This window comes from Dyadobacter diqingensis, from assembly GCF_024220585.1.
GTDB lineage: Bacteria > Bacteroidota > Bacteroidia > Cytophagales > Spirosomataceae > Dyadobacter > Dyadobacter diqingensis.
The window spans coordinates 173,014-230,684 of the sequence record NZ_JAMXKF010000006.1; the positions used below are offsets into that span (position 1 = coordinate 173,014).

The following is a 57,671-nucleotide window of genomic DNA, read 5'->3' on the forward strand; positions in this document are numbered from 1 at the left end:
GTAGGGTGCTTCAATACGAAGAGGAATACTGTATTTGATAGCTAGGTACGTATGTAAACGGCTGAGTTCAGTTTCTGTGAGCAATCTCCTGTAAATGATTAACTCCGCATAGTCGGTTACTTGCTGTGTGTAGGTTGCTGCGGGGTCTGCATTCAGATACAAGTTCATGGTGCTAAAATCTGCTCTTTCCCCCGCATGCACAGTTTTTCGTTGCCCATCTAAGGAGATTGTTTTTTCCAAATAACGGTTAGTCTCCCCGTAGGAAAATGAGGCACCGGAGATGTTAAACTCCCTTGGCTGGTCTTGTGATGTAGAGTACCAGTCGACATTATTTCCAGAGTTGAGCATGTAGGCTGCACTGAACCTTGCAGTAGATCCGTATCGGGTATATTGTGAGAAGCCGGGATGTGCAGCGTTCTCTCCGAAACCCCAGAGCCGATTGAATGGGGCAGTGTAAGAACCTGGCCGACTCACGGCGATTACCGTATATGAAGCCGACGGATCATTGGTCAATACCAAACCGGCCGACATTCCGGCCGTTGCCATCTTTAAAACCGGATTATAGTTCAGCCCGGTGTAGCCATCCGTTTTTTCAAAACTTGAGCGTCCTTGAGTAAAAAGGAAAGGGAGCAGTGCCACGTTTCCAAAATTCGGATACCAGACATTCGCTGTTTCGTTAAATGCTTTTGCTTCCCACCAGGAATTCAATCCCGACGAAACACCCGCAGGATACGGTCGTTGCTGAGCTATCGAGCGCGTTGTAAATGCAAAAAGGCAGGCCAGGCTGACTACTGTTCGTAATGAAGTGAATCGTCTCATAGTTGTAAATTTTGTGAGTCAAATGGATGAATTGCATTCATTATCAATTACTTAAAATAGTGAAAGATTCTTGCTTGAACGGAAATTCGAGCTTTCATGACGGAAACATTGTTAACCTACGTTTCGACTACGGTAGTACCTGGCAGCCAGAGCTGGTGATTCGCAATTTTGTCTTCGTTCCAGCAGACAGCAAATCATCCAGCGCTGCGCTGGTTGGCAGGTCGAATTCAGGCCAGCTTGACTTCGGTTACACCTGCTATATGTCTGAAAAAATTACCATTAAAAATCTCCGCATAGAAGATTCCAAGCATCCGGAAAATTACCACGGGCCTGCCATTTTCATCAATTTTAGTTCCGAAATGACCGGCGATTCCAACAGGGAAAAGTTTCACTTTGTCAACACCAAAGAGGTTATCATCAGGAATGTGACTACTGCCAGCGGGAAAGCGGTGCAGATTAGTCAAAATGCTTTTATGTTAAAGATCTGAAGGTCAATGCTGATCGCTCACTATTTTAAAAATTTGTGTCAATTGTCCTTTCACTACATTTCGATGTCATAACATTTACTGCCGGAAACTGATCTATCACCAGACCTGCACTGTTCACACTTGCTATTGACAATACATAAGTATTCGTTTTCAAGTGCAAAGTGTCTTTTATTACTCCCACAGCAGTTATTTTTGTCCTGACAACCCCGCTACCATTTGTGGTTATGTCTATTGCATGCTTTACCGAACCAGAAGTATAGTTTACAGTTATAATGCCGTATTCATTTTTCTCGCAATCCTGAGTGATAACTTCTTCCTCTTTATTACTACACGCGAAGGTTAGGAAGATCGAGGAAAAAAGGATTGCTATTTTTTTAAGTTGTGTTTTCACGATTAGTACGTTAGTTAGTTTAAATAGTTCCGTTGTTTTTATTTCTCAATTTCTGCCAATCCTGCTCGTTCTTGTAAAAATGTACCATTCACTTTTATTTCATAAAACGTTGGTCGGTAAGTGAAATTAGAAAGTTTTCCAAATCCAGTTTTTCAGCATCAGTCAATTGCAATGGCCTGATTAGTATCGTGTCCCTGTTCATAGCTTTCGGAATAATGAGGTCGGGGTTATTGTAATAGTCGATCACTTCTTTGAGCGATTTGAACATTCCATTGTGCATGTAAGGTGCTGTGACCGCTATGTTTCGTAAAGAACCGATTTTGAATTTTCCAAGATCTGATTCCTTGTGCGTAATGGCTGACCTGCCGCTGTCAAGGTGCATGCTACCATCAAATAACCCAATGTTCCGGAATTCGACATTATTGAAATCCGGGCCAAAATGGCATTGAATGCATTTGGCTTTGGTATTAAAAAGCTTGAACCCTCGTTTCGCAGAAGCGCTGACCGCATCTTCATTATCATTGACGCGCCAGTCATCAAACGGACTGTTGTTAGTTTCCAGCGAACGTTCGAAATCCGAAAGCGCTTTTGCCAAAGTCTTTTTAGAAGGATTTTCTTTGAAAATGCGCAGGAACGACTGTCGATAAAATACATTGCTATTTAGTCGCGCAATGGCTGAGTCGACAGGTAAATCCATTTCTACCGGATTTCCGATCGGAATCAATGCCTGCTCTTCCAGTGTGGAAGCTCTGCCATCCCAGAAAAAACTTTCCTGCAAACGCATGTTCATAGCCGAAGGCGTATTCCTTGTCCCCAGGCGACCATTTACGCAAGGGCTCAGCGCCAGCGTGTCCGCAAAGGCGAAATTTTCTTTGTGGCAGGAAGCGCAGCTGATCGTGCGGTTGTCAGATAGGATCGGATCGGAGAATAGCCGTTTCCCCAATTCCATGGAGCTGGCTGGCTCAGATTCATGCATGACGCTGGCGATAAAAAGCAGCGGAATGACGCAAATCAGAATGAAGATTCTTGCTTTCACTGGTCCGTCGCTCAGGTTACTTTTTCTGCATTTTTTTAACTCTCAAACCATGGGCGCCTTCGTAGCGCTCCTTGCAGGTGTCGGAAATCGCTGTAAATGATAAGGAATCCTGAGCGAAATATTTGAGCCGGTATGTTCCGTAATAAGCTATGTTACAGCTATTGTCGGAAACGCTCATAGTATCGTCTTTAATAAAATACTTACCATTAATAAATGCTTTCCCGTTGACGATCCCATCGTATGTGCTGTCTGCACGGAACACGAACACCAAGTCGAGTGGCCCGTCAGGTGTTTTTTGGATCTTGTTCCAGCGCCCCAGGATCCGGTTATCCGGAATGGTGAAGGAGAATGTGAATGAAAGAATAGCAATACTTCCAAGTGCAATCAATGCATTTTTCATGATCGTCATATGTTGTGATTTAAGATAATCACAAAACACGGCTATTCGATTTAAAACGGAATTTGCTTTTGTTGCAAATGCATTTGAAAAAGTGCCAAATGCAGAAAAAAAGCTTTGCCAGAACGAGAAATCAGGTATTTTTGAAAACATCACTCGGCGGAAATCCAAAGTGGCGTGCAAAGCTGGTGGAGAAATTGGCAGGGTTGCCATAACCTACCATATAACCGACCTCAGCGACAGATCCGGCATTTTTTTGAAGTAATTCCATTGCCTTATCCATCCGCACGGTGCGGATCAGATCGCCCGGGGTTTGATTAATGAGTGCTTTCAATTTTCTGTGGAATTGCGTTCTGCTCAGGCCGACATCACTTCCCAGCAGTTCTGCACTGTACGTTTCATCGGACCAATGTGCTTCCAATGCATTGCGTACCTTGGTTAGAAACGCTTGTTCCATTGAGGGCAGCTCTGCCGTCTGGGCAAGCCACAAGTTATTGCTGTTGTACTTTTCACGAAGGAACTGGCGCAGGCTGATTAGGTTTTCAATCTGCGCGATCAATTCCGGTTCATAAAACGGTTTGCTCAGATAGGCATCTGCGCCTGTTTGTAAACCTGTAATCCTGCTGGCGACATCTACTTTTGCAGTTAAAATAATGACAGGAATGTGGCTGGTTTTTTCATTGCTTTTAGTCGCCGTACAAACCTCATACCCATCTTTGCCGGGCATCATCAGATCGGTGATAATCAAATCCGGGATATTCTCCAATGCCAGCGTGATGCCATCTTCACCGTTTTCGGCTTCCAAAACGCGGTAATTGCCAGACAGGGACGAACGTATAAATGCCCTCAGGTCCGCATTGTCCTCAATGATCAGAATCAGGTTTGAATCTGCCGATTGCAGAAATGGAATCTCCCCAGCTCTCCTTTCCCGTTGCTTTGGTACGTTGCTGGTAGCAGATACCGCTGGTTCCGGCGATTGCTGTTCCGGCAAAATTTCGATCGGAAGGTTTAAAGTAACCGTTGTGCCGACGCCTTCCCCACTTTCTACCTCAATGGATCCATCGAGTAGCTCAATGAGTTCTTTTGTGAGCGCCAGCCCGATTCCCGTACCTTCCTGAGGACGGCTATCAGATGAATCAACCTGAAAAAACCGGTCGAAAATAAAGGGCAGTTTTTTAGGTGAAATACCTATCCCGGTATCTGTCACCCGGGCCTGAAGCTGCCTGAAATTATTGTCATTTGAAAATATCAGGTCTACCGAAATGCTCCCGCCGCTTGTGGTGAATTTCAATGCATTGGAAACCAGATTGTAGAAAATATTTTCAAATTTGGCACGATCCACGTTCGCAGTACATTTTTCTATGTTCGATGAAAAATGAAGTGTTATCTGTTTTTCATTAGCTAATGTTTCAAAAGAACCACAAATGCTCCTCAACAAACTGATCAATTCCTCGGGGGTTTGGTTCACTTCCATTTTACCCGCTTCCAGCTTACTGAGATCCAGCAGCTGATTGATCATTTTCAAAAGTCTTTTACCACTTTTGATGATCAGGCTCGTTTCGCTTCGCGTTTTAACATCCGGATTTTGGCTATGGATCCTTTCGGCCGGACCGAGGATAAGCGTGAGCGGTGTACGAAATTCATGTGTCAAATTGATGAAAAACCGCGATTTAAAAATGTCCAGTTCCCTGAGTTTATCGGCTTGCTGCTGTACCTCGGCTGTTCTTTCTTTTACGGTTTTTTCCAGTGTCTCCGCCTGTTTTTCGATCAATTGCCTTTTATCTCTTTCGACCTGAAGGTTTTCCGACGATAGTTTTTCAATTTCAACAAGCCGCAAACTCAAATCATTATTGGTCCGTGCAAAGTCGAGAGCTAGGAAAATAGAAAAGCACAAAGGCATAGCAAGTAATCCAATCGCCATTAGGGCGTCTGCCGCTTCATATCGGCCTTCCCAGATATTAAACGCGTCAGTACCAACAAAAAAGAAAAATAAAACAGTGATAAACATTCCCGTCCAGATCAGCCATATACCTTTCCTTCCCGACCGGAACTGCTTCCATATTACCCAAAGGCCGTCGCTGATCAGGACAAGAAAATAAAGATCAAAAAGATGGTTTCCGGTAGCATAAGGGAAAAAACCGTAGAAAATTAAATAGTAGCACCCAGGGAGAAGGATCAGAGCAAGTCGTATTCCTGAAATACTTACTTTCCCGATTTCGTAAAGCATTAAACCACCAAATATGGTCGCCAGGGTTTTAGAAATGTTAAACGCGATCGAACCTAACAATTGAAAATTGGGTATGGATGTTTCCGCATATAAATAGCGAAATAGCAAGGTCCCGGCTGCTGATGCGACAAACAATGCGTAGTATAGGTTAACTTTCTCTTTTGGATAAAAGATAAACAAAAGAAGATGAAGCAACGTGAAGGCCGATAATGCCCCAAAACTGAGCATTTGATTACGGCTTGTGGGTGAGGTTGAGCTTAAAGAGAAAGACAATTTCTGGTAATTGCCGATGTATGATTCGAACCCGACAAAGTCTGGAAATGGAGGCGCGTAATTGACATATCGAATCGCAATCAGTACCGTATCTCCTTTATGCACGTCAAACGGAATGAGCAGCTTCGGCGCACGTTCTGCAACAGTTCCCTTTGCATTCAGTCCGATTTTGCCATAGCCGCCTTTTTTAACTCCATTGATGTAAATCTCCGAGGCGCCGTCGTGATTGATCCGGAACGCAAGAGTTTGCGCATTGAGCGTGGAATCAATAATAAGCTGTAATCTGAACCAACCAATACCTTTCCAGCCCTTAGGTAGTGCTCCTTCTCCGAAAACGCTTTTTATCTCAACCCATTTGTTATCCTTAAACAGGGCCGATGACCATTCCGCGCGATCTCCGGGCTGGAACTTCCATTTGGATTTTTGTAAAGACAAGGAATTGGCCCTATTAACAAGGCTGTCGGCCGACACATGTACAACGGAAGACTGAGCCCGGATTTCACTGCAAGAGATTACGCAAAAAAGCAGCACAAAAATATGTATCTTCAAAATGTTGCTTAACACGATGGTCACGGGCCGGCAGAATTAATGATACTACAACTTAGTAATTGACAGTGACAAAAGCAAAGAAGTTGTTTGGATTAAAAAACAAAAACCTGTTAAATCGCAAACGAATCAAGTAATAATTCTATTCCAATCTTATTTTCAAATCGCTGATTAATGCAAAAACTGCTTCTTCTCTTTGCTTGCTTTGTTTGCCTTTCAACTGTCAAGCGAAAGGTGCTCTCGCCGAAGCGGATAGTGTAAAAAAACTTAAAATGAATGTTAAATTTATAAAGATGCCACCCAGACCCGGGCGGCATCTTTACAATGAGAGATTTTATTGGTACACCGAAGGCTATTTTCAGAAATGGATTTGTAATCTCCCCTATTGCTTTCTTTCAATTTTCAACAACTAATGATCCTGCAATTACTTTCCCAGAAGACAATTTGGTCTTTAAAATATGCATATCTCTACTCACCTTAATATCCAAAATCTTGGCATAAATCTGTGTGGTACGGATATTGGTATGCCCAAGCATCTTCGATACCGTTTCAATAGGAACGCCATTCTGTAAGGTAACTGTTGCAAAGGTATGCCGGGCCACATGGCAGGTCATCGTTTTACTAATGCCACACAGCACCGCAATTTCTTTTAAATACTCATTCATCTTCTGGTTGCTGGGCACCGGTAGAAGATTTCCTCGAAGAAGACAAAAAGGATGATTTTTGTATTGATCAATAATCTTCCAAGCCTCGGGCAGCAAAGGAATGTGACAATTTTCATTTGTTTTTATCCGTTGCGTAATTAGCCAATGCTCTCCATCAAAACCTACTGAAACGTCAGATGTTTTTAGTTTCTGTACATCACTATAAGCGAGCCCGGTGCAACAACAAAACAAAAAGGTATCTCTAACCTGAGAAAGACGTTCAGAAACAAACTCCTTGCCGGCAATTAACTCAATTTCTTGCTGCGTCAGTATCACCTTTTCTACCTTTTTGTATTTTCCCTTGAAATTTGCAAACGGATCTATTTGAATCCAGCTGTTATTCAGGCAAATGTTAAGGATCTTGCGAAACATCTTCATGTGTTTGACGGACGCATTGTTACCCATTTCCCGAACAGTTCGTAGATATAATTCGTAGTCGGCCACAAAGGCAAAGTCGATTTTCTTGATATCAAATTTCTTGATATCAAAATCCGAAGCCTTGTATCTATCTTTTAAAAAGGCCACGGTGTGACGTTCCAGGACTTGGTACCGTTTAAGGGTGCCTGCTGCATATTCGGTACCCACAAGCGCTTCCATACACTGATTATGTTCCTTGATAATACCTAAAAGCATTCTCGACTTTTCAATCCGACCAAGAAATTTACTCTTAAGAGATTCAGCGGTAACTATTTCACCACTTCTTACAAGTTCGCTGTGTGCATCAAATAACTTCTGTTGTAAATTGGCAAAATAAGCATTTACTGAGCGAGCGTCCTCCTTACTCCCTGACATTCTCCCGGATTTAGCGTTCCACCGTTTAGGATCGCACTGCCTTCCTGTCGCAATTTCGGCTCTTTTCGAATTAATTGTAATCCTCAGATAAACGGGCACATCACCGCTTTCATAGTTCTTTTGCTTTTTCAAATAGAAAAGTAGACTGAAATTTGTCTTCATAACTTTTTTAGTTAAAAGGTTAAACAAAGTTAGTCTTGCAAATCAGGCAGCACAAGATGCTCACTCATATAACAATCTGTGAAACAATTATTTAAACCGATTTTGGTGAGTTTATGAATGCTGGAATTTACTCACCGAATCACTCACCTTTTTTTGAGAATTATTGAATATTTTGAGGTGCTTTCCAAAAGAAAAACTCCTGCAATATTCTGGCCAGCGGCAATTCATTCAATGCTTCGATCAATACTGAGAATTGAGAAGCAGGATCACTATTTGTTATATTGTTATAATAGACAGTTGGAGAGAGCTTGATGCCTAACTTATCACTTCCCAATGCATCAACGAGTTCCTGCATAACTTCCAGCACGAAGCGGTTCCTATTTTCAATGCTGCCACCATACTCATCAGTCCGAAGTTTTGCGCTTTCTGATAAAAATTGGTTAGGTAAATATCCGAATGCTGCATGCAGTTCAACGCCATCAAAACCGGCTTCGATCGCATTTCTGGCCGCCTGGCCATAATCCTTTACGATCTGTTTGATCTCCTGTACGGTTAATTCCAGAGGTATTTCATAATCTTTCATTCCTTGGGAGGTGAAATGCTGCTGCCCTTTGATCCCAATCGCCGACGGTGCTACCGGAAGTTTCCCTCTGCGGTCAACTGAATGCCCTACCCGGCCGGTGTGCCAAAGCTGTGCATAGATCACCCCTCCCTGGTCATGCACCGATTTTGTCACTTTCTTCCAGGCATCAATTTGCTCATTGCTGTAAAGGCCTGGTGTCAGCGGACTCCCCAGCGCCTGTTAGGTGATATTGATTGCCTCTGTTATCAGAAGCCCTGCGCTTGCTCGCTGGGTGTAATATAAAGTCGTCAGATCTGACACGACCCCTTCAATGTCAGCACGACTGCGTGTCAATGGTGCCATGGCAATTGCGTTCTTTAGTGTTTCTTTTCCCAGTATTACATTTTCCAGTAATTTCATTGTCTCTTAAATTATTTATATCTGTAAATTGTACTGTTTGAATCAGGAAAATATATTTTCCTGGATCAGTCCCCGGTCAAGGCAATATTGTCTCACACTTTCTTCAACCGTTGGCAGCTCTTTGAAAAGCTCTTTTTGCAGCTGTGGATTTTTACTTATGTACACACCCGTATCAATCCATTTGATCATTTGATACATATCATCAATGCCATCATTAAACTTCGCTATAACTGGCAAGATGTATTTCAGGGCGAATGGAGGGATAACCGGCTTGACCTCGATTGGTTTTTTCAGAACGCTTGCAAACGCCGCTGCCAGTGTCTTGTCATTCACCGGCTTGTCCCAGCCAATATCTACTGAAGTATTCAGCTCGCTATCAGCCAAAACAACCGCTGCCATGGCAGCATACTTGGCAAGTTGTGCTGTATAAATAATCCCGTAAGTTCCCGTCAGAAATGTAGGCAGTATTCCCTTCGTGATTTTCTTGATTATGTAATCCGGCGTCTGATCCAGGAACGCACCCGGCCTCAGGGCAATGAAGGGTTGCTTTTTCTCTTTTAAATATTTCTCGATCAGATATTTATTATAAAAGTGGGGCACTGATTTGGCTTTGTCAGATTCAAGAATCGAGATCAGTATAAACCTGGGAATTCCTGCCGCTTTGGTAGCGTCCACAAGGTTCTGATATCCAATTGTATCGGTTACAGGACTGTCGCCCTTTGTTCTTTTCGTGTATCCGGCTGCACTTGCTACGATTGCATCAAATCCATAGGCGGGCGATAAGGCCTCACTTAAAGAAGTTGCATCCATCATATCACCCACAACAAAGTTTTTGACACCCATTTCCAAAAGCTTACTTCTATCACTGCTTGCCCTGACCATCGCAGTGACCTCCGCCCCGAGCTTAAGTAGTTCAAAGGCAATTTTATTTCCAAGGTATCCGGTCGCACCAGCTACCAGCACTTTCTTTTTGTTCATTTCTTTGTTTTTTAAATAATGATATTATTAATCAACTGTAAGGATCACCTTACCATTTACGCCGCCAGCCGTTAGAAAATCCTGGGCTTTGGCGGCTTCACCAAGCTTGAATATTTTGGAGACCACAGATTTGAATTTTCCAGTTTTTATCAATTCTAAGCCATTCTGCAAGGTTTTCGCTGAGATGTCCGAAACCACAAAACCGGCTTTTACCTTGTATTGTTCTGCCAGCTGCTGTGATGGCGGTACGACAATACTCAATAGTTTTCCGCCAGGTTTTAACACCCGAAAAAGCTTTTCCTGTGCTTGGCCACCCGCGGTGTCAGCCACAAGATCAACATCGTTAAACAAACCGGCTATATCCTGTGATTTATAGTCAATTACCTGATCGGCTCCAAGATTTTTTGCCAGTTCAAGGCCTTTTCCGGATGCAGTGGCAATAACGTACGCCCCGGCAGCTTTGGCTAGTTGCACCATCGCCCCTCCGGCTGCACCGGCTCCACCTTGAATTAATACTTTTTGCCCCTTTTCAAGTTGGCCGACTGTGAAAAGCACCGACTGTGCAGTTCCGATATTGATGCCAATGGATGCTGCCTGTTCAAAGGATAGCCCCTGCGGCTTGGGCAGCACAAAGTCTTCGTCTACTATCACATACTCAGCATAACCGTTTGTCTTGGTGAGGGCAATGACCTGATCCCCCACTTGAAATTTTGATACACCATTTCCAATGGCGACAATTATTCCTGCCGTCTCGCCGCCTGGTATAAAGGGCATTTCAACCGGGCGGGCTTCCTTCATAAAACCCATCCGGATTTTTATGTCGATCGGATTTACGCCTGCTGCCTTCACCTGGATCAAGACATCATTTTCTTTCTGGATTGACGGAATTGAAATTTCAACCTCTTCGATCACATCTGAACTTCCATAAGTTCTGTATTGAATTGCTTTCATTATTTTAAAGTATTAAATGGATAAACATTCTAACATTGATGCTTAGGAGCATGCAATGGGCAACAATCAATATCATTATGCGGGACGCTTTTCCCTGTACGGCCGACAAAATCAGGATTAGCAAGGAATCCGCGCCCGAAGGAAACCAGGTCAGCCAGGCCCTCTTGCAGCGTTTGTTCCGCTGTCTGCGGGGTCAGGCCATTACAGAATATAATGGTGTTGTTAAATACTGAACGAATTGCCTTATACGTCTTCCGTGGAATTTCCGGATTGGTTGAAAGATGAATATAGGCGATCCCGAATTTGTTAAATTCACTAGCCAAATAGACATAAGTTTGATGGACTTGATCAGTACAGTACGCTCTTTGGTCGCACAATTGAGAAAATGGCGAAAGACGAACCCCAATTTTTTCCGGGCCAATAGCTGCCCCAATCGCTTTGGTCATCTCCACAATCAGTCGGCTTCTGTTTATCAGGTTTCCTCCATATTTGTCCGTTCTGTTATTTACATTCGGGTTTAAGAATTGTTCCAGCAAATAACCATTAGCACCATGCAGTTCCACGCCATCAAAACCGGCCAGAACTGCATTTCCTGATGCCTTTACAAAATCTGTAATCACGCAGGTTATACCTTCCTGACTAAGGGATACCGGAACAGCGTGCGGCTGCATACCATATGAATCTGTAAAAATTTCGCCGGCTGCCTTGATATTTGAAGGACCTACCGGCTGTACCCCGTCAGGTATGTTGGCCACGTGGGCGATGCGGCCTGTGTGCCTTAGCTGCACGAATATTTTAGATCCCTTTTGATGCACAGCATCTGTCACCTTCTTCCATGCTTGGACCTGCTTATCACAATAGATTCCGGGGATTCGTGGATAACCTAATCCTTCCGAACTTGGCGAGGTTCCTTCTGTAACAATCAATCCTGCGCCAGCGCGCTGTGCGTAATAGTTTGCCATCAGCATATTAGGAAGATTTCCAATAGCCCTGCTACGGGTGATTGGCGCCATCACCAAATGATTTTTTAACTTTAAGAAGCCTTTCTCATAAGGCGTGAATAACTTCTTCATTTTGTTCCTGCTTAATTGCATAACAAATGTAGAAGTTAACCAATGGGTAAAATAACCGAAATAGGCACAATAATAGTCCTATCCGGCAGGCATTTTTAAATTAAGAATGCAAAGAATATTTATAAAGTGTAAGAGAACTTCTTTGGGGTAAGGCCATACTGTTTTTCAAATAGTCTGCTAAAATGGCTTAGGTTTGAAAATCCCAGCTCATAGCCAACCTCAGAAACGGAATGTTTGGCTTGTTTCAACAGAAAAGCCGCTTCTTCCATTCTGGCTTTCTGGTAGTAATTGTAGATTGAATCTCCAAATGTCTGCTTAAAGAGCTGTTTAAGTTTCGTCTCGCTCATGGAAGCGATGACAGCTAATTCACTTAAAACGGGCGGGCTGCTAAGATCAATTAATATTTCATTGCGAATGACCAGAAGCTTTTCTGCATCGTTGCTATTGATATTTCTAAAAGTAGTGTTTTCCCTGAGTGACAGCTTACTAAAAAGCAGATACATCAATTCCTGCACCTTGATTTGTACATAGAAATTATTCAGGGAGTTATTCATGTCGACGGATACAATATTTTTAAGCAGCAACTGCATTTCAGGATCCAGATTTTCAAAAAAGAGAAAGGAAGCATTTTCCGCTGTGATGGTCTTTAATGTAATATTCGGCTTTTCAATAGACAGCACCGATCGCAATCTGTCGGCCGTAATCCCAACAACCACGTATTGAATATTGCTACCAGCAGGAAAGCGGATTTCCGTGCTCAGATCATTTGTTGACAAAAGTATCGAAGAATCGTTTTTTTGTGAGAATGGTATATTTTCCTCGTTGTTGTATCTGACTTCAAAATCTTCCTTATTACTGTAAAAGAAAATAGTACGCACATTGTTGGAAGTTGCAGCCGGATTGCGCCTGATAATCAGATCTTCTTTCAGTGTATAACGGTGGATTGTCAATTTAAAATCTTCGCCAAACCCGACTTTACGTACATAGCCTTCTCCCATCTGTTTTGGGATCTCCAGGAAATTATCTCTTATAGGGACATTAATTTGTTGTGAAAACCGGGTGATAAAATCAAAACCCGGTGAAGCGGTAAATTCCAAGATCATGACAAGAAATGACTGGTTAACACATCTAAGGTGAAGTAATTTTTTGAAATTTAAATTATTTTTTTCAATATCATCTCAGTTAGAGTCTCCAATTGTTTCATCATCCATCTTGTAAGCTTCCCATAATTAGGGCGTTGAAATTTTAGACCAAAATACCATCAAGCTAAATACACACTCATAGCCAGATAAACTCATTCCTTACAAAAGGTCTGGATTTCCCAAGATTTGCTGAGCGCGCGCGCCAATAGAACCTCCATATTTTCAAATATGTCCCTAGCTGCCCAACTTATCATGACTCTAAGCGGGTTTTTAAATTGATTTTTCACACAACTCTCTGATTCTAATGTCTTTGATGAAATGACTGTGAATTCCGGCATACAATAAATACCTAGAAATCCGAGTAGATGTAGAAGTTTTTCGATAAAATTGCACATAGAATCTAATCCAATCCAATTTTTTAATGTTCCCTTTCTGCTTCGAACTATTCTGGCCCCCAACTACATCGTTTAACAGTACACGCATTTGGATAGCTCAGGGTTACAAAAATTGCACAACCAGGTCTGGCTGTTTTTTTGAAGCAGGCATTCAAGCGCTAAGCCATAGTCATCTTTCTACATTAATCTTAACCTTCGTAATTTTTGTAAACAACGTGCAGGTGTGCGTTGGACAAGAAAAAACTGACTACTCTATCCCAGGTTACCACGTAAGACACTATACAGACGAAAACGGACTACCACAAAACAGTGTCAAATCTGTCACCCGAGACTCGCGCGGGAATATTTGGCTTGCTACCGAGAGGGGTCTCGTTCGGTTCGATGGAAATCGTTTTGTAAAATTTAATACTTTCGGAGATTCTTATTCTGACCGAAATATCTCCGGATTTTATCTGGATCCAGAAACTAAACGGGGTGATTTTCTTGCAATGACTCACAACAAAGTTTGGATCCGGATTGTGAAAGGTAAAGCAATTGTTGATACATCTTTGAAAGGTTACCCATTACACAGGTCCGTAAATGTCGGAAATGTACGTGATCCAATTTTGATTGAGGCACTTCCGGACCTTAATGAAAAAGCACTTTCACACTATCATTATAATCTTGTGGCAGTATACCCAAGACCGAATGCACGACATTTTGCTTATGATGAACAGAACATCGGTTACTATGTAAATAATAAATTAAAAAAACTCACTCCTTTTCCAGGCAAAAGCTTTTTTAATTTCTTCCCTATAGGTGATAATCTCTATTATCTGGACGAAAATCTAAAATTGACCTGCTTTTCGGGTCAGGGGGCAGAGACTAATCCGCGTGAGTCAATGCTGAGTCGATTTATTCCAGCTCATTCTGACCACAAGTCGAAGAGTGGTCAACAGATTTTTTGGAACAATATTTCCAACCAAGCCTTTATTTTGATGGACAAGTCTCTTTACTTTTTGCGTCCTGGCAAAGACGGAACGCTGACAACCGATTTGGTAATGGAGGGGTTCGATTTCCAAGGTAACGATATTAAAACGATCTATTTTGACGGGGAGACAAACCGCTTGTTTTTGGGGAGCCAACTCTACGGTCTGTTTATCGTTACGAAAAAACCATTTCGCGCAGTCACTGTACCATCAGCCACGCCAGACAACGTATACTACGGCCAGGTTTTGCTTAATAACAAAAATATTCTCACCACGAAAGGTTATGTTTTTTCACTGGACAATGCAACTCTTGGTGCAATATCACGGCATCTGGGTTTAATGGCAAAAACCGTTGATTGGGATCAGTATAGTATTATTAAAGACCGTAAAGGTTATATATGGTGCAAGCGTAGAGAAAAATTATTCCGGTTCGATACCTATGGTAAGCGCCTGATTTCGACATGGACCATTAACGATGAAATAAAGCAACTATACGAGGGTTATGATGGCAGAATCTGGATCGGCACTAGTACACTTGGTCTTTATTACATGGATCCCTCAGAATCTGACGCACACCCACGTGTCTTTGCGGGGAAACCCTTGCTTAATATTTCATGGATTCAGCATCAAACCGACAACATGCTCTGGATAGGGACCGGCAAGGGGCTTTACAGAATCGATTTGAGCACCAAAAAGACATCTTACATCAAAGGTCTTGCCAATATGTATATTCGTAGCCTTCTAATACCGGAAGGCCGAAACGAAATATGGATTACCACTTACACCAACGGTGTATTTCTTTTAAAAAATGGTAAGCTAAGCGCGCTCCCTCTGGACAAAGAACAATACCTTGCCAATGCCCATTGTATTTTAGAGGATAAAAAGGGGTTCTTCTGGATAACAACCAATAAAGGATTATTTCAGGTCACACGCAGCGATCTGTTAAGCTACGCGGACAAACCCTTTGAGTTGTATTATCACTATTATTCAAAAATCGCAGGTTTTAACACCAACGAATTCAACGGAGGTTGCCAGCCGTGTGCTGTCAGGATTCAGGATGGCCTGGTGTCGCTGCCCTCAATGAACGGTCTGGTATGGTTTGTCCCCGAAAAGATCAGGCCAGAGTTGCCCAACCGGGAAATCTTCATCGAAGACCTGACCGTTGACAATGTAGGTGTAGAATTTAATTCAAACACAATTACCCTTACCTCCAAAGCCTCAGAGGTAGCCCTGAAAGTAACTACACCCTATTTCGGAGATCCCTACAATCTGAGAATGTCTTACAGGATTCTCAAAGACGGAGAACCACTAATGGATTGGAAAGTTTTGAATAACGAAATCATGGCGATATCGACACCGCCACTAGAAGCTGGAAACTATACGCTAAGTATTCGTAAGCTCCGTGGATTTGGACTGCACAATTATCAGTATAAGAATCTGCATATAAATGTAAAAAAGCAATGGTACGAAACATGGTGGTTCAGAGGTATACTTGTAGCAGCGGTTCTGCTGATTTTCTATGGTATATTAAAACAACGGGTCAAAAAGATCTCGAAACAAAACCTGATCCTCGAAGCCAAAGTTAACGAGCGAACCCAACACCTGGAAGAAGCACTTCGTGTGCTGAACGCCTCGGGGAAGGAACTCGAACAACGGGGAAGAACACAAATACGAATGATTGCGTCTGTCACTCACGACGTACGCAATCCCGTCAGGCATATGACTAAGGCACTACGGTATGTTCAGGACCTTATCGAAAAGAATCAGTTGGAAGCTGCGATAGGTGCTGTTAAAAAGATAGAGCAAAACAGCGACAGGATCTATCATCTCGTAGACAATATGATCAGTTTTATCAAACCGGAGGTTTACAGAACAAATTCCGATTTCAAAAGAGCAAACCTGTCTGCGCTGGTCAGTGAAAGAATCCAGATCTTCAAAGAGATGAATGGCGCTATGATCAATTTGAAAATCTCCCCCGAACATTTTGTAAATACTGACCCGACGCTTTTGAGTGTAGTGATCCATAACCTGGTCGATAATGCAATCAAAGCAAAAAAAGGAAATCGAATCGAAATCAGTACTGAAAGCACAGATGAAGACCTGCACCTGATTTTTTCAGACGAAGGTCCGGGTATGCCAAGGGAGCTTTTAGGCTGGCTCAACACAACCTCGTCCGATGAGAATACAAGCTTACCGGCAAGTTATGAAGGCCTCGGCCTGTTGATGGTAAAAGAAATTACAAAAATACTTAAGATAGCCGTATATGCGGAAAACAACCCGGGAGCCAGGATCAGTCTGAAATTTATACTTGATGCCAGCAATTAAATGAGGATTATTATTGCAGATTCACCTTTGATTGATCGGTACACTGATCTACTTTTCTTATCAGGTCTACGATATTTTCAACCCCGANCCCGGGAGCCAGGATCAGTCTGAAATTTATACTTGATGCCAGCAATTAAATGAGGATTATTATTGCAGATTCACCTTTGATTGATCGGTACACTGATCTACTTTTCTTATCAGGTCTACGATATTTTCAACCCCGAACTTCTGAAAAATCTTTGTTTTTTGGGTACTTACCGTAGAAAACTTGACTTTGAGGTCATCGGCAATTTCTTTGGTCCATTTACCCGTCAGCAAAAGTTCGAGCACCTGCTTTTCACGAGGCGACAAGGATTCAAACGGATTATTTGTTGGTTCGCCATTTAATACACTATCAAACATTTTTCGCTGCACAGCCGGGCTTACATACTTCTTACCCTCTAAGACCATGCGAATTGCTTTTTCTGTTTCATCATCAGAGCTGCTCTTATGGAGAAAACCGTTCGCTCCGGCTTGAATGTAGTCAGGCGCATTTAAGAGCTCATCCCTGCCTGAACAAACCAATATCCGGATATTTTGCTGAACGTGGCGAAACGTCTTGATCATGCTGGTACCGATACCGCCAGGTATACCCAGATCAAGAATAACCAGGTCCATCTGATGCGTCTTTATCTCATTAAACGCGTCCTCATAAGTATGCGCAAAATAAAGCGTGGCATCTGCAATTACCGTTTTCACCAACATGCCCATCCCCAGACAGACCATGTGATGATCATCGACAAGTAAAACATTTCTCATAAAATTATTTCTAGCTCGTGAGTAAAATCAGTCATTGAACCTACAAAAATATTTGTACAAACCGGAGATTCCAAGGTTAAATATTTCGATTACCGGCATAGTCATATGACTACTGACTATGGGATTTTCATTTTCTAAGTTTGACTATCCAATGAGGAAGCGTTGAACTTTTTGAAAGAGCTGGTTAACCCGCTTGCCTGTTAATTCGAAAAAGCTTCCATCGGTACGATTTAAAAGAATTACCATCATAACCAAAGAATCAAACATTTTAACACAAACTATTATGAAAACGAAACGGCTATTATCTATTACGTTTTTTGTCGCTGCTACCGTCCTGACGAATGGTTCCTTTGCCCAGGTAAAGATAGGAGCAAATCCGACCACAATCACATCTGGAGCCAATCTGGATGTAGAGGCTGGCAATAACACGCATACAGTGGTGATGCAGTCCGGTGCCGTTGGTATTAACACGGTAGCCCCCCAGGCCCATTTGGATGTACGGGGAAACATAAAGGCCCTGGCTACCACCGGCACACAGACCGGCGACATCTGGAACGGCACATCGAACGTTAATGGTTTTGAAGTATATACTAACCCGGGAGGTGATGTTTGGGTAGGCATACAGCGTGCAGGAAGCGTTTCTCCGCTGCACATTTCCAAACCAGCCAATGCCACAGTGGGCGAAATGATAAATTTTTCGGTTGGTGGCAATGGAGTAGGCACTATTACCCACACCACTACAAGTGTGCAATACAACACCACATCAGATCAGCGCCTAAAAGAAAACATTCACGCCACCAAATTTGGGCTGGAAGCGCTGAAAACGGTCAAAGTATACGATTATAACTTCAAAGCAGATTCCAAAAAAAAGCTTTCTACCGGTGTATTGGCGCAAGAACTACACAAAGTTTATCCGCAAGCCGTTACAGTAGGCGGCGCTGATGCAAAGGCTAACCCATGGCAGGTAGATTACAGCAAGCTGGTTCCGATGCTAGTCAAATCGGTACAGGAGCTGAACGAGAAAGTGGAGTCACTGGAAAAGGAAAAAGCACAACTAAGCGCAGAATTGACACGAAAAGCGACTTCTCTCTCAGAACTTAACGACCGTATCAGCCGGGTGGAACGGATATTGAGCTCCACGGAACACGCAAATTCCGTGAGCAAATAAGAAAACAACTATCAGTCACTCCCTTATTAATTATGAAAAAATCATTATTAATCATGAAAACAAAAAAGCTATTGCCTAGAATATTTTACCCAGTTATGCTTGCGGTGGCGATGCTGCTTGGCTCCTCCAACGTTTTCGCCCAGGTGAAAATAGGCACGAATCCGACAACCATTGAGCCTAACTCCAACCTGGAAGTGGAGGCCTCTACACCCGGGCGCAAGACCAAAATTGACAAAACAACTGGCCAGGTTACCATCACCGACGGAACCGAGGGGGCCGGGAAGGTATTGACTTCGGATGCTGTTGGCGGGACGAGTTGGCAAAATCCTTTGTCTGGAGCGATGGTCAATGGTACTAATGGAAGCCAGGTAACCGTGGCAAATGCTTCTGTGGGGCAAACCTATTCAGGTGGGTCCATCACCTTCCCACGGGCGGGCACCTATATGGTTACTGCCAGGTGGATAATATTGGGTTCTCCTACCACAACTTCTCCTATCGCAAATCATGCTTTTATTAATACGGCTTTGTCAACCAGTTCTTCAACGTATAGCGAGGCAGGCATAGCAGCAGAATGGGTAGTTGTTGGCACAAACATACAGCATACAACGCCATCGTTCAGGGTTACGGTGGCAAGCCCGCAAACACTTTATTTCTGGTTTTACACCGGTTATTTTACTGGTGGGCTGCAATTTCTTGAAACCTTCGCCATCGGCCCATTCTAACAGGTATCTACAAAAATAAATGAAACCACTATTCATGATGAAAACAATACGACTAAATACATTTTGCAAAATGATGCTTGGAGTGACAATGGTCCTTGCTTCACAGGGCGTTTTTGCACAAGTGAAAATCGGAACGAATCCCACAACCATTGAGCCTAATTCTAACCTGGAAGTGGAAGCGTCTACGCCCGGACGCAAGATGAAAGTAGACAAAACAACGGGGCAGGTAAGTATCGCGGATGGCACCGAAGGAGCAGGGAAAATTTTCACCTCTGATGCTGTTGGTGGTGGAAGCTGGCAAAGTGTGACCCTTACCGCATTTGCCGCTTCACAGGGTGGTCGGGAAAATTTTCCGCAGTCACCAAATGCGCAGCTGTTTGGAACGATCACGTTCCCGGGGGAAACGACTGATCCTACCAACTCATTTACTCCTTCGACCGGAACCTTTGTGACACCAGTTACGGGGCACTACGTATTGTTCGGATCAACACAATTTGACAACTCTCTCGTCCCTGGAGTCCCCAATTTGGTTCGGACTTGTTTACAGCTTTTTGTCAACAGTACTTCTATCACGCAGGGATGTGCATTTCCAAACGCCGTTTTCACAAGTACCGCTATCTCAAATCTCGTGAAATTGAATGCTGGCGATACGGTAACGTTACGAGCTGGTGCAAATGTTTCCTCAGGTCCTACCTTTGCGGTTGCAGTATCAGCCTTTTATGCTTACAAAATCTCGAATTAGCCATTGATCAGCCTATGGTCTCGGCCCTGCCTATCAAAGACATGCTGCTCTTAGCTGGAAGTTGAATGTAGGCTGATTAATAACCGAATGTAAAGTCGGCTTGCTGGCGATTGATACTGTGCAAACCGGATCTGAGAGTTCTTATGCATCAAATTAAACACAACGGAATAATGAAACTAAACTACATCAATTCACCCAGGAAGAATTGGACGGCGGCAACGATTTCTGCTATGCTGATTCTGACTTCCCCCTTAGCCCGTGCCCAGGAAGGCAGCCAGGGTAACACTACCATTTTTGGTGGTGCAGAGATGACTTTCTTTGCCGACCACAACTTTGCAACGGGTGGAGGCGGAGCCCAGCCGGGTGTGATCCTGACCGAGCGTGCAGCAGGCAGCTTCGGCGTCCTTAACTTTTCAGGCACCAATCTGGTTTCTACCAATGCATCAGACGCAGGATATGTAGATGGTTATGTCCGAAAATACGGAACCGGGCAATTTATCTTCCCTGTGGGGGACAATGGCAACCTGGGCCAGTTTGCAGCTTCGGGCGACGGCACAATGGGAGCTTATTTCCATTCAGATCCCAATACAGCTGTGACCAGTAATCTTTTTACCGGGACTAACTACACGGCGCTTCCCTCGGGCGGACCGTTTGCTACAACCAGCACAGGCGCCAATGTTGACGTTGTCAGCACGGTAGAATACTGGGATGTGGACGGAAGCAGCACTACCCCACTCACCTTAACCTGGGATGCAGGCAGTAATATTGCCGGATTAACAGGCAGCCAGCTCACCAAGCTAACGATCGTTGGCTGGAACGGAACCCAGTGGGTGGCCATTGCTTCCAAAGTGGATGTCACATCCGTTTTGGGTGGCAGCAGTGATTTGCCGGCCGGATCGATCACCACCACCGCGACAATTACTCCCAATACCTATACCGCCTATACGTTCGGCTCTCTGAATGCTCCCCTGCCTGTTACCCTGACCAGTTTTAAAGCCACGGCAGAAAACAGCACTGCACTTTTGACCTGGACCACCACCGCGGAGGCAAACAGCGACCGTTTTGAAGTGGAACATAGTCTGAATGGTAAAAACTGGAACAGGATTGGAATAGTAGCTTCTTATGGCGAAAGCAAAGTGCTTCGCAGCTACTCCTTTGTTGATGCAAACCCCGCACGCGGAGAAAACCTGTACCGGCTGAAAATGGTAGACAAGGACGAAACCTTTGCATACAGCAAAATACGCAATGTAACTTTTGAGACTGGCGCAGAAATCACAACCTACCCTAACCCGGTAATCGACAAGCTTCTGATCAGCAATTATGCCAAAGTCAAACAGATGAGCCTGAACAATACATCGGGAACAAAACTATTGCAGAAAGAAAAGGTGTCCAGCGAGGGAGTTGATGTGAGTAACCTGAAACCAGGGATTTACATCGTGACCTTGACCCTGTTTGATGGCACCATCAGCACACACAAAGTAGCCGTTACAAGATAAGATTACACATAAAGCCCAAGCCGATATTTCGGCCTGGGCTTTACAGTTCAAATTTGCAAAGATGCTCAGCATATTGATAATTGATCAAAACCCACTCGTCTGTATCGGAATACAGGCGCTTCTGAATAATGCATTAAAAAAAACAGCCGAAACTCATCTGGCAAGCTCAAAAACGGAATTAGACGGTTTAATAACGGAACTAAAAATTGACCTGTTTATCCTTGGACTGTATGAAAAACCAGATATAGATATCTTCTATTTGAGAAAAATCATATTCGAAACCCATCCGGGTAGCCTCCTTATTGTTTTTTATGAAAGGTTTTCGCTGGAATCAATGCTCACTTTTTCTCAGCAGCGTAGTGTTGGATTTATTTCAAAACCCCGCGTGAAGGATGAACTGAGCACTTGTCTGGCTTGCGTTTTGAAGGGAGAGATGTATATGTGCGAAGACACAAGCCAGAGTATAATAAATGCCTGGACCGAAAAAAGAGTAATACCCGTCAAGAAGTAATTGATCATAATTAGATGAATGAATGCAGACCGGGGCCTGCCTATGCTACGGACTTTACGAACATGATCTTTTTTATTAATCTTGGTTGTCCTGGCAGTTTAAACTCATTACCCATGTTTTACACATGCAACACTATCAAACGAATCAGAAAAAACCTAAACAAGAAAAACGGTAAGGAGAAAATAGTGACACAAAAACTGATAATCTACCTATCCTAATTAACATTTATGAGAAAGACGTTGGTTTTAATAAAAAATGATTTTTTTCGTGCGGGAATTTCTGCTGCGATAAAAGAAATCTCACGATCAGAACTGATTGTTGAAGCTACGAGATGGTCAGATGCCAGCTCGAACCTCAGACAATCAGATTTTCGATTGTTAATCGCAGACATGGATCTCCAATCAGAAAATAATCTTAGCTGTCTAAGAAAAGTACGTGATCTGTATCCAAAGTTAAAAATTATCCTAATTATGGATAATGACAAACCAGCAGCCATCCATTATCTCAAAAAAGGTGTCAACGGGCTTCTGTCCAGAAAAATGTCAAAGGAAGAATTTCATAAGGCATTCAAGGCCGTGTTAAATGGTGCTACGTATGCATCCGAAAGCATAAATAACGCAATACTAAATGAAATTTCAGGTATGAACCAGATAAGCATCCTTTCACCCAGAGAAGCTCAGGTATCAGAATTCCTTATCAAAGGTTTGCGAACTTCGGAGATATGTTGCAAGCTCAATTTAGCCCCCTCCACAGTTAGCACGATGAAAACCAGTGTTTATAGAAAAATGAAAGTAACAAATGTTATAGAGCTGATATCCAAGTTGGCTGTTCAATAACTGCGTTTATAATTTGTGTCGCTGAATGCGATTTCGGGAATTTCTCTTTGCAGACGTACAAGTTAGAACATATCTCTCAAGCTTGCTTACCTCACTTACTAGTTTTTGAACAACTAAAAAATCGGATCAATATGAGGGTATACACTTTGTAAAATCCAAGGTTGTGGAACACAAATTATTTAACCATGAATTAACAAATCAGGGGTTCTTCTGCCGGGGCCCTGCACGCGTTATAAAGAAAGAACAAAATAATTTCACAGCGACATTCCTGTGCACGTTTCATCGTTCAGCACCCTGTTGCGGACCATGTGGGCGATCCGCCGCAAATGCTTTGAGGCTGCGGTAAGCTACCAGCCTTATATCCGCAAGATGCGGAAGAGACTAAACGGACAGTTATATACATTGCTCCGCCAGAGCATGATCTGCTTATCGAAGACAGGAAGATTTTCATCGCACGATTCAACAGAAGATCATGGATATCACCGTTAAAGTTTTTCAATAATCATACTATTTGACAACTGAATCACTTACTTTGCGACAAAGCTGTGGATTGACCAGCCGGAACGGCTGACAATGCCATTTGATTGATTGAGTTAAGTATGCTGATAAGATTATTTTTCGTTGGGTTGTTTAGTCTTCAGATTTCCTGCTGTCTTGCGCAACTAGCCCAGGGTCACTATACCGTCAACCATTACAGCGATGAAAATGGTCTTCCTCAGAACAGTGTAAAAGGTATTGCGGCTGACCAACAGGGTTTTGTCTGGTTTGTTACCGAAAGCGGGATCGTCCGATTTGATGGACAGCATTTTTACACGTATAACAAACTAAATCTGCCGCTAAAAGACAACAGATTTTATGCACTGTTTCCATCTATGGAAAATATGGGCTCGAAAGAAAACCATGGAAAATTTTACGCTACTACCGACGAAGCGGACTATGTAAAAGTGGCTGATGGCAGGGCTGTCGTCGATTCGTTTTATTTCGAGAAGATTAAAAGGCTCCGTTCGTATAAAACATCAAGTGGAATCACGTTTGTTACATCCGGCCTTCCTATCGTCCAAACTGTCCCTTTTATTGCTAATTACATAATACCTGTTGCCGGTAAACAAGACAGTTATTACATGTGTGATAGCTCCGGGGCCAAGCTTTACGAAAAAGGGCACAAGAAAATCACCTACTCATTCAAAAACGGGTTTCCTGCTAATTATTTTCTCCTGCAACAAAAGCTGTATTACAACCACGGATCCGGAAAAATCGCCAGAATAGATGCACCCAAGGCGGAAAACTACCCGCTCGACGGTGATATTCTGACGGATCCATCTTACACGGCTGGTAAAAGCAGCATTCAAATCTACTGGAACAGTATCAATGATCAGGTCTTTTTATACTTAAACAAAAACCTTTATTTACTGAGCGCCGGCAAGGACAAAACGATGGCTACTGAACTTGTTGTCAAAGGATTCGATTTCAAGACGCTTAATATTCAAACAATATACTTTAACAAAACCGATCAGGCGCTTTTTCTCGGCAGTGTAACCCAAGGCTTGTATGTTCTACGCGGACAACCCTTCCAAACACTGACAACCTCTACGGATAATCAAATCGAAAACGTTTTTTATGCGCAGACAACTTACGGAAAGGATGCCGTTTTGGTACCACGTGGTTTTATCGTAAAAAAACAGGCAGACGGCAGCACCCAGATCAAACGGTTAAGTGGAAAACTTCAGGAAAACGATAAAGATAACCGTGGTATTTTAACAGACAAGAAAGGAATGCACTGGGTGAAAAATTACCAGTACATAAGCCGGTATAATCCGGAAGGCGACAAGCAACTCAATCAATGGGATTTACATGATGAAATAAAAACAATCTATTCGGCTCCGGACGGTGCGATCTGGCTCGGATTAAAAAATCTGGGTTTATTTCGGATAAATATACTCGAAGAAAATCCCTCACCTAAGCCCTTCTTGCTCGGGAAACTTGACGACATATCCTTTATTACGTCCATGACCGGGCAAAAGTTACTTGTTGGTACCGAACATGGACTGTATACGGTAGATTTAATCACCAAAAAGGCTGTGCTTGTAGAAGGAACCCAAAGCATGTTCATAAAAAGTATTTATACTGCAGAGCCCGGACAAATATGGATAACTGCTCAGGATAAAGGAATTATGCTTTTTTCCAGGAACAGACTTGTTATTTTCCCTTTGGATAAGCATAAATACCTAACCGCTTCTCACTGCCTGTTTGAAGACAGGAATGGTTTCTTCTGGATAACGACAAACAAAGGTTTGTTCCGTGCGAAGAAAAGTGACCTGCTAACTTATGCAGCGGCCTACAACGCCGGAAATATCTCAGAGGTGAATCGTAATGAATTTTTATACGAGTACTATGATAAAAATGCCGGTTTTTTAATAAACGAATTCAATGGAGGCTGTCAGCCGTGCGCATTGAGGGTGGAAGGCGGTTATGTTTCTCTTCCCTCTCTGAATGGGCTCGTTTGGTTTGTACCTGAAACAATTCAGCAAGCTGCCAACAACGGTAAAATTTATTTTGATAAGATAACCTATAACAAGAAGTCATTTCCCGGTACTGCCGGGCCAGTCAATTTGCCGGTTAACGCGCAAGCAATCCGGTTTGATTTTTCAACTCCTTACTTTGGACATCCCGACAATCTAAATTTTTACTGGGCTATGGTTGGTGAAGGTTCAGCTAGTGTAGTTCCGGATTGGAATCCTGTCGACAGCGACCAGTTAAGCATATACTTTTCAAGCCTTGCCTCTGGACATTACACACTATTGGTCAAACGGGTCAGCGGTTTCGGAGCAAACAATAGTTGTATCATAAAATTACCGGTCATCGTCCCAAAACTTTGGTACGAAACCTGGATTTTTCGTCTGATAATGCTAACCGTTTTTGCAGCAGCTGTATATGTCTTAGTCAGGCTGAGAACGCGATATCTGGAAAAAAGCAACCAGGCACTTGAAATCAAAATTAAAGACCGAACCCAAAAACTGGAAAACGCCCTGTCAGATCTTCAACAATCTGAAAAAGAGCTAACCAGACAGTTAACGATCAGGTCCCGCCTTGTCGCATCGATGAGCCATGATATCATGACGCCAATGTCCTTTCTGGCATCTGCTGCCGAACGAATCGAGCCTATGATTGGTCAGCAAAATTACCAGCAGGCATCTTTAGTCGGCAAAGACGTCGCTGTTTCGGCCAAACGTATCAGGTTATTACTTGAAAACACGATTAGCTATATAAAAACCCAATACAAAGCAGAACGCATTCCGTTTGGCGAGGTAATGTTAAAAGATCTGATAAACCAGAAAACTGACCTATTTACACCTGCGATCCAAAACCAGAAAAATAAGTTATCTAATGAAATCGCTGAAAATGTTTCTGTGTTTTCGAGCGACCATTTGCTGCCGATCATAATCCACAATATTATTGACAACGCCAATAAGTTTACAACCAACGGACTTATCAGAATTTACACTGAACAAAATCAAGGTAGACTTCATCTGATTTTTGCAGATAGCGGTCAAGGGTTACCGGTGGACTTATTAAGATGGCTGAACCAAGCTGACGGCAAAGGTAACAATGATCCGGACATGCCTGCAAGTTCAAAAGGGCTCGGACTTATCATGATCAAAGAGATTGCTGCAATTCTGTCTATTGAAATTCTTGTAGAAATACGATCGGGAACGGTATTCCGTCTGATTTTTAATATGGAGTAATTAAAAGTATACAGCCATCACACGCCTTTACTTACCTGCACCTTTTTGTAAAGCTCGATAATATTGCTGACCTGCATCTTTTCAAAGATCCTGGTTTTATGCGTACTTACTGTGGTAAGCTTCAGATTCAGTTCAAGCGCGATTTCCTTAACCCACTTACCTTGCATCAACAAGTCCAGCACTTCCATTTCACGCGGTGACAATGTAGCAGGTTCAGTATGCGTTTTACCAAGTACCTTATTGAAAAAGCTGTCGGCCACTTGTTGCTGAACCTGTTCGGTCATATACTTTTTGTCATTTAGGACTTGCCTGATAGCAATACCGATCTGATTCATTGGGGAATTCTTAGAAAGAAATCCGTTTGCTCCGGCACTTAGAAAGCCCAGTGCATGTTTCTCTTCGAGCTGACCCGTAAAGACAAGTATGCGTACATCCGGCTGTAAGGCCCTGAGGCTGCCAATCATCCCGTAAAATTCTCCTCCGGGAATATCAATATCCAGGATAATTAAGTCAAATTTATATGCGGGTTGCAATAAATCAGTTCCCTGTCCAAAAGTACTTACCAAGGAAACGACCGAGCCTGAGAAAAGGTCTTCCACAATCATCGCAACTGAACGGGCCACAACCTCGTGATCTTCAATGATTAAAACCTTATACATAAAAACAGAAAAAAATACAGAACTAATTTAAAGGCAAGATAAAACTTATTACTCTAAACTCACCAGTAAGAATGTTGCTAAAAACGCAATCCTGATGTAGTAATAGTTTTGTTTGAATAGACAATCGTTAGTAACATTACTAGTTACAGTATGAATAAATACTACCAATCTACCAAAACAATGCGATAGCTTTGTTTCATCATGATAGCAAAATATACCGTTTCATTTCTAACCTTTTTTAATATGATTTAAAATTTACTCTGCCCCCCATTACCAATTTGAGCCCATCGCTACATAACTACATGGCATCGTCGCAGACTCAGATTTCTTACCGCGGATACAAATCCAACTTAAACGTTTACACATAGGCGTTTAATGCATTCGTGCAAACATCCGCTGCCGGGAAGCATACAAAAATGCAACTGATTAATTATTGACAGATATATACCTGGCTAATTTTTAAGCCTGTATACTTCTTCATGCAGCTTATTTCCATTTCTCTATCTTTAAATTGTATTCCAATGAAAGCAAAACAACTACTCACGCCAGCAATGGCAGCAAAAACCTATTTATCGGGTATGATTGCCTTAGGCTTCATGCTCACCTCATCCTCTGTTTTCGCCCAGGTTAAAATCGGGAGTAATCCGACCATAATCGGCGCCAATCAAAATTTAGAGATTGAAGACGGCAGTGGAACGAAAACTGTTGTGACAAAAGACAAAGGATTTGTAGGTATAGGCACAAGTGCGCCTATTTCCAGACTGCATGTGCATGAGACCGCTCTGCCAGTGTTCGGATCTACCATTGCTGCTTTTGGCCGGCCTGGAAACAAACTGTTCTTCTTTGAGACCTCTGCCACCCTCGGAGCCTATAATGGACTGGTGAAAGAGGGAGATTCACATTTGATATTTTCTCCTGATGGCGATCCATACATTGACGCTGACGCCGGTATGGTTATCGGTCCCTGGAGTGTGAATCCAGCCAGCCCGGGACTGAAGATTATGGAAAGCGGTAATGTCGGCATAAATGTCGCGAGTCCGTTAGCTCCACTTCACGTTGGATTAACCAAGTCGATCACTTCAAGTGCCGCCTATCTTTATTTCAACATTCAATCAGGTGCATTGGTGCCGGCAGCGGCTGGCGCGCAACCGATCAGCATTTATTCAGCAGGCAGCATCGTCTCAGGCAATGGTTTTATGTCAACAAATGGTGTTATTACCAGTTCTGATGTACGGATTAAAGACATTATCGGCAAAAGCAGCACAATTCAGGATTTGGCTACACTCCGGTCGATTGAAATCACGGACTATTCTTTAAAAGACAAAGTTCGGTTTGGCAACAAGCAAGTAAAAAAAGTAATTGCCCAGCAACTGGAAAGCGTTTATCCGCAGGCAGTCAGCCGGACCGCCGATTACATCCCCAATATCTATGCAAAAGCGCAGCATGTAACAATAGAGGGCAAGTTTGTAACATTAACCCTGGCCAAAGCACCTGAACTCATAGTAGGCGACCAGGTACGGCTGTACACAAAAAATAATGAGGAGGTATATACAAAGGTTACCTCGGTGACAGGCAACAGCTTCACCATAAATATTGACCAACCCGAATCAGAATACTTCGTGTTCGGTAAAAAGGTGGAAGATTTCCGCGCAGTAGATTACGACGCCATAGCGATGCTTAATGTGAGTGCGACTCAGGAGCTTGCTAAAGAAATCGAAGAACTAAGAACGCAGAATCTGGCACTTCAAACCAAACTTGTTCAGATTAACGAGCTTAAAGCCGAGAACTTAGCCCGCAAAGAACAATCAGACAAATTGGAGGCAAAGTTGGCTAACATTGAAAAAAGACTGGGTTTGTCACCAGAGGAAAATGTCTCTTCCGTTGTAAGAAAATAAAAGTCGTTTCTCACAGAGACCTAATCAGAGTGATCACCGGATTACGCCCTGAGATTCTACGGCAGAGGTTGTCATTCATGATCTCATGAGCGCACTCCACTTGCTGGCCTTTCAACAGTAGAATTAGGTTTACCAAACATAACCCAATTAAAAATCAAGGTTGCCTGATAGTTAATGGAGAAGGCAGCTGCTAAACAAGGAGCTAGTTGTATTCTGGATTACCATATGGTTTCAGTTAACATCTCCATTTAAATCCTTAAATACAATAAATATGAAACAACTATTGTCAAAATCATGTGCAGGTTTAAGTCTTGCGGCTGGATTATTATTATCTTCTTCTGCGGTTTTTGCGCAGGTAAAAATAGGGACAAATCCCACTGTGATCGATCCAGCTAACAATCTGGAAGTGGAAGCTTCAACCGCAGGCAGGAAAACGAGTGTTGATAAAACAACCGGACAGGTGACGATAAAAGATGGCACTGAAGGGACTGCTAAGGTTCTAACATCTGATGCCAATGGAGTAGCTAGTTGGCAAAACCTCACGGCTCCCGATGCACCCGTAATATTTACAGTTGAAAAATCAGGTGGTATCCAGGCTCTCCCAAATGGGAGTATCGTAAAATCAGATTTTGTAACCTCCACGCTGGACAAAAACGGAAGTTTTGACTTAACGTCAGATTCGTTTACTATTCCCGCTAACGGTACTGGATATTACCAGATAGCATCACTTGTCATAACCAATGGTAAGCCACATGCGCTTAATACATACCAATATCTATTTGTCAACGGCGCTAACAGGAGACTCGTTGCCATAGGTAATTCTGCTGCCGGATCCGGTGTAGTTGCTTCCGGAAATATCATTGTAAAGTTGATAGCCGGTGATGTAGTAGATCTAAGATACTATACCAATATTAACGATGTGGAGGTTGTTGTTAGCTATCTGGATGTTAACATGATAGCTAAATAATTAATAAAATCTTCTGATAATAGAACTCTTCTGGTGATCGATCTTGACGAAACAAGATTGGGTAAGAAACCTATCAAACCGAATATAAGATGAACAAAACATATATAAGTATCTACCCTACTACCGGTTGGAAGCAACTGATAGTAGTCCTTGGTCTACTGACTGCCGGCTCTACCTCGCAGGCTCAGGAAGGCAGCTCTGGCAACACCACCATTTTTGGCGGAGCACAAATGACTTTTTTCGGCAATCATAACTTCTCTACGGGCGGAGGCGGTACTCAGCCCGGCATCATCAACACGATTCGGACCAGCCCGATGGGTGTGCTTAATTTTGGATCCGCCGCAAATACCGTCACCGGTGCAGATGATGCGAATTATGTGGATGGGTATGTTCGAAAATTCGGCGCTACATCTTTTGTTTTTCCCGTTGGGGATAACAGTCATTATGGCCCCTTTGCGGCCGCAGGTGATGGCACCACGGGTGCTTATTTTTTTACAGATCCCAACGCCGCAGTAACAAGTATGCTGCCCAGTGGCAACTATACAGCACTGCCATCTGGAGCACCCTTCACAACGGCAAGCATAGGTACCGAACTCAATACAGTCAGTACAATCGAATACTGGGATATTGATGGAACCAGCGCAACACCATTGACATTAACGTGGGATCCGGGCAGTGCCATCAGCGCCCTGACTTCCGCAAATCTAACCAAACTGACTATTACTGGCTGGGATGGGACAAAATGGGTTGCAATCCCATCTCTCATCGACGCAGTATCAGTGCTGGGGGGCGCCAGTGCATTTTCCGCAGGATCCATCACCACGGTCTCCCCTATTTCGCCTGACACCTATACAGCTTATACGTTTGCCGCCCGTGTAACACCACTACCGGTTACCTTGGTTAGTTTTAGTGTAATAAAGGAAGGTGAAACTGCCCTTTTAAGCTGGTCAACGACTGCTGAAACCAATAGCGACCGCTTTGAAATAGAACGTAGCAAAGACGGTAAGAAGTTTGGAAAAATTGGCACAGTAATGTCTTACGGAGAGAGTAAGGAATTGAAAAGCTACACATTTACAGACCAGGCACCCCTGGCAGGCGAAAATCTATACCGCCTGAAAATGGTTGACAAGGACGAAACCTTTGCATATAGCCGAATCAGAAGTGTAAATGTTGATCAAAAGCCAGCGATGGCCATCTATCCGAATCCTACAAGTGACAGAATGCTGATCCCGCGCTATGAACAGATCACGGAGCTAGGCCTGTACAATAATACCGGCCTACGCGTGCTTCATAGGGATGCGCTCACAGCATCAGGTGTTGACCTTTCTAAACTGTCCGCTGGTATTTATACAGTAAAACTTACATTAAAAGACGGTAGTGTAAATAGCCAAAAAATAGTTGTGGTGAAATAGCCAATAAATGCAGGAATCTAAGCAGACTAAAAAGGCAGTATGCTTAGATTCCTGCATTTATCTTAAAATTGTGGCACAGTCAACGCCACAAAAAACATTTTAATTTGCTGACTGAAATTTTTGCCAGGTAAAAAAAAGGATATCTCTAAATATTTCTCACCTAATAATATTTATCTCGAATATCAGTCAGCATGTACTGTTTAGCTCCATACAACTGTTGACTGATTTAGAGCACATATTGCCACTACCCACTTTCAGGCTTACGACGATCTTCCACGCAATACCAAGGAAACTATTTGATAACCTTATCGAGAAAGATAAATTTAAACCCTTAATTAGTAAACACCATGTTAACCATTGCATTGATGGATCAAGATGTCCTGATGCGATTAGGACTGACCATTTTATTAAATGATCATTTTAAAGGAATTAAGATACTCGAAGCAGATGATTTAAGTCATCTTATACGTGCTCATACAGGCAACACGCCTGACCTTTTTGTTATTGGCAACTATCATAGCTCCAAAAAAAAATCTGCTCTTACGATCCAAAGCATTAAAGAGCAGTTCCCCCATTCAAGCCTGATCGTATATGATTACAAAAGACATAAGGATATTACCAACGCTTATGTGCAGCTTGGCGTTCAGGGGCATCTGTTACGACAAAGTATAGGCACTGAGTTCATCGACTGTGTCAAAACGGTCCGGAATAATCAATACTATGTGTGTTCAGATATAAGCGGAAGTATTTTAAACTCTCTTTTTCAGTTCGACGGCCGACCACGAATGACTGCACGTGAATCCGTAATTGCCGAGCTTCTGTTACAAGGTAAGTCCGTAAACTGGATTGCAGATGCATTTGAGAGGAGCCCGGCCTATATTAATTTGATTAAACGAAGTATTCTTAAAAAAGCGCAGGTCTCGTCGATATCCGAACTCGGCGGGGCGATGAAGACTCAGGCCTCCCCTACGCGCTGACCAGATACGACTATCAAAGCATAACCGAATTTGTAAACCTTCCCTATTTGTTACCCTGTTTTACACCTGCAACACTATAAAAGAAGAGCTATTCAACAAAACGCCTTACCAGAAATGAAGCTGGTCGGGCAACTCTTCAAAAATACCGATTTCGTCACATAACTGAATCAAGAAACCGTGCTCCCACCTGCGATCCGTTTGCAGTGTTAATCCAATATATTTTAACTAACGATAAGTGAGTCCCCACATGATAAAAGTATTGCTCTTGATTAAAAATGACGTCTTTAGGATGGGCATCACCGCCAGTCTAAAAGAATATTCACCAACCACTGAGATTACAGAAACTGGTAGCTGGGTTCAGATAAATGCCCTAAGCAGACAATCCTTCTATGATTTAATGATTGCCGACATTTGCCTTTCGGACATAAAAGTCGCCGGCCAGATTGATGGGCTTCGAAAAATTCTTCCCCGCCTAAAAATCATCTTTTTGGGTAATGAGGACGAAAAGGTAATCGGGATTAACTACATCAAGAAGGGAGCAGACGCAGTACTTTCCAAGGAGATGAACAACACAGAATTTCAGTCTGCCTTTGCAACCGTTCTGAGCGGTAGAAAATATGTGTTCGAAGGCATGAGAGATCTCATCTTAAAAGATTTTTGCGATAAGGACACAATCAATAAGCTCTCAACAAGGGAATCCCAGATCGTGCAGCTGCTTATCAAAAGAAAGCGTACCGTAGATATTTATGGCGAGTTGATTCTGGCAGCGTCTGCCGTCAGCACAATAAAAAGCAAAATTTACAAAAAATGAATGTAGGAAACATCATCGATTTACAGGCATAGGTTTCCTCTCCTCACTATCGCAGCCGTGTGGGATAACTCCATTCCAGCTTAATGCGATTTGCCAGACGAATACCTCATTAGATCACTAGACAATTTATCCGTTTGCTAGCCCAAATCAGAATGATTTCCGATAGCAATGTTTGTGTGCGGAAAGGCCGATTTTACAAGAAAAAAATATCTGATACACCGCAACTGGTGAATGAATAAACGTTCTTGGCTATTCCACATATACTTTCAATCTCACCAATCTGATTTCCCACAATTGACCTGGCACGTTTTTGTTTAAAGCTGCTTATCAACTTAATCATGCTACTATGAGATCGAACGATGAAGACCCGGAAAATGAAGAATCAGGTGGGCCAGGTTTTATTACCGGGCTTTTGGTAGGTACTGCCATCGGAGCTGTTGCGGCACTGCTTTTGGCTCCTAAGTCTGGTGAGGAAATCCGTCAGCAATTAAAGAGCCTTGCCGAAGACCAAAAATACAACCTTAAAAACAAATGGGACCTGGCAAAAGAAAAAGCAGGTGATGTTGTGAACTCGGCAAGAGACAGGATAGATTCAGCGGCCCAACAGGCCAGTAGTTCCGTAGATGTCTATGCTGAAAAGGCTGTGGATAAAGTAATTCAGCTGGCCGAGGATACAAAATCCACGGTTGACAAATTCAAAAAAGGGAACGATGAGTCGTTGCGACCACATTGATGGCTTTTGGACGTCTGTGTAGTGCACAACAAAATGCTGAATAGGTATTAGCCCGAACTAATAAATCTATTCAGCATTTTGTACAATGTTTTAAAAACCATCAGGTGTTTTGTCCACAGATCGGTCAATGATCCGGCTTTTAATATCGGATGCTCTCTGACGATATTCAACGTCCTGATCAGACAGTTGCTTTGGCGGGTCAATCACTTCGGGGTTATCTAAAAATTGTTGTTGAGAAAGTATTTCAGCGCTTTCCGGAAAATAACTGCCCGCGGTCTCATTTACATTAATCGCTCCGTGATGATCCAGTATCACAGCAGCTTGCTCGGCCTGCTCGCTCGTATCAGTATGTACCGTAACGATGGTTCGGTTTCTGCCGGCAGCCGCATATTTAGAGACTTCGTCGTGATCAGCACCAAAAAGATCCTTAAAAAACGATGTAATATGATCCATCAAACCGGTTTCCTGCGAAGTTTCGTTATCACCTGAGTCCTCGCCTTTATATGACGCTGTTTTCAAGTTAACCTGTGCCTGGGCAAACCCATGAGCTAATAGATAACTGCTAGCCTCATTTGCCTGCTCCACCTGCTCGAAAATTGAAATCACTGTGTTAGCCATAATATCTTAAGATTATTGTTTGTAAGAAAAAACTATATACTAACAAAAACGCTCCAGCCGGCTGGCATTAAAATTGCATATGATCAAAAAGCATCTTATCATATTTATACAGAATGAACATCCCCACAATTTTTCAATCAAAAGACGACGATTCTGTTGAAATCAGCCTTTCTAAAAGCGAGATTCAGGAAATTATACCAGATGCCGATTTCCGGTTTAGTCTTCTTATCCTTAAAAGCGGAGATAAGCATTTTGTTATAGGGACAGAAAGTGAGATCAAGGAAAAACTGGGAATCCGTTAATCCAAAAGCTGCACCTGGCAGATTGTATATCAAACTATATGCTAAAAAAACAGCGTACAGTTTAATGTCTCCTGATCAGTTATTCCACGCTCGCCTGTTAATTGAAAATGCCATTTCAGGACTGGACATAACACAACGTCAAATCGTAATGCGGCCACCTGTGGCTGGAATTGTCGCACCGGATATATAGCTACTTTCGTCAGATGCAAGAAAAACATACTGCATTGACTCTTATGCCTTTACCGCCTTTAAGCAAAATCTGACTTAAATTAGCCGTAAAATTCTGAATCGCTGCCTTAGTAGCCGCGTAAGGCAATAGCTCCTCGGACGGATGATATGCATTAACGGAAGTAGTGTTGATAATGGAACTGCCCGGTAACATAAATGGTTCGGCAGCCTTACAGAGGTAAAACATACTATGGATATTAACTGCAAATGTATGAACCCATTCGTCGGACGGAATATCCTGCAAAGATTTGCGCGCCATTTGAAAAGCAGCGTTGTTTACCAGAATATCAATTTGACCGAAGGCACTGACTGCTTCGGATACAATATTTTTGCAATGCTCCTCACTGGTGATATCACCCTGTATGACTATACATTTCCGTCCGGCTTTTTCTACCAGCTTTGCCGTGTCCTGTGCGTCATTGTCTTCAAGATTGCTCAGGTAACTGATCAGGACATCAGCGCCTTCGCGTGCAAAGGCAATAGCAACTGCCTTGCCAATACCTGAATCACCTCCCGTACTGATGGCTTTTTTACCTGTTAGCCTGCCTGACCCTTTGTAACTTTCCTGCCATGATCTGCTTTGGGTATCATAGCGGCTTCCGTTCCCGGATATTCCTGCCTTTGTTTTGGAAATGGGGGTTCGGGATATTTCGTATGAGGATTTTTCTGATCTTTGAAATGATCCTTTTCTTGCTTTTTCATATACATTTTGTTTAACACGTGTTCCACAGATAATGCCTCATCTACGATTGTTGTCTAATCAAAATCATACCATTGATCACTTTGATAACTATTGAGATTAAAAAAGGGATAGAAATTCTCCGAAAAAAAAACTAGCATCCCAACTGAGCATATAACACAATGTATAAAGTCGGGCCGGTAGGCAAAGCAAAAGCCGGATGACCACTGGAACGATTTTAAACACAGGTCTCATTTATAATTAATAACATAACGCTGTGATCAAAATAGTCTGATCAGCGTATCATGTCAATATCAGAGCCATCCATCCTTTTATGATTTACCGATAAATAAACCAACCATAGATTAATGTCGACTCAACCAATCCCATGGATTAGCGTATGCAAACATGCTCCCTATTTTGAGGATGATAACGGAAAAAGCTGGACACCTGTTGGGCAGAATGATGCCATCATCTGGCCCGACCTTGAAGGACTTTTTCAGAGAAAAAACACTGCTCAGGTTGAGTCTCACTTTGCCTATCTTGCGTCACAACGTGTGACATGTATACGTATAATGATGGAGTATTGTCAGACTGAGCATCGTTACATAGAAAAACCAGCCGGTAGTTTCCAGACTAATATGGTTCGGTTCTGGGATGACCTCTTTAAGCTTTGTGAAAAATATCAGATCCGAATCCTGCTAACTCCTTTTGATACTTTCTGGATGGCAAAAAGGTGGAGGTTCCATCCCTACAACAAGCGAAATGGCGGTCCTTGTGAAAGTAAATTCAAGTGGCTCACATGCCCTGATATGCTTGCGGCGACAAAAAATCGTTTTGACTTTTTCATCAGACAATGGGGAGCGAGCGGGGCTTTGTTTGGATGGGATTTATGGAACGAAATAAATCCAAAACATGCGGGAAAGCAAACCGAAAACATGGCTGCTTACGTTGAGCAGATCAGCGACCATATCCGAAACACAGAGCTAACGTTGTATGGGAAAAGTCACCTTCAGACTGTCTCTGTTTTTGCTCCTTTAATGAAGACCTATGAAATGACGGCGCTGATTTTTCGGCACCCGCTGCTTGATTTCTCTACGACGCATTTTTATGATGCTGCATCAATCGACAACCCCAAAAATACATATTTACCCGCCATTGCAACGGGAGATATGGTTATACAGGCGATTGAGCATCTGCCCGACGGGAGGCCCTTTTTGGATAGCGAACACGGGCCTATTACTTATTTCAAAAGGTACCGCAAAGGATTACCTCAGCAATTTGATGAGTTGTATTTTCTGCACATCCAATGGGCTCATCTGGCCAGTGGCGCGGCAGGAGGTGGAATGAGGTGGCCATACCGGCACCCGCATGTGCTTACGACCGGAATGAGGGCAGCACAGCGGAATTTGTCCGAATTTATTGTCCTTATCGACTGGACAAAATTCAATCGAAAGAACATAAGCAGACTACTGACAATCAACGAGAAAATGATGCATATTTTTGGATGCAGCGATAAAAGTCAGGCAGTTATCTGGTTGTTACCATCACCAGGAAAATCTAAAAAAAAGCAATCAACGAGTATTGTTTCGGTACCGGGTTTAGATCCGGGGACATATAAAATTCACTTTTGGGATACAAAACAGGGTTTACTCAAAACAGAAATAATGAGCAAAAACACGGGTGACTTAAACATTACGCTTCAACGTACAGAGACTGATCTTGCCCTCGCTGTACGCAAGCAGACGTGAGTATTCCAGAAGCTCTTATCTACTATCATATACCACCCCTCGCCACTGTCACAGACAAGCTCGCCAGTTATAACCGGACGCTGAACCAAGCCCGCGCCCGAGCAAAAGGCTTTGCACCTCCCAGCCTTTATTTTCCTTCCCCAATATCAACAATACGCACCCCATCTTTATACCGCGTATTTCAGACACCAAACAAATATCCATTATTGAATACTTCGCCAAAATAAATTTCTTTTTGGTCTTTGTTTACATGGTTAGCCACAAGATCATATTATTATCATATCCAGACAGATATCCCGCATAATCATAAAGTGGTGGCATGGATTTTATTCCTGTAACAGAACATTTAAGAATGTTATTTTATTGACAAGTTCTATGACAGACTCTTGCACTTTAGAGCAAATTTCCGGAGTTTTTACAGACTCAACATTATTCGGTAACTGCGGCATTGATCCCGGACTAAAAATCTCCGTCATACTTCCTGTCCGAAATGAAGAAGAAAACCTTATCAGAGCACTCGATGCGCTCAGATTACAGGTTGACGGTTCAGGAAAACCCTTATCAGGCAGTATCTATGAGGTATTGCTGCTGGCCAATAACTGTGCAGATCGATCCGTATCGATTGCCCGCGACTATCAACTGCAATTCCCGGATTTCGCATTACATGTTGAAGAAATTACACTTGACAAGTCTGTTGCTCACATCGGCACAGTTCGCAGGTTGTTGATGGACGCAGCATACAGACGTTTAACAAAGCTGAACAAAAACGGTATCATTGCCAGTACCGACAGCGATTCGGAAGTCGGCAGTTTATGGATATGTCAAACGCTGCTGGAAATTGAAAATGGCAATGATGTCGTTGGCGGACGGATATTTACCAAACCTGATAACAGCATTTCACGCCTGTATTACCTGCGTGATATTACTTACAAACATCTGGTATCAAGACTTGAAGATTTGCTTGATCCGGTAAGTTATGATCCCTGGCCCCGGCATTTTCAGTGCTTTGGAGCTAGCTTTGCCGTCACCTGCAGTGTCTACGATTTGTCCGGACGACTCCCGGCCATTCCTTTTCTGGAAGACATGGCTTTTCATAAATCACTTATCAGAGTTGATGCCAAAATTCGTCTCAGTCCATTTGTGCAGGTTTTAACCTCAGCCAGAACTGAGGGCAAAGTCGACTTTGGCTTGTCGATACAGCTGAAACAATGGGGAGAAATGAATACCTGTAACCATCCGATGATGGTCGAGCAGGCTGGATCAGTGATTTTGAAATTAAAGGCCCGTAAAATTCTTCGCGAGTTTTGGAACCACGCTGGTCAGGATTTTAATTTTCCAGGATCCGGCATACCCGAAAAAGTTTCCGCTCTACTTGGATTAAATCATGATTGGATTTGCCAGCAGATCGGCTCCGCGCAATATTTCGGAAAATTGTGGGAAAATATTGAAGACAAGTTAAATCAGGAAGACTGGGCATCCGCGTGGCCAGCCAGAAATGTGGTGGATGTAATACCTGAGCTGAAACGAGCAATTGCCGGTATCACTAATTAACTAAACTTAGAATGGTTTCCTTACAAACAAATCCATTCTGTACTGCGTCTCCATATGCTGTTTCAGATGCACGATCGGGTCGGAAGCCCCCTCCCCAGCTACTGACAAAAAAAGCGCATGAACATCATCTCCCGTTAATGGGAACTCAGCAACCGGCGGTCTCCAGTGTACAAGGAGCAGGTGACCTCCGGGAAGCAGACTGTCGATCATCTTATTACGGGCTGTAACCAGATCCTGCTCGTTTAAAAAATAGCCCACCTCTGAAAAAAGGATCAGATCAAATTTTCCATCCGGAAAATCTACCGGAATCTCCATCTCCTCTATCGATACGTCGGCATACTCCTTCAATCGATTTTTTGCATTAGTGACCGCAATCCTGCTGGCATCTACGGCAAGTAATTGCTCACATCGTTGCCTTAACATCAACGTCAGCAAACCATTTGCACACCCTATTTCGAATCCGCTCAAATACCGCTGACCAGGTATCATACGCATGGTTTCTTCATACTTGTTTTTTTCGTAAAGGCTCTCTTCAAAATTCCACGGATCCTGGTTCCGCTCATAAAGTTCATTAAAAAACGACGCATCCAGTGACTTTTTGTTCTTATCCATTTCTCACTTTAATTATAGTTCAAAAAATATTTCCCTGGGATTATTGAAGTGGGCAATAACTTGCTCAGATAACTGAAATCCCTCAGGATCATCATCAATCAATCCACTCACTTGCGACTCATGCGCCGCCAAAGCCCTTTGTTTTATTTCCAGGACTGTCTCAATATTAACACTGATCAGGTGCATGTTTTGTATAAGCAAAATATCCTGATCAGATCCCATCTCCCAAAGCCAGATCGGATATTGCAATAATCTTGGCTTGACCGAGAGTCGGGAAATAGCCTCGGACAAAATTTGCCAGCTCGCCTGATGATCAGGATGCGGATCATTTTGCCAGGGAACAAATACAGTCTGCGGTGCCAATCTTTCGATGTGCCTGATCATAAAACGAACCAAAGACTCAAAGTAAGGACGCCCGCATGACGGGACATTTCTATCTGGCAGGGCCAAAAACTCAATATTTTCTTTGCAGCCGCCAAGAATACGCACTGCTTTTATCGCCTCTTTTTCCCTTAGGTCCCTGAGTTTGGCGGCCGGATATTTTTTAGAGTTCGGATGAGACATAGCTCCGTCACTCACAAAAATGAAATTCACTTCGCAATGTTCCCTCAAAAGCAAAGCAACCGTTCCGCCACATCCCAGCGTTTCGTCATCCGGGTGCGGAGCCACAATCAAACTCGATCCAAACGAGCATACCGGTTCGTCCTTAATGTCAAGAATATCATCCTTTAATTTTGTGATCAGCCTTTTATCCATCTTGCCCGACATCATTAAGAGTGGCTTCATACTTTTTTTGATTTTCACATTCCGCGAGTATCTTGGAAAATCTACGCTGCTGGTAAGATAGAGCTTCAAAGCTCGGCTCATGCAGTAACCGCTGCTGTTCAGGCAAGCTCCCCAGCGAATCCCACAGACCTGAATGGTGCCATAGATCTAAATCGTCCCAGTCGGGTCTGTCGATAATCGGGTAAAAACAAATCCCCCAAAAGGGAACATCCTGCCTCAAAAGCTTGTGAACTTCACTGCTAACATAATCTATCCAGACAGGTCTGTCTACTCCTGGATGACTTGTTTCGGATAGTATAATGGGGCGGTCATAACGCTTGTAAACTCCCATGAGTAAATCCGACAGCGCCCAATATCCCGGATCTGGCTTTGCATCATTCCAGCCAAGTATCACATGCGGTTCAAGAACCCACTGATTGTTGTAATAATAGTTACAACCAAGGATATCAAGATAGTCTTCCTGGCCACCAAGCTCTGGGCATATTCGCCCGCAGAGCATATCAAGCACCTGAAATTGAAGTTCGTTATGGTCCGCAGCTGCCTGTATTTGTATTTCAAATGCCTCTTCTGCGGCACTCACGTGAACAAGAGGTTCGGTAGTCAATATACGAACACCTGGATCAACGTTTTTAAGTTCCCTAACACCGGCAATGTAGGCTTTCATATAAGCATATTTTACCTGCCAGCCGTTGTTATGGCAAAAGGGTGAGGTGGCCGCTACATCACCTCCTAACCAAGAAATAAAACTTACCTCGTTAATGGGGGTAACAATCATGGGGTATTCATGATCAAAGCCTTTCCAAAAAATGGCAAATGCCCGGCAAAACGCTGTAAACCGACTTGTAAATTGGGGATGCAGAGGGCTTAGATCCTCTGGAAAACCAAAATGACACAAGTCCCAAATCTGCTGGACGCTCCTGTTTCTTGCCACTTCTATCATGTGACCTACCACTGAAAAATCATAGACGTATGGACTCGTTTCAACCTGGCTCCATCTTACGCCCTCTCGGACCGCTACAAGATTACATGCCGCCAGCCTTTCATAGTCTTCATTAAGAAACGTTAAATGAGATGTAATATGCAGAAAATCAACACGGTCTCCTTTTGCGTTTAGCTGATCAGTCGATTCAAATCCAGCCATCCAGAACGACTTAAACGGATTTTCGATGGTCATCTTCATAAATCAGCTCACTGGGAGCATTTAGTATTTTCTTGTTGTTTACCGCAGCCAGTATGATTTGCTTCATATCTTCAAAGGTATTTTCCCAGCAGTTGCCTGCCAGTAAATGATCAACCCGTTCAAGCCAGGTACTATCCGTGCCATTTAGAATGTGCTGGTCAATAATTGAGATAAAATCCTCAGCATCCGTTCCGATGTGGACTGTATTGTTTTTTCCATAGTATGAGACTACATCCTTTATCGCAGTCGATACCACAGGTTTACCCGCCGCAAGATACTCGGGCGTCTTGGTAGGGCTAATAAATACAGTTGACTCGTTTAAAAGGAACGGTATCAGCGCCACATCCCATTCAGACAGGTAAAGCGGCAGTTCATCGTAACTTTTGGGACCTAAATAATGGATGTTGGCATGTCTGGGCAGCGTAGCGGGATCGATCTTTACAACCGGACCGATCAGAATAATTTGCCATTCCGGCCGCTGTACGGCAATATTTTCAATCAACTCTATATCAAAGCGTTCGTCAAGAACACCGTAGAAGCCAATTTTAAATCCAGTGATACCGGCTTGGTCCTCAGGAATAGTACATACCCCTCTCGCCTTTAAAAAATGCTGCTTATCAATGCTGCTGGGAAATGGATGAATATTATTATGCTGCCTGCGCTTGGCCTCAAACAATGAATAACCTCCGGTGAAAACCACGTCTACATTGTCGAATAGTTGCTTTTCCATTTCTTTAAGCTCCCTGGGTGCAAACTTGAACGCCGAGAGTTCGTCCATGCAATCATAAACTGAGCAGACAGGATTAAAACCATAGCTATGTTTAAGCGCCATCGGCGTGTAATACCAAAAGACGTATTCACTCGATTCACTGTTTACAAATAGTGATTTTAGCAAGGTATTAATTTCAGAAGCAATAAGATTCTTTTCAATACCTTCCGGCAAACAGGGCACGCAGACCCACAGATTCTCCGATTTTTTAGACACGGATATATGAGATTGAATACCGCGCTCAAAAGTCGGCTCTTCAACGTAGTAGACGAAACAATGCCTTGCAAACCTGTTCATCAGATGTTGCGGGCGCTGAAACACAAAATCCCATCTTAAATGGGAGAAACAAACCAGATTCTTAGGAAGTTGATGAGCCATGATGATATAATATTTAACTGAACATTATAAACAACTATGCCACCTCCGATCTTAAATAAAGTGTAGAAACTGGGATAATGGAATACTATGATAAGCGCACAGAAAATAGTGGTTTCATAATCCGTCTCCTTTTTCCGGGGCTTGTCTTTACAATCGGTTTGGAATACTCAAACGGATTGGTATCCTCTACAAACTTCTCAAACTGATTTTCGGTATCGTGGTTTGTTCTTACAGGCTTTTTCATCTTTACAATATTAAAATATTCATTTTGTAACCTTAAAAACCCATGCCAGAAATCAAAAATTATTACATTGCATGATCTGATTTTATAGCAATCACCAATTTCAAAGTTCAGGACCGGCGCCTCAAACGTTGGATATATTATTGGGAAACTGAACATTGCAAAAGATTTCACTACGCGCTTTTATGGACCAGGACATAAGAATTTATCTTACTGACGATGATGAAGATGACAGATTCTTTCTGAGAGAAGCGTTTGAAAGTCTTGTTCCTTCAGCAAAAATTGTGGAAGCTTCGGATGGTCTCGAGTTGATTGAGCAACTTAACAACCGGGTCGATCAGAAGTGCTTTTCATTGATTTTTCTGGATATGAACATGCCCCGTCTCAATGGTTTGGAAGCCCTTCGCCAAATTAAGGAAAGGCCGGATTCAAAGGGAATTCCGGTATTTATGCTGTCAACCTCCATAGATTCTCAACTAATTAACTCGGCTTACGAACTGGGTGTTAACTCATTTATTACCAAACCTTCGAGAATTTCGGAATATGAAAGAATTGTAAACGGTATTAAACTTTGCTTTATCGACCACTTACTTGTGTTCAGATAACTTCCGTTCCTTCTCAAAAATACTCTTGCCCTCTTTTAATTTACGGCATTCGCGATACACGCGCTAACATCGTCACGTTGGAAATTTCAGTTGCTTTTCATCTCAGCGCAAAAGGTTGATTTCACAAGACGGTAGTAATCTCCGTTTGCACAAGATCAAAGCCTCTGCAAGAATAACTTAGGAACGGTTTTATTACTGTAATTACATCAACTAACTATCAATATCATGCATCACAATGACACAGTAAATCCAGCATCTGCCAGCATTCCGGTTAGCGAAAATCAGGAAACGATGGTATCTGATCAGTCAACAGAAGTTATCGCTGAAAAAATAAAAAAGGCTGCCGAAGAAGCCCAAGCTGCCGCTGATGAAATTAGAAAATTCCTAAATAGAAAATAGCAGCACGAACAGATGTAAGTTTCGTTGATACGACACATATTCCCCGCCCGCCCCGCTAATCATGGGCGTGTAAAAGACCTTGTTTTGACCATTTTCAAGAGTTGTGAATAAGCGTACTGTTAAGATCCGGAAACTACCCTTCGTCTAAAAGCTGATAAAAGCTTTCAACATAATTTTCGTAGGCTATAAAAACATCAGGTTTGATCAGAAAGGCAAATGCACCCAATCCCAGGCATTTTTCCCGAATCGATGTTACTGAGGAAGTTGAAGTAATCACCACCTTGATACCTGGAAACTTACTTGTTACTTCAGATATAACATCGTAACCATTTTTTCCTGGCATGTTAAGATCTGACAGAATCAACTCTGGCATTACCTGTGGCCCTGCCGACAACCAATCAAGTAGCTGATTCCCATTGCCAAACTCGCCCACGATCTCAAAGCCTGCGAAAGCACTAAAAGCATCGACCATAAAGAAGCGTTCATCTTCGTCATTTTCAACGATAGCAAGCTTATACTTTTTCATCACGATCTTTGTTTAAGCGCTAATTCCGGGGTAAGATAATAAAAAAAGTCGTTCCTTTCCCTGGCACCGATTCTGCCCATATTTCTCCCTTATGCCTTTCTACAACCTTTTTACAAATTGCCAGCCCAACGCCAGTCCCAGGGTACTGCTGTGACAAATTCAGCCTTCTGAAAACCTCAAAAATCTTTTCGAGATCCTGCGCATCGATACCTATTCCGTTATCAGTAATAATAAATTTCACCCGATCATGTTCGTTGCAGCACGAAATGGTTACGTCAGGAGATTCTTCGCCGGTGAATTTCAGAGCGTTTGCCACTATATTCTGAAACAACTGAAGCAACTGAACCCGGTCTCCGGGCAATACATCTACCTGGTTATCAATAACTATATTGGCATTAGATTTCTCAATTGCTGCACTCAGGTTCTGTACGACCTCCTGAAGGAGATTCTCAACCCCGACATCTTCCTTTAACAAAGGAGATCTGCTGATTTGCGAATAATACAGCAAATTGTCAATAAGATCCTGCATTCTCTGGCTTGCATGAATGCTCTTTCCGATATACCCTCTTATATTCTGATACTGGCCCTGATCCAGGGTTTTCTCCATCAGCAAAAGAAAACTTTTAACTGTCCTGACCGGCTCCTTGAGGTCATGAGAAACAATGGCAGTAAACTGTTCCAGCTCCTTATTGGCTTCCATTAGCTCAGCGTTGGTGACAGAGAGTTCAGCTACCAGCTGACGGTAGCTTTCATAACTTTCGCGCAAAGCCTGCTCATTTTTTTTCCTTTCGGTCAGATCACGTGTGACTTTCGAAAACCCCACCAACCCGTTTTCAATATTGTATACTGGCGTAATAACAACATTAGCCCAAAAACGGCTGCCATCCTTCCTTATTCTCCACCCCTCCTCTTCGTATTTACCTTCCATTTTCGCGATCCGAAGTTCCATTGCCGGCTTGTCATTCAAAATATCTTCCTCAGGATAAAAAATAGAAAAATACTTACCAATAACATCCTCGGATGTATAACCCTTGATTCTTTTGGCGCCTTCATTCCAGCTAATGATTCGGCCCTTTTCATCAAGCATGAAAATCCCATAATCGGCAACCTGTTCGACCAGAGACCGATACCGCGCCTCACTTTGACGCAATGTTTCTCCATTTTTTATACGCTCGGTAAGATCACGAACAATTTTCGAAAACCCAACAAGGTTATTTCTATCGTTCAACAGCGCCGTAATAACCACACTCGCCCAAAACACAGATCCGCCTTTCCGGACCCGCCAGCCTTCTTCACGGTAACTGCCGGTGGTACTGGCTATCTGAAACTACTATCATTGTTCTGCGGCCTGCAAGGTGAGGTTTAAGGCCCAATTAGCAAACGAAAGATTACTTCATGACTTACGAGAATTGATACCGAAACCCGGAAGGATAGAAATATTCACCCAAGCCATCACTGATGACTTCAAGCAAAAAGTGAAACATCAGGAAACCGACCGTAAGCAGATACTGTCTGAACTGGATAGTATTAGTATCCGCATGCAAAAGGCGAGGATCATGAAGGTAGACGGTGATTTGGAAGAATCCGACTTTAAGATGATAAAGGAGGAGTCAGCCACCAAAACTGAGGAGCTGGAAAAGCAATTAAACAGCCTTCAAGGCAGGGATAAAGAAATCGGTGTTCTTCTAGAAAAGGCCTTAAAAAACCTTTCAGGCCTTGATTTACTCTACGAAAACGGCACTATCGAGGAAAAGAGGAAAATACTCGGTTCGATCTTCCCGGAAAAACTCACTTTTGATGGTGTGCAACATCGAACCACTAGAATTAATGAAGTGCTCAATCTTATGGATCAAGCTGAAAAGTTGGGGGAAGTTAAATAATGATTTGCTTTGCATCCTGAACTAATATTGATTGCATTGAAGGACTCTTACCAAGCTCTTGTCAGTTTATTGTTGCCTGAAGGCATCCTCGAATATTTTGAATTAGCCAAAGTCGTTGAAGCCATCCCAGGCTTGAATATCTATTTAGAGGAGAAGAATATCACTCCTGAAAAATATAAAGATGAACAATTAGAGTCTAAAGGCTTTCTACCGGAGATATATGTTCAGGATTTTCCCATTCGCAATCAGAAAGTTACACTCTGTATCAAACGGCGGCGTTGGGAAGTCAAGGATAGCGGTGAAATTGTAAGTAGGGACTGGAAAGTTGTACAGCAGGGAACTCGAATAACCAAAGAGTTTGCTGATTTTTTAAAACCGGGCCGCCGGGCGGACCTGTATCGATAATAATCCAATCAGTTGTTTTCAACTTGGCAAATACTTCCATCTTGATGGTAAACAGTTGCAGCAACAGTACAAAGACTACATTAGGATTCACTATCGTTGGGAAGCACTTGATCAAGAAAATGAAGCAATTAGGGGTGCGAAAGATGCCGGTGTCGCCTACCAGCCAGAAGTTCTCGAAAACGGAGATACCCTAAAACAACTGCTGGCTAGAAGCCGGTATCTGCTTTTTAAACACAGGGACAAATGGACTGCTTCGCAAGTCCGCCGCTCGACTTTATTATTTGAGCGTTATCCTTTGATTAAGAAAGCATATACCATATCGTTGGATTTGGGGATTATATTCCGGACTTGCACTTCCAAAGAAGTAGCCTTTAAAAAGCTGGCACTATGGCACAATATGGTGGAAGACTGTGGAATAGATTCGTTTAAAACCGTCGCTAGATCCATTCAAGCCCATTATTTGGGCATCCTGAATTTTTTCAACAACAGAAGCACCAACGCTTCGGCTGAATCATTTAACGCGAAAATCAAGGCGTTTCGCTCAACATCCAGAGGTGTCAGGGATGTGTCATTCTTCCTTTTCAGACTAGCTAAACTCTATGCATAGAATTTCTTCATTTCTTCCCCCAACAATTCAGCTTGATCCAATCTTATCTATCAGAAAAACAGCGAGTTAAATGGAAATAAAAATGGGACAAATCTGATATTTTCAGATTTGTCCCATCAGGTGATCCCGCTGGGATTCGAACCCAGGACCCATACATTAAAAGTGTATTGCTCTACCAGCTGAGCTACGGAATCATTTCGGCTGTTGTTGTCGACAATTCCGTTAATTGCCTTAAAAATAGTATAAGCTAACTGCCAGAGGCTTTCTATTTTTGCTATCCCGAGGGATATTTTATCAAACTAAACTTTACTTTTCAGTGGTCAATTACCGTGATAACAACCTTCTAGAATGATCAATTTCGTTTCGTCGTCTTACCGTGTCCCTCAATTGTGATGCAAAAGTATAAAATTAGATTTACGTTCCAAATTTATTGCAACACAAATTTTAAACTTTATTTTCTATCAGTTACTAACTTTCTATTTAAGAGAAGATTGAGCCCACGAAAAAAATTAAAATATTTTTTGATGATGTCTGTTACCTTCCAAAAAAATAACAAAAGTGCCTCAATTATCATCCTGGGATTTATTCCCTGACCTGCTCCGGAGACTTTACAACTACAATAGTCAGGACCGTCGCACCCAATAATGCAACAGACATCAGAATGTAGGACGCTTCGAACCCGCCTGTACTTCCATTCAGATAACCCACCAGATAAGATCCAATAAAAGAACCCAACGCTCCAATGCTGTTGATCAGACCAAGCGCACCTCCCACTACATTTTTTGGCAAAATCTCCGTTATGACTGCGAAAAACGGACCATAAGGCGTATAAAGCGCTCCGCCTGCAACGACGAGCAACATAAATGAAATCCAAAAATGCGAGGTCCCAAGCAAATAGGCTGCAAAAAATGCAATGGATGCAACCAAAAGAAACGGCCAGATGAAAATCTTCCTGTTTAAACTCCGGTCAGAAAAATAAGATGCCGAAAGCATTCCGACAATCGCCAAAATATATGGTACCGATGAAAGCCAGCCTGTTCTCACAATATCCATGTCGGGCGCGGCTTTTATAATCGAGGGAAGCCACATCACAAAACCATAAACACCCAGGCTCCACAGCAAATACTGAAAACACAACAGGATCACAGCACGGGATTTAAAGGCTTCCGCATAATTTTTAACAGGTTTTATCCCAACTTGCTCAGCCTGCAAACGCTGCTCAACAGCTTCTTTTTCTTCCGTTAGCAGCCAGTCAGCATCGCCTGGTTTTTCGTCAATCATTTTCCACCAAATAAATGCCCAGACTACCCCGGGAGCTCCCTGAAGAATAAACATCCATCGCCAGCCCATCGAATCGATCAGATAACCTGATAATACCGACATCCAGAGAACTGTGACAGGATTGCCCAATATCAAAAACGTATTGGCCCTGGAACGCTCTTTCCTCGTAAACCATTGACTTAACAAAATGAGCATCGAAGGCATCACGGCGCTCTCCACCACGCCAAGCATAAACCGGATCACGATCAGCGAGGTCACGTTACTGACCATACCGGTGGCCGCAGCAAGTGCTCCCCACAAGATTAACGATATAAAAATCAGCTTTTTTGCACTTTTATGAGAAGCATAATGCGCACCCGGAATCTGAAAAAAGAAATATCCGAGAAAAAACAGCGACCCAAGCAGAGAAGAAGTACTTTTTGTTATATCCAGATCCTCTGCCATTCCGCCGGCCACGGCAAAACCGAAATTGGCGCGATCGAGATAGGCCAGGCTATACGTAATAAAAACAATCGGTATGATACGGTACCACCGGGCGGGCGCCAGCTGTTCTTTCATAGAATATTTAAATCAAATCAATCTATCTTCTTACAAAGACAACACCATTGCCGTATTACCCCCTACCCAACCGAAATAACATCCGACTGTATTAAAAATTGAGCTTTTCAACAAATAAATCTGAGCCTTTCAACAAAATTATTCTTTCGCGCTCCCGATACCTTTGTGATACATTAAAACAAACAGAAAATGGCAAAAGTATGGTTTATTACAGGTAGCTCCCGTGGACTGGGACGCAGCCTCGCAGAAGCAGTTTTGGCAAATGGCGATCAGGTAGCAGCAACAGCCCGGAATACAAAACAACTTGATGACCTGATCGAAAAATACCCCGGTCAGATACACGCGATTGAATTGGATGTTACCAACTATCTACAAATAAATGAAGCGGTTAAAGAAGCCATCTCACATTTTGGCAGAATCGATGTTCTTGTAAACAACGCTGGTTTTGGAATCATTGGCGCTGCCGAGGCATACTCGGACGAACAGGTCAGAAATCAGCTTGAAACAAACTTATATGCCCCGATTGCGCTTTCCCGCGCCGTTTTACCTTACATTAGAAAACAGCGCTCAGGTCACATACTTCAGATCAGTTCGGCTGGTGGCCGGAGCGGAAATCCAGGTTTGGCCATGTACAGCGCGGCAAAATTCGGACTAGGCGGTTTCAGCGAAGCCCTGGCAAAAGAAGTTGCTCCGCTTGGGATCCGGGTGACAAGCATAGAGCCGGGCGGATTTCGTACGGACTGGGGGGCAGCGTCAATGACCTATGCCGAATCCGTTGAAGGTTATGAGACAACGGTCGACTGGATGACCGAATTTTTCCAAAAAAATTACGTCGCTATGGGAGATCCGGAAAAGGCTGCCAAAGTTATGATCGATGTGGTTGGAAATGAGGAACCGCCAGTTCATCTTGTACTTGGCAGTGAAGCCGTCGGAATTGTAAAACAGACAGATGCTTCGCGGCAGGCAGAATTTGAAAAATGGATCCCGGTCAGTATTTCGACGGATCACGATGATGCTGTTAATTTCCTTGAAACCGACGAAGGCAAGATCCTCACAAATATGAAAATCAATTAAGCAGTCCCAATATTGGAATTATAACATTTCATTGGCAGATTACTGAAAATCCGTAGTAATCTGCCTCTTTTTGTTCCGAATAAAATGTTTCGTCCAAAGTTTTACAGGTACTTCGTGTACAGATTAAACAAAACAGACTTATCCCATTCCGTAAGTGTGGGCGTAATGTCTGTTTGGATAAAATGGCGTTTGAAGGCCACAACCGCTGCATCGATATTCCGGACATCATAACCGATAATTCTTAATGCAATCACCGGATCAAAAGTGATCGGTGGAGTCTCCAAAACCTCGTCATACCACCAACCAAACCCCTTTTCGGCCATAACTTTCCAGGGAAAATTGTTGGGATCAGGCTTACGGGTCGGCGCAATATCTGCATGCCCGATAAAATTAGCCGTTGGAATATTATACCTTTTTTTCAGCGTCGCCAAAATCGCACTAAGACTTTGAATTTGCTGATCCGGATAGGGCTCATTGCCATTATTATCCAGCTCGATCCCGATCGACGAAGAATTCAGATCCGAATTGTTACCCCATCTGGACTCTCCGGCGTGTTGCGCCCGTAGGTAATCGTTCACCATCTGATAAACTTTCCCGTCCCGGCCCACCACATAATGCGCGCTCACCTGTGTCCGCGGTGTCGTAAACGTCATAAGCGTTTGCGCAGTAGAATCCTGAGCCGTGTGATGAATAATAACAAAGTTGGGCCGACGAATACCCATATTAACCGTTCCCACCCAAAACTGCTGCCCCTGCTGCAAGGAGTCGATACCCTGATTTACGGGAGGCGCAGCTTTTATGATCTCCGCATAACTCTTTGCCAGGTTCCTGTATACTTTGTCGGTCTTCGCATACCGGGATGTCTGGCAGCCTGCCACAAACGTTAAAACCAAAACAACAGTAAATAATCTCGCAACGAAGGATAACATCGGCATATTTTGTAAAAACAAGGCTATGGAATTATGTCACTTATGATCACATTTTTTTGAAACTATCGGGTGTCAAAAAAATCTATTGGAAGCACTTCAACGACAGTTGGATACAAAAAAAGAATTCCGGAAGCCCGGAATTCTTATAAGTCTTACCCTCCTCTACACATAATTAATGTGCATGGGAGCAAATTTATAATAAAGATGTGTTTTTGCAAACAATTTCTTATTAAGTGTAGTAAAAGTGTACGTTAACGCCGGGCTAAAATCCACAATTTGCTCATTCGAGGCATTTATGGAAGGATATTAATAAAATACCACTAACAATAGACCTTATCACGAATTATTTTGCAAGCCAGTTTTGCAGTCGGCTATCAGCAATCGTCGGGGCCGGCCCCGGCAATCGTCTAAAATTTTGTTCCTGGCATTAATCTGAAAGCTGACTGCCGATTGTCGAAAGCATTCTAAGGAATTCGTGATCATGTCTGATGCTCCTATATGATTGTTTCGATACGAAACATTGCCGATTTGATAGTCAACGCCAATTTTTCGTCACCATGAGGATCCTTGATTTTCCATTCCCTGGACGGGAGGTAACCGTCCAGCTCATCGGCAAGGGAAGACAAGATATTATAAATGACTTCATCAGATATTATGTTTTCCACCCAGATCTTGTTTTGAAAAATACGGATCAGAATATCTTTTTTAAAGAAAGCCCTTTCTTCCATAATCCTGTTGAGCAGGGAAATCACTTCAACCGCCGGCTCAACACAAATATCATATTCCATTGTTCTTAAAATAGGAGTTTCGAAAATTCTCTGTCACTTCTTCCCCTCGTGAACAATCATAAACAGTTGTTGTTCATCGTCATCGCAACAAATATCTATGCTGACGATAACATTATTAAATTCTGTTATCGAACGGTTCTGAGAATTATTTTTCGGATCGTATCGTAAGATTTTGATTTGATCAATTGTCTTTAAGCCACTTAGCGTTTCACTGGCGGGCTTGTCAGTTCCGGCGACAATATGCCCATTTGCTCGAAAAAACTCAGGCGATCAAATAACATCCAGTTTTTAACAACTTTTTCGTCTTCGAAATCAAATATTACCACGGCCGTATGTTTGATCAATTGATTACTCGGGGGAAATCCGTTAAATGATCCGGTATTCGTGCCCTCCCAAAACCATTTGACCACAACTTTGTCTCCTTCCGCGATCAAATTCTCAATCGTCCATTGAATATCCGGGAATGCCTGGGTCATCGAATTTGCTGCCCGCTCAAAACCAGCAGGGCCTTTATCCCCCTGTACGTTTACATACTCTTCGGAAAAAATCTGATCAAGTAAATCCAGCCTCCTCTTGTTAAGGATGTCGACGTACAATCTGCGGATCGTTTCTTTATTTCTTTCTAATTTCTGACTTGTTTCCATTTTTCACTGCTTTGTTTAAGTTGGCTATCTAAATGATTTAATCAGGCCGAATACAGCTTCATTTCCTGAGTTTTCCTGATACAAAATTCAGGATTACCGAAACCCGGTCATTGTAAAAAATCATTGATTTACCACAAAGGCGAAGATTTGAAAAAGTCCTTTGGTGTTTGTCCTGTAAATAATTTGAAGTCTTTATTAAAGTGAGGCTGATCGAAATATCCGGCGTTGAAGGCCAAATCCGCCAGGACATGATTTTGCCGTCCGTCACTGATGATGGATTTCATACGAACAATATTTGAAAATTGTTTCGGTGAAGTTCCCACGATTTTCCGGAAGCGTTTTTCAAAAGCATCCTGACTGATATACAATGAATCAGCCAATTCTTTTATCCTGAGTAATCCCCTTGAAGCATGAATTTTTTCAAGTGCGGCCAGAATTAATTTGTCGGGATCGTAGTTACCAAGCCTGGATAACAGAAATTCCTCCACCAAACGAATTCTATCACCATTGTCCGTCGCTTCGCATAACCGTTCTTCGATTCCAGAAAGATTTTTATAACCATTCAAATCGCCGAGTGGTATATTTTCCTCAAACAATTCGTGCAAAGGTTCTTTGAAAAACGCCGCCGCACCAGTTTCATTAAAAAGAACGAGAACATTTCCCGAGTTACCGGAATAATTAACCTGCTTGCCACTCCTGCGTAAACCTGTGACTACAAAGGATGGTAATTCTTCGTCAAGGCTATTAACGAGTTGCTTAACCATGCCTTTAAAACGAAAAACCATCACGAGCGAAGTGTCGGGCAGCACCCTGTTTTCCAGACCATCCTGACTTTCAATAACCAGATAAGCCTTTATAAAAGGACTTAACTTTTTTGCCGGCATGTGATAGTCAATAGTCATTTACCGCATTTACAGTTCGTAAAATCTAACCAGAGTACAAAATTAACTTTATCCAGGTTCCCAAAGGAGCCTGGATAAAAGTGGCACTATCGCTTCACATAAGTTTCAACTATTTCTCTGTCAATATTCAGACTATCAATTTTTTCGACACCACTCTGGATCAGCGTATCGTTTTTCAAATGAAGTTTAAACTTGAAATCCTGATTTTCCCAGCCTCTGTAATTGCAGAATTCAAGATGCTCCGCATAATCGTCACCTTTTAAGGTATACGTTCCTGCACCTGATTCAAACACAGCCGTGTCGCCAGTACCCTTGTGGATATCATGTTTGAAAAAGGCAAAACTTTCTGTACTGAAAATCTTAACCATCTTCTGATCCTTCACGGGAAAAGTTACCTCTGTGTCTCCTTTGGTAATAATCTTGGCCGATACGAGTTCCCAGGTTCCCACGATAGATGGTTCTGTCGTTTCAATTGTGGTGTTTTTGTTCGCATTACAGCCCGCGAGTGTGATCAACAAGGCTGTCGAAAGTAGTTTTAAATTCATGAAATCAGGTTGGTTTAGGGATCTTTTGTTAATAAACTGAAAGCAACAGTTGCCCGCAAACATTACTTATCAAGCTTTAAATCAATACGCTGGTTTGCCGACAAAGCAAAGATAGGTTAGTTGTTTCAAACAAAAAACAGGAATAATTCCTTCTGCTCCAATCAGATGACAGCCATTTTACATCCGTGCCGAAGACCAGTACACAACAAGATAATCGAACGATAGAATGTCTGTCCAGCCCCCTGCACCGAAATATTTTAAGATAGGAATCCGAGGAAGTCACCATGTTTTCCGGTTACTTCGCGGTAACAATCTTTACCATGGAAAAAACACGCATTCCGTCACAGCCCCTTAAAAAAATTGCACTGAGCTGTTCTGGCGGCGGCTATCGCGCCACCTCTTTTCATCTGGGCACGATGTCCTATCTCAACAAACTGCAATTTCAGGGAAAACCTTTACTCGAAAATGTGGAAATGCTTTCGACCGTTTCTGGTGGAACAATCACCGGTGTTGTGTATGCGTTATTAAAAAAGGATAAACGGAATTTCGGAGAAATATTCAATTTCCTGTTAGATAAACTTGAAACGCTGGACCTGGTAAAAACCGGTATCGAGAAATTAAACCCGGATCAGGACCTTAAAAATCCGGACAAAACTAAAAACCTGATCAACGCTTTTGCAGAAGAGTATGATGCGCATTTTACGAACGGAAAAGTGATGCAGGATCTCGCCGGCATTGGATCCTCGCATTTAAAAGAAGTTGTTTTTAATAGTACAGAGTTTAAAAACGCGATCAATTTTCGGTTCAAAAATCCGGACACATCGGGATATGCCGGTAATTTCCGGGCAAGAATTTCTAAAAAACAATTGCAGGAGATAAAACTTTCTGACGTAATGGCGGCTTCCAGCTGCTTTCCAGCTGGCTTCGAACCTATGCTTTGGCCCGACGATTTTGTGCATGAAGATGCAGTAAATCTTAAAATACTTAAAGATAAAAATAACGCTCAAGCCATAAGCCCCATAGGCATAATGGACGGAGGAATCTATGACAACCAGGGAATTGAAAGCATTCTCAACTATCAAAAAGACAACGAATTACCTTATTTCGATCTGGTAATAATCTCAGACGTCGCATCGCCTTCGATCAAAGCCTACAAACCCCTCGAAAAAAAGGACAAAACCGGATTCAGGCAATTTACTCTAAAAGGACTTCGGGAGAAATTCGCCGCGATCTGCAAAAGGATAAATTATATATTCTCGGGCTTGCTGCTTTTTCTGCTATTGCTCCCATTTTCATGGAGCTATTCAAATAATATCGGAACGGGTTTCTGTTTGGGGCTATCTGTTATGGTGTTGCTGTTAATCCTTTCAAAATTCCTATTGTTAAGGCAAATCAAAAAAACGGAATCTTATCTGACCGGCAAGATCACCGAGGTTATACCTCCGTTTTATCAGGAAAAAATAAAGGCTTTAAAAATAGAAGAGTTGTCGGTTCACCGCCTCGAACCGCTGCTCATAAACCGTCTGAGGTCGTTGGGGACATTGCTGCTGAATGTGTTTCTGAAAGTTGTCAGAAGTCTTAATTACAACAGATTATACGACGACAACCGATATGAATACCGACGCATATCAACTTTAATCAAAGATCTGACCCGGAAAGATTTACGAAAGAAAGAGACCAAAACAGATGAAAACCAACCCCGGCAGGCGACTGTAAACCCCGGTTTTCTTTCAGGAAACTATGATTCCGTTGTAGGGAAAAACATCGAGAAAGTTGTTGATGAAGCATCCGGTTTCGGCACGACATTATGGTTTACAGATCAGCAAAAAGTCGGCAAATTACTGGAAAAACTTGTGGCTGCCGGTCAGTTGACAATGTGTTATAATATGATCCGGTATCTTGAAAAACTAATATTCACACCGGAAAACGGGTTTTCGGATCTTACCATAGACGTGCAAACTGATATCAGGAAGTTATACAAAGATTGTAAGGAAGACTGGCTGCATTTTAAACAAGACCCGGCTTTTCTTTACAATCAAGGCAGACGAAACCAACATTAAAATTTTATCCGCGGGCATCATCTGTGTCCAGGCTAATGCCCGCGGATATTTTTCAAACCGTCATTTTTACCTGCGGTTTGATGTTTTGATTTACCCGGAACAAATTATCCGGATCATATTTTCCTTTGATCTCAACCAACCGCTGGTAGTTTTTCCCGTAGGTCGACTTAATACGATCCTCCCCTTCCTCCATCATGAAATTAATATAGGAACCGCCTTCGGTAAACGGATGAAGTTCGGTCCAGTAATCCCTTGAAAAGTTGACGATCCGGTCTTTGTTATTCGCATCCGGGTCAACGCCCGCGATCACCATTGCCCAGGTAGCGTCCCTGTAATTCCAGGCGGTCTCATCTTTCCCAACCCTTGAAGCTGCGCCATTGATCGGATAAAGGTGCATTCCCGAGAAGAAGTTAGGAATTTTCCAGGCATGTTTGATGTGGATATCAATAACCTCCTCTGTAAGCGTTTTCACAAAATCTCCCTTCCAGTACCATTGATAACCCGGCAGAAAAAGCCCGTCGAACAACGTTTGTATCGCAGGGACAGGCAAAGGCCCAACCAGGTCAATCGCCGGTTTTTTATCGCGTCTGAACTCCTGAAAAAATGCCTCGGCTTTTTCCGGATCACCGGCATGACACCATACAATTCCACACATCGTTTCCAAATGAAACTCCTCAGGAAACATATTGGGGTCCGGAGGTATTTGATGAAACGCGAAAAAACCGCTGATCTCGTCTGGCGCCTGTTTGATAAAGGTCTGATACCATAACATCAGTTCTTTGGCCTCGCTCATATTCCAGAACATGGGGCCGCCGTACACCGTGCTGATGGGATGCGTCCTGAACAGGAATGAAACAACCACTCCAAAATTGCCGCCACCGCCCCTTATTGCCCAAAACAAATCTTCGTTCTCGGTAGCCGAAGCTTTCACCAACCGCCCGTCAGCCAGCACAATATTGGCTTCGAGCAGATTATCGATGGTCAGACCGCAGCGGCGCGTCAAATGGCCAAGTCCTCCGCCAAGCGTCAGACCGCCTATTCCTGTGGTTGAGTTAATGCCACTCGGAACCGCCATTCCAAATGCGTGGGTAGCCGTATCCAGATCGCCTAATGTGCAACCGCCCTCAACGAGAACCGTGCTGTTTTCAGGATTCACCGCAACATTTCTCATACCGGACATGTCGATCACCATGCCGCGATCGCACATGCCCAAACCGGCACCGTTATGCCCTCCCCCTTTGACAGCCAGCAGCA

At 42.9% G+C, this 57,671-nt stretch carries 54 protein-coding genes, 1 tRNA gene and 2 pseudogenes (2 of these 57 only partly in view); 26 read left to right on the forward strand and 31 right to left on the reverse strand.

Features of this window, described 5'->3' with window-relative positions:
* On the reverse strand, positions 1 to 819 hold the 5' portion of the coding sequence (locus M1L62_RS17820; protein WP_254560973.1) for a T9SS type A sorting domain-containing protein. It extends 1,590 nt beyond the left edge of the window; only the first 819 of its 2,409 coding nucleotides appear in the window; the start codon lies at positions 817 to 819; its stop codon lies off the left edge, out of view.
* A 59-nt stretch (positions 820 to 878) separates the two neighbouring features.
* On the opposite strand from M1L62_RS17820, the gene M1L62_RS17825 reads away from it, so the two are divergent.
* A complete protein-coding gene (locus M1L62_RS17825; protein WP_254560974.1) occupies positions 879 to 1,307 on the forward strand; it encodes a hypothetical protein in 429 nt (142 codons plus the stop codon).
* Positions 1,308 to 1,332: 25 nt separating this feature from the next.
* Here the strand turns inward: M1L62_RS17825 and M1L62_RS17830 are convergent, their stop codons facing one another.
* The 10 genes and pseudogenes from M1L62_RS17830 to M1L62_RS17875 all read right to left on the reverse strand — a co-directional run bounded on the left by M1L62_RS17830 (position 1,333) and on the right by M1L62_RS17875 (position 12,922).
* Positions 1,333 to 1,698, reverse strand: coding sequence for a hypothetical protein (locus tag M1L62_RS17830; RefSeq protein WP_254560975.1), 366 nt, complete (start codon positions 1,696 to 1,698; stop codon positions 1,333 to 1,335).
* 94 nt (positions 1,699 to 1,792) lie between these two features.
* On the reverse strand, positions 1,793 to 2,734 hold the full coding sequence (locus tag M1L62_RS17835) for a cytochrome-c peroxidase (RefSeq protein ID WP_254560976.1): 942 nt from the start codon (positions 2,732 to 2,734) through the stop codon (positions 1,793 to 1,795).
* A gap of 16 nt (positions 2,735 to 2,750) precedes the next feature.
* Entirely contained in the window at positions 2,751 to 3,134 is a 384-nt protein-coding gene (locus tag M1L62_RS17840) for a hypothetical protein (protein WP_254560977.1), read from the reverse strand.
* A gap of 130 nt (positions 3,135 to 3,264) precedes the next feature.
* On the reverse strand, positions 3,265 to 6,204 hold the full coding sequence (locus tag M1L62_RS17845; protein ID WP_254560978.1) for an ATP-binding protein: 2,940 nt from the start codon (positions 6,202 to 6,204) through the stop codon (positions 3,265 to 3,267).
* A gap of 368 nt (positions 6,205 to 6,572) precedes the next feature.
* Entirely contained in the window at positions 6,573 to 7,835 is a 1,263-nt protein-coding gene (locus tag M1L62_RS17850; RefSeq protein ID WP_254560979.1) for a site-specific integrase, read from the reverse strand.
* A gap of 160 nt (positions 7,836 to 7,995) precedes the next feature.
* A pseudogene (locus M1L62_RS17855) lies at positions 7,996 to 8,817 on the reverse strand (alkene reductase).
* A 42-nt stretch (positions 8,818 to 8,859) separates the two neighbouring features.
* Entirely contained in the window at positions 8,860 to 9,795 is a 936-nt protein-coding gene (locus tag M1L62_RS17860; protein WP_254560980.1) for an NmrA family NAD(P)-binding protein, read from the reverse strand.
* A gap of 27 nt (positions 9,796 to 9,822) precedes the next feature.
* Entirely contained in the window at positions 9,823 to 10,746 is a 924-nt protein-coding gene (locus M1L62_RS17865) for an NADP-dependent oxidoreductase (RefSeq protein WP_254560981.1), read from the reverse strand.
* 29 nt (positions 10,747 to 10,775) lie between these two features.
* On the reverse strand, positions 10,776 to 11,819 hold the full coding sequence (locus M1L62_RS17870; protein ID WP_254560982.1) for an alkene reductase: 1,044 nt from the start codon (positions 11,817 to 11,819) through the stop codon (positions 10,776 to 10,778).
* A gap of 119 nt (positions 11,820 to 11,938) precedes the next feature.
* A complete protein-coding gene (locus M1L62_RS17875) occupies positions 11,939 to 12,922 on the reverse strand; it encodes a helix-turn-helix domain-containing protein (RefSeq protein WP_254560983.1) in 984 nt (327 codons plus the stop codon).
* 460 nt (positions 12,923 to 13,382) lie between these two features.
* On the opposite strand from M1L62_RS17875, the pseudogene M1L62_RS29745 reads away from it, so the two are divergent.
* Positions 13,383 to 13,712 (forward strand): annotated as a pseudogene (locus M1L62_RS29745) (two-component regulator propeller domain-containing protein); the annotation flags it as partial.
* 621 nt (positions 13,713 to 14,333) lie between these two features.
* On the forward strand, positions 14,334 to 16,649 hold the full coding sequence (locus M1L62_RS17880) for a sensor histidine kinase (protein WP_254560984.1): 2,316 nt from the start codon (positions 14,334 to 14,336) through the stop codon (positions 16,647 to 16,649).
* Between the two features lie 147 nt (positions 16,650 to 16,796).
* Here M1L62_RS17880 and M1L62_RS17885 read toward each other — a convergent pair whose 3' ends face one another.
* Positions 16,797 to 17,447 (reverse strand): response regulator, encoded by a 651-nt coding sequence (locus M1L62_RS17885; RefSeq protein WP_254560985.1) that lies wholly within the window; start codon positions 17,445 to 17,447, stop codon positions 16,797 to 16,799.
* A 283-nt stretch (positions 17,448 to 17,730) separates the two neighbouring features.
* Here M1L62_RS17885 and M1L62_RS17890 point away from each other — a divergent pair, with 283 nt between their 5' ends.
* The 7 genes from M1L62_RS17890 (at position 17,731) to M1L62_RS17920 (ending at position 26,665) form a co-directional block, all read left to right on the forward strand.
* Complete coding sequence (locus tag M1L62_RS17890; protein WP_254560986.1) at positions 17,731 to 18,615, forward strand: tail fiber domain-containing protein; 885 nt, start codon at positions 17,731 to 17,733, stop codon at positions 18,613 to 18,615.
* Between the two features lie 53 nt (positions 18,616 to 18,668).
* Positions 18,669 to 19,337: a hypothetical protein gene (locus tag M1L62_RS17895; protein ID WP_254560987.1), complete on the forward strand. Its 669-nt coding sequence runs from the start codon at positions 18,669 to 18,671 to the stop codon at positions 19,335 to 19,337.
* 34 nt (positions 19,338 to 19,371) lie between these two features.
* Positions 19,372 to 20,079, forward strand: coding sequence for a C1q-like domain-containing protein (locus M1L62_RS17900; RefSeq protein ID WP_254560988.1), 708 nt, complete (start codon positions 19,372 to 19,374; stop codon positions 20,077 to 20,079).
* A 170-nt stretch (positions 20,080 to 20,249) separates the two neighbouring features.
* A complete protein-coding gene (locus tag M1L62_RS17905) occupies positions 20,250 to 21,575 on the forward strand; it encodes a T9SS type A sorting domain-containing protein (protein ID WP_254560989.1) in 1,326 nt (441 codons plus the stop codon).
* 61 nt (positions 21,576 to 21,636) lie between these two features.
* A complete protein-coding gene (locus M1L62_RS17910; RefSeq protein ID WP_254560990.1) occupies positions 21,637 to 22,086 on the forward strand; it encodes a hypothetical protein in 450 nt (149 codons plus the stop codon).
* Positions 22,087 to 22,313: 227 nt separating this feature from the next.
* Complete coding sequence (locus tag M1L62_RS17915) at positions 22,314 to 22,922, forward strand: response regulator transcription factor (protein WP_254560991.1); 609 nt, start codon at positions 22,314 to 22,316, stop codon at positions 22,920 to 22,922.
* 599 nt (positions 22,923 to 23,521) lie between these two features.
* Positions 23,522 to 26,665, forward strand: coding sequence for a sensor histidine kinase (locus M1L62_RS17920; RefSeq protein WP_254560992.1), 3,144 nt, complete (start codon positions 23,522 to 23,524; stop codon positions 26,663 to 26,665).
* 17 nt (positions 26,666 to 26,682) lie between these two features.
* Here the strand turns inward: M1L62_RS17920 and M1L62_RS17925 are convergent, their stop codons facing one another.
* Complete coding sequence (locus tag M1L62_RS17925) at positions 26,683 to 27,324, reverse strand: LuxR C-terminal-related transcriptional regulator (RefSeq protein WP_254560993.1); 642 nt, start codon at positions 27,322 to 27,324, stop codon at positions 26,683 to 26,685.
* Positions 27,325 to 27,845: 521 nt separating this feature from the next.
* Here M1L62_RS17925 and M1L62_RS17930 point away from each other — a divergent pair.
* The 6 genes from M1L62_RS17930 to M1L62_RS17955 all read left to right on the forward strand — a co-directional run bounded on the left by M1L62_RS17930 (position 27,846) and on the right by M1L62_RS17955 (position 34,119).
* A complete protein-coding gene (locus tag M1L62_RS17930) occupies positions 27,846 to 29,219 on the forward strand; it encodes a tail fiber domain-containing protein (RefSeq protein ID WP_254560994.1) in 1,374 nt (457 codons plus the stop codon).
* 271 nt (positions 29,220 to 29,490) lie between these two features.
* Positions 29,491 to 30,186, forward strand: coding sequence for a hypothetical protein (locus tag M1L62_RS17935; protein ID WP_254560995.1), 696 nt, complete (start codon positions 29,491 to 29,493; stop codon positions 30,184 to 30,186).
* A gap of 89 nt (positions 30,187 to 30,275) precedes the next feature.
* Positions 30,276 to 31,598: a T9SS type A sorting domain-containing protein gene (locus M1L62_RS17940; protein ID WP_254560996.1), complete on the forward strand. Its 1,323-nt coding sequence runs from the start codon at positions 30,276 to 30,278 to the stop codon at positions 31,596 to 31,598.
* Between the two features lie 347 nt (positions 31,599 to 31,945).
* Complete coding sequence (locus tag M1L62_RS17945; RefSeq protein WP_254560997.1) at positions 31,946 to 32,575, forward strand: response regulator transcription factor; 630 nt, start codon at positions 31,946 to 31,948, stop codon at positions 32,573 to 32,575.
* A gap of 247 nt (positions 32,576 to 32,822) precedes the next feature.
* Entirely contained in the window at positions 32,823 to 33,386 is a 564-nt protein-coding gene (locus tag M1L62_RS17950) for a response regulator (protein WP_254560998.1), read from the forward strand.
* Between the two features lie 346 nt (positions 33,387 to 33,732).
* Positions 33,733 to 34,119, forward strand: coding sequence for a YtxH domain-containing protein (locus tag M1L62_RS17955; protein ID WP_254560999.1), 387 nt, complete (start codon positions 33,733 to 33,735; stop codon positions 34,117 to 34,119).
* A 90-nt stretch (positions 34,120 to 34,209) separates the two neighbouring features.
* Here the strand turns inward: M1L62_RS17955 and M1L62_RS17960 are convergent, their stop codons facing one another.
* Positions 34,210 to 34,737, reverse strand: a complete 528-nt coding sequence (locus M1L62_RS17960) for a hypothetical protein (RefSeq protein WP_254561000.1) — start codon at positions 34,735 to 34,737, stop codon at positions 34,210 to 34,212.
* A gap of 113 nt (positions 34,738 to 34,850) precedes the next feature.
* Here M1L62_RS17960 and M1L62_RS17965 point away from each other — a divergent pair, with 113 nt between their 5' ends.
* Entirely contained in the window at positions 34,851 to 35,039 is a 189-nt protein-coding gene (locus M1L62_RS17965; RefSeq protein WP_254561001.1) for a hypothetical protein, read from the forward strand.
* A gap of 199 nt (positions 35,040 to 35,238) precedes the next feature.
* Here the strand turns inward: M1L62_RS17965 and M1L62_RS17970 are convergent, their stop codons facing one another.
* Together M1L62_RS17970 and M1L62_RS29600 are read right to left on the reverse strand one after the other, a co-directional pair.
* Positions 35,239 to 35,880: an SDR family oxidoreductase gene (locus tag M1L62_RS17970; RefSeq protein WP_310589984.1), complete on the reverse strand. Its 642-nt coding sequence runs from the start codon at positions 35,878 to 35,880 to the stop codon at positions 35,239 to 35,241.
* The gene (locus tag M1L62_RS29600; protein ID WP_310589980.1) at positions 35,805 to 35,969 is read right to left on the reverse strand and encodes a hypothetical protein; all 165 of its coding nucleotides are present in this window, start codon (positions 35,967 to 35,969) and stop codon (positions 35,805 to 35,807) included. Before M1L62_RS29600 ends, M1L62_RS17970 begins: the two co-directional genes overlap by 76 nt.
* 345 nt (positions 35,970 to 36,314) lie before the next feature.
* Here M1L62_RS29600 and M1L62_RS17975 point away from each other — a divergent pair, with 345 nt between their 5' ends.
* Positions 36,315 to 37,697: a glycoside hydrolase 5 family protein gene (locus M1L62_RS17975; RefSeq protein WP_254561002.1), complete on the forward strand. Its 1,383-nt coding sequence runs from the start codon at positions 36,315 to 36,317 to the stop codon at positions 37,695 to 37,697.
* Positions 37,698 to 38,072: 375 nt separating this feature from the next.
* Positions 38,073 to 39,248: a glycosyltransferase family 2 protein gene (locus tag M1L62_RS17980; RefSeq protein ID WP_254561003.1), complete on the forward strand. Its 1,176-nt coding sequence runs from the start codon at positions 38,073 to 38,075 to the stop codon at positions 39,246 to 39,248.
* Between the two features lie 6 nt (positions 39,249 to 39,254).
* Here the strand turns inward: M1L62_RS17980 and M1L62_RS17985 are convergent, their stop codons facing one another.
* The 5 genes from M1L62_RS17985 to M1L62_RS18005 all read right to left on the reverse strand — a co-directional run bounded on the left by M1L62_RS17985 (position 39,255) and on the right by M1L62_RS18005 (position 43,217).
* Positions 39,255 to 39,860, reverse strand: coding sequence for an SAM-dependent methyltransferase (locus M1L62_RS17985; RefSeq protein WP_254561004.1), 606 nt, complete (start codon positions 39,858 to 39,860; stop codon positions 39,255 to 39,257).
* Positions 39,861 to 39,872: 12 nt separating this feature from the next.
* Positions 39,873 to 40,646, reverse strand: coding sequence for a PIG-L deacetylase family protein (locus M1L62_RS17990; RefSeq protein WP_254561005.1), 774 nt, complete (start codon positions 40,644 to 40,646; stop codon positions 39,873 to 39,875).
* Positions 40,609 to 41,826, reverse strand: a complete 1,218-nt coding sequence (locus tag M1L62_RS17995) for an amine oxidase (RefSeq protein ID WP_254561006.1) — start codon at positions 41,824 to 41,826, stop codon at positions 40,609 to 40,611. The genes M1L62_RS17990 and M1L62_RS17995 overlap by 38 nt, the downstream gene beginning before the upstream one ends.
* The gene (locus M1L62_RS18000) at positions 41,798 to 42,973 is read right to left on the reverse strand and encodes a glycosyltransferase family 1 protein (RefSeq protein WP_254561007.1); all 1,176 of its coding nucleotides are present in this window, start codon (positions 42,971 to 42,973) and stop codon (positions 41,798 to 41,800) included. The genes M1L62_RS17995 and M1L62_RS18000 overlap by 29 nt, the downstream gene beginning before the upstream one ends.
* 85 nt (positions 42,974 to 43,058) lie before the next feature.
* Complete coding sequence (locus tag M1L62_RS18005; RefSeq protein ID WP_254561008.1) at positions 43,059 to 43,217, reverse strand: hypothetical protein; 159 nt, start codon at positions 43,215 to 43,217, stop codon at positions 43,059 to 43,061.
* Positions 43,218 to 43,399: 182 nt separating this feature from the next.
* On the opposite strand from M1L62_RS18005, the gene M1L62_RS18010 reads away from it, so the two are divergent.
* Positions 43,400 to 43,819, forward strand: coding sequence for a response regulator (locus tag M1L62_RS18010; RefSeq protein ID WP_254561009.1), 420 nt, complete (start codon positions 43,400 to 43,402; stop codon positions 43,817 to 43,819).
* A 225-nt stretch (positions 43,820 to 44,044) separates the two neighbouring features.
* Positions 44,045 to 44,218, forward strand: coding sequence for a hypothetical protein (locus M1L62_RS18015; protein ID WP_254561010.1), 174 nt, complete (start codon positions 44,045 to 44,047; stop codon positions 44,216 to 44,218).
* A 133-nt stretch (positions 44,219 to 44,351) separates the two neighbouring features.
* On the opposite strand, the gene M1L62_RS18020 is transcribed toward M1L62_RS18015, so the two are convergent.
* Both M1L62_RS18020 and M1L62_RS29605 read right to left on the reverse strand, forming a co-directional pair.
* Positions 44,352 to 44,744 carry a response regulator gene (locus M1L62_RS18020; protein WP_254561011.1) on the reverse strand — a complete coding sequence of 131 codons (393 nt, stop codon included), beginning with the start codon at positions 44,742 to 44,744 and terminating at the stop codon, positions 44,352 to 44,354.
* A gap of 19 nt (positions 44,745 to 44,763) precedes the next feature.
* Positions 44,764 to 46,065: a sensor histidine kinase gene (locus M1L62_RS29605; protein WP_310589985.1), complete on the reverse strand. Its 1,302-nt coding sequence runs from the start codon at positions 46,063 to 46,065 to the stop codon at positions 44,764 to 44,766.
* Positions 46,066 to 46,153: 88 nt separating this feature from the next.
* Here M1L62_RS29605 and M1L62_RS18030 point away from each other — a divergent pair, with 88 nt between their 5' ends.
* Genes M1L62_RS18030 through M1L62_RS18040 form a run of 3 tightly spaced genes read left to right on the forward strand, consistent with a single transcriptional unit; the run spans position 46,154 to position 47,636 of the window.
* Entirely contained in the window at positions 46,154 to 46,624 is a 471-nt protein-coding gene (locus tag M1L62_RS18030; protein WP_254561012.1) for a hypothetical protein, read from the forward strand.
* Positions 46,625 to 46,633: 9 nt separating this feature from the next.
* The gene (locus M1L62_RS18035; protein WP_254561013.1) at positions 46,634 to 47,029 is read left to right on the forward strand and encodes an ISAon1 family transposase N-terminal region protein; all 396 of its coding nucleotides are present in this window, start codon (positions 46,634 to 46,636) and stop codon (positions 47,027 to 47,029) included.
* Positions 47,030 to 47,084: 55 nt separating this feature from the next.
* Complete coding sequence (locus tag M1L62_RS18040; RefSeq protein WP_254561014.1) at positions 47,085 to 47,636, forward strand: ISAon1 family transposase; 552 nt, start codon at positions 47,085 to 47,087, stop codon at positions 47,634 to 47,636.
* 121 nt (positions 47,637 to 47,757) lie between these two features.
* Here the strand turns inward: M1L62_RS18040 and M1L62_RS18045 are convergent.
* A tRNA-Lys gene (locus tag M1L62_RS18045) sits at positions 47,758 to 47,830 on the reverse strand.
* A gap of 388 nt (positions 47,831 to 48,218) precedes the next feature.
* Complete coding sequence (locus M1L62_RS18050; RefSeq protein ID WP_254561015.1) at positions 48,219 to 49,475, reverse strand: MFS transporter; 1,257 nt, start codon at positions 49,473 to 49,475, stop codon at positions 48,219 to 48,221.
* A gap of 189 nt (positions 49,476 to 49,664) precedes the next feature.
* Between M1L62_RS18050 and M1L62_RS18055 the strand changes: the two genes are divergently transcribed.
* The gene (locus M1L62_RS18055) at positions 49,665 to 50,549 is read left to right on the forward strand and encodes an oxidoreductase (protein ID WP_254561016.1); all 885 of its coding nucleotides are present in this window, start codon (positions 49,665 to 49,667) and stop codon (positions 50,547 to 50,549) included.
* 101 nt (positions 50,550 to 50,650) lie between these two features.
* Here the strand turns inward: M1L62_RS18055 and M1L62_RS18060 are convergent, their stop codons facing one another.
* The 5 genes from M1L62_RS18060 to M1L62_RS18080 all read right to left on the reverse strand — a co-directional run bounded on the left by M1L62_RS18060 (position 50,651) and on the right by M1L62_RS18080 (position 54,357).
* Complete coding sequence (locus M1L62_RS18060) at positions 50,651 to 51,478, reverse strand: N-acetylmuramoyl-L-alanine amidase (RefSeq protein WP_254561017.1); 828 nt, start codon at positions 51,476 to 51,478, stop codon at positions 50,651 to 50,653.
* Positions 51,479 to 51,972: 494 nt separating this feature from the next.
* Positions 51,973 to 52,266, reverse strand: coding sequence for a hypothetical protein (locus tag M1L62_RS18065; RefSeq protein WP_254561018.1), 294 nt, complete (start codon positions 52,264 to 52,266; stop codon positions 51,973 to 51,975).
* Positions 52,267 to 52,466: 200 nt separating this feature from the next.
* Positions 52,467 to 52,910: an ester cyclase gene (locus M1L62_RS18070; RefSeq protein WP_254561019.1), complete on the reverse strand. Its 444-nt coding sequence runs from the start codon at positions 52,908 to 52,910 to the stop codon at positions 52,467 to 52,469.
* A 128-nt stretch (positions 52,911 to 53,038) separates the two neighbouring features.
* A complete protein-coding gene (locus tag M1L62_RS18075) occupies positions 53,039 to 53,812 on the reverse strand; it encodes a helix-turn-helix transcriptional regulator (protein ID WP_254561020.1) in 774 nt (257 codons plus the stop codon).
* Positions 53,813 to 53,898: 86 nt separating this feature from the next.
* Entirely contained in the window at positions 53,899 to 54,357 is a 459-nt protein-coding gene (locus M1L62_RS18080; RefSeq protein ID WP_254561021.1) for a lipocalin family protein, read from the reverse strand.
* Between the two features lie 320 nt (positions 54,358 to 54,677).
* On the opposite strand from M1L62_RS18080, the gene M1L62_RS18085 reads away from it, so the two are divergent.
* On the forward strand, positions 54,678 to 56,417 hold the full coding sequence (locus M1L62_RS18085) for a patatin-like phospholipase family protein (RefSeq protein ID WP_254561022.1): 1,740 nt from the start codon (positions 54,678 to 54,680) through the stop codon (positions 56,415 to 56,417).
* A gap of 52 nt (positions 56,418 to 56,469) precedes the next feature.
* Here the strand turns inward: M1L62_RS18085 and M1L62_RS18090 are convergent, their stop codons facing one another.
* Positions 56,470 to 57,671: the 3' portion of an FAD-binding oxidoreductase gene (locus M1L62_RS18090; RefSeq protein WP_254561023.1), read on the reverse strand. Its footprint extends 190 nt past the window's final position; only the last 1,202 of its 1,392 coding nucleotides appear in the window; the start codon falls outside the window, past its right edge — the gene reads right to left on this strand; its stop codon occupies positions 56,470 to 56,472.

What these genes read in the sequence shown, in the direction of transcription:
- M1L62_RS17840 (WP_254560977.1), bottom strand. Translation starts at nt 3,134, where the DNA reads ATGAAAAATGCATTGATTGCACTTGGAAGTATTGCTATTCTTTCATTC.
- M1L62_RS17850 (WP_254560979.1), bottom strand. Translation starts at nt 7,835, where the DNA reads ATGAAGACAAATTTCAGTCTACTTTTCTATTTGAAAAAGCAAAAGAAC.
- M1L62_RS17860 (WP_254560980.1), bottom strand. Translation starts at nt 9,795, where the DNA reads ATGAACAAAAAGAAAGTGCTGGTAGCTGGTGCGACCGGATACCTTGGA.
- M1L62_RS17865 (WP_254560981.1), bottom strand. Translation starts at nt 10,746, where the DNA reads ATGAAAGCAATTCAATACAGAACTTATGGAAGTTCAGATGTGATCGAA.
- M1L62_RS17870 (WP_254560982.1), bottom strand. Translation starts at nt 11,819, where the DNA reads ATGAAGAAGTTATTCACGCCTTATGAGAAAGGCTTCTTAAAGTTAAAA.
- M1L62_RS17875 (WP_254560983.1), bottom strand. Translation starts at nt 12,922, where the DNA reads ATGATCTTGGAATTTACCGCTTCACCGGGTTTTGATTTTATCACCCGG.
- M1L62_RS17880 (WP_254560984.1), top strand. Translation starts at nt 14,334, where the DNA reads ATGGACAAGTCTCTTTACTTTTTGCGTCCTGGCAAAGACGGAACGCTG.
- M1L62_RS17885 (WP_254560985.1), bottom strand. Translation starts at nt 17,447, where the DNA reads ATGAGAAATGTTTTACTTGTCGATGATCATCACATGGTCTGTCTGGGG.
- M1L62_RS17890 (WP_254560986.1), top strand. Translation starts at nt 17,731, where the DNA reads ATGAAAACGAAACGGCTATTATCTATTACGTTTTTTGTCGCTGCTACC.
- M1L62_RS17895 (WP_254560987.1), top strand. Translation starts at nt 18,669, where the DNA reads ATGAAAACAAAAAAGCTATTGCCTAGAATATTTTACCCAGTTATGCTT.
- M1L62_RS17900 (WP_254560988.1), top strand. Translation starts at nt 19,372, where the DNA reads ATGATGAAAACAATACGACTAAATACATTTTGCAAAATGATGCTTGGA.
- M1L62_RS17905 (WP_254560989.1), top strand. Translation starts at nt 20,250, where the DNA reads ATGAAACTAAACTACATCAATTCACCCAGGAAGAATTGGACGGCGGCA.
- M1L62_RS17910 (WP_254560990.1), top strand. Translation starts at nt 21,637, where the DNA reads ATGCTCAGCATATTGATAATTGATCAAAACCCACTCGTCTGTATCGGA.
- M1L62_RS17915 (WP_254560991.1), top strand. Translation starts at nt 22,314, where the DNA reads ATGAGAAAGACGTTGGTTTTAATAAAAAATGATTTTTTTCGTGCGGGA.
- M1L62_RS17920 (WP_254560992.1), top strand. Translation starts at nt 23,522, where the DNA reads ATGCTGATAAGATTATTTTTCGTTGGGTTGTTTAGTCTTCAGATTTCC.
- M1L62_RS17925 (WP_254560993.1), bottom strand. Translation starts at nt 27,324, where the DNA reads ATGTATAAGGTTTTAATCATTGAAGATCACGAGGTTGTGGCCCGTTCA.
- M1L62_RS17930 (WP_254560994.1), top strand. Translation starts at nt 27,846, where the DNA reads ATGAAAGCAAAACAACTACTCACGCCAGCAATGGCAGCAAAAACCTAT.
- M1L62_RS17935 (WP_254560995.1), top strand. Translation starts at nt 29,491, where the DNA reads ATGAAACAACTATTGTCAAAATCATGTGCAGGTTTAAGTCTTGCGGCT.
- M1L62_RS17940 (WP_254560996.1), top strand. Translation starts at nt 30,276, where the DNA reads ATGAACAAAACATATATAAGTATCTACCCTACTACCGGTTGGAAGCAA.
- M1L62_RS17945 (WP_254560997.1), top strand. Translation starts at nt 31,946, where the DNA reads ATGTTAACCATTGCATTGATGGATCAAGATGTCCTGATGCGATTAGGA.
- M1L62_RS17950 (WP_254560998.1), top strand. Translation starts at nt 32,823, where the DNA reads ATGATAAAAGTATTGCTCTTGATTAAAAATGACGTCTTTAGGATGGGC.
- M1L62_RS17955 (WP_254560999.1), top strand. Translation starts at nt 33,733, where the DNA reads ATGAGATCGAACGATGAAGACCCGGAAAATGAAGAATCAGGTGGGCCA.
- M1L62_RS17960 (WP_254561000.1), bottom strand. Translation starts at nt 34,737, where the DNA reads ATGGCTAACACAGTGATTTCAATTTTCGAGCAGGTGGAGCAGGCAAAT.
- M1L62_RS17965 (WP_254561001.1), top strand. Translation starts at nt 34,851, where the DNA reads ATGAACATCCCCACAATTTTTCAATCAAAAGACGACGATTCTGTTGAA.
- M1L62_RS29600 (WP_310589980.1), bottom strand. Translation starts at nt 35,969, where the DNA reads ATGAAAAAGCAAGAAAAGGATCATTTCAAAGATCAGAAAAATCCTCAT.
- M1L62_RS17975 (WP_254561002.1), top strand. Translation starts at nt 36,315, where the DNA reads ATGTCGACTCAACCAATCCCATGGATTAGCGTATGCAAACATGCTCCC.
- M1L62_RS17980 (WP_254561003.1), top strand. Translation starts at nt 38,073, where the DNA reads ATGACAGACTCTTGCACTTTAGAGCAAATTTCCGGAGTTTTTACAGAC.
- M1L62_RS17985 (WP_254561004.1), bottom strand. Translation starts at nt 39,860, where the DNA reads ATGGATAAGAACAAAAAGTCACTGGATGCGTCGTTTTTTAATGAACTT.
- M1L62_RS17990 (WP_254561005.1), bottom strand. Translation starts at nt 40,646, where the DNA reads ATGAAGCCACTCTTAATGATGTCGGGCAAGATGGATAAAAGGCTGATC.
- M1L62_RS17995 (WP_254561006.1), bottom strand. Translation starts at nt 41,826, where the DNA reads ATGAAGATGACCATCGAAAATCCGTTTAAGTCGTTCTGGATGGCTGGA.
- M1L62_RS18000 (WP_254561007.1), bottom strand. Translation starts at nt 42,973, where the DNA reads ATGGCTCATCAACTTCCTAAGAATCTGGTTTGTTTCTCCCATTTAAGA.
- M1L62_RS18005 (WP_254561008.1), bottom strand. Translation starts at nt 43,217, where the DNA reads ATGAAAAAGCCTGTAAGAACAAACCACGATACCGAAAATCAGTTTGAG.
- M1L62_RS18010 (WP_254561009.1), top strand. Translation starts at nt 43,400, where the DNA reads ATGGACCAGGACATAAGAATTTATCTTACTGACGATGATGAAGATGAC.
- M1L62_RS18015 (WP_254561010.1), top strand. Translation starts at nt 44,045, where the DNA reads ATGCATCACAATGACACAGTAAATCCAGCATCTGCCAGCATTCCGGTT.
- M1L62_RS18020 (WP_254561011.1), bottom strand. Translation starts at nt 44,744, where the DNA reads ATGAAAAAGTATAAGCTTGCTATCGTTGAAAATGACGAAGATGAACGC.
- M1L62_RS18050 (WP_254561015.1), bottom strand. Translation starts at nt 49,475, where the DNA reads ATGAAAGAACAGCTGGCGCCCGCCCGGTGGTACCGTATCATACCGATT.
- M1L62_RS18055 (WP_254561016.1), top strand. Translation starts at nt 49,665, where the DNA reads ATGGCAAAAGTATGGTTTATTACAGGTAGCTCCCGTGGACTGGGACGC.
- M1L62_RS18060 (WP_254561017.1), bottom strand. Translation starts at nt 51,478, where the DNA reads ATGTTATCCTTCGTTGCGAGATTATTTACTGTTGTTTTGGTTTTAACG.
- M1L62_RS18065 (WP_254561018.1), bottom strand. Translation starts at nt 52,266, where the DNA reads ATGGAATATGATATTTGTGTTGAGCCGGCGGTTGAAGTGATTTCCCTG.
- M1L62_RS18070 (WP_254561019.1), bottom strand. Translation starts at nt 52,910, where the DNA reads ATGGAAACAAGTCAGAAATTAGAAAGAAATAAAGAAACGATCCGCAGA.
- M1L62_RS18075 (WP_254561020.1), bottom strand. Translation starts at nt 53,812, where the DNA reads ATGACTATTGACTATCACATGCCGGCAAAAAAGTTAAGTCCTTTTATA.
- M1L62_RS18080 (WP_254561021.1), bottom strand. Translation starts at nt 54,357, where the DNA reads ATGAATTTAAAACTACTTTCGACAGCCTTGTTGATCACACTCGCGGGC.
- M1L62_RS18085 (WP_254561022.1), top strand. Translation starts at nt 54,678, where the DNA reads ATGGAAAAAACACGCATTCCGTCACAGCCCCTTAAAAAAATTGCACTG.